The following is a 57,671-nucleotide window of genomic DNA, read 5'->3' as shown; positions in this document are numbered from 1 at the left end:
CTGCAAGGACACCACCTGCGTGATTACTTGAGAAACCCTCTGGGGTTAATTCATCACGATGCTCTGAACCTTTTTGCGTAATACAGTCAAAACCATCGCCAATCTCAACACCTTTAACAGCGTTAATACTCATCAATGAATGCGCCAATTCAGCATCGAGTCTATCAAATACCGGTTCGCCTAACCCCACGGGTACATTTTTCGCGACCACAGTGACTTTTGCACCGACCGAATCACCTTGTTTTTTAAGGTCACGCATATAGTCATCTAATGCATCAAGTTTACTTTGATCAGGAAAGAAAAATGGGTTTTGTTCCACTTGTGACCAATCAAACTGCTCAGCACTAATTGGCCCAAGTTGAGATAAACATGCATTAATTTCAATCCCGTGTATTTGCTTCAAATATTTTTTAGCAATACCACCGGCGGCAACTCGAATTGCTGTTTCACGAGCGGATGAGCGACCACCCCCTCGATAATCACGATGCCCATATTTATGCCAATAAGTGTAATCACCATGGCCCGGTCGAAATGTTTCTGCTATTTTTCCATAATCTTTCGAGCGTTGATCGGTATTTTCAATGATCAGACCAATACTGGTCCCTGTGGTTTTACCATCAAAAACGCCAGACAAAATTTTAATTTCATCCCCTTCTCGGCGCTGTGTCGTATATCTGCTTTGTCCTGGTTTGCGTCTATCTAAGTCAAATTGCATATCCGCTTCACACAGCGCTAAACCTGCTGGCACACCATCCACTACACCACCTAAAGCAAGACCGTGGCTTTCGCCAAAGGTACTTACCTTAAATAGCTGTCCTATACTATTTCCTGCCATTACCCTTCCTCATTCCAAATGACAATGCCTAACGCTGCTGTGTTAACAAGCCAGCCCTAGTTATTAAAGTACTCGACTAACTGCTGTTTCGAGATCATAAATACCCCGAGGCCACCTCGCTCAAATTCAAGCCAAGTAAAGGGTGCTTCCGGATATAAAGCATCCATATGTACCATAGAATTACCCACCTCGACAAATAATACGCCTTGTTCCGTTAAATGCTCAGCCGCTTCTAACAAAATTGTCCGGGTAACATCTAGCCCATCATCACCCGATGATAGGCCAAGTTCAGGTTCATGATGAAATTCATCAGGTAAATCTTCCATGTCCTCAGCATCTACATAAGGCGGATTCGCAACAATTAGATCGTATTTTTGGCCCGGTACACCACTAAATACATCTGATTGAATCGCAAAAACTCGGTCATACAGCATGTGTTCACTAATATTGATATTAGCCACCTCAAGCGCATCATATGAAATATCGACCGCGTCGACTTGTGCATCTTCGAACTTATTAGCTAACGCTATCGCAATACATGCCGACCCCGTACACATGTCCAAAATACGCGTTACCGGCTGAGACTCAGCAACCCAGGGGGCAAACCGATTGTCAATTAACTCAGCAAATGGAGAACGTGGGATCAACACACGCTCATCAACATAAAATGGCAAACCAGCAAACCAGGCTTGATTTGTCAAATAAGGCACTGGTGTTCTATCTTCTACGCGCCCTACGATATAGCTCATCAAGCGAATTTTTTCAGTACGCGTTAACTTAGCTTGCATCAGCTCCGTTGGCGCATCAAGCGGCAAGTTCAAAATAGGCAACACTAGGCTCACCGCTTCATCCCACGCATTATCAGTGCCATGCCCAAAGAACAAGCCATGGCTGACAAACTGACTGGTAGTCCAACGCAACCAATCTTGTATCGTTAATAATTCACTATATGCCTCTTCGGCAATCTCTTCGGTGATCTGTAATTCACTCATTGCGTGTCTCAACTAAATGGTACTTATTTAGCGCTATTGTAACGGTTTTTCAGCTAGGTTTTTACGCTTTTTTTATTTAGAATGCGCTAATAAATGCTGCTAAATGTGAATTCCATGACTGATGAAGATGATTTTAATTTATTCCGCCAATCAATTAGCGGGGCCAAAGAGCTAAAGCAAGATACCGTTCGCTTTAAAAAACCAGTCAAAACGCATGTTGGAGACGCCCTCTGTGAGCAAACAAAGCAACATCAAGCTGAGTTTTACTTTTCAGACGAATATGTACCAGATATTGATACTCATGGTACGGTGAATTACGTGCGCCCAGGTGCAGATAAGTACCTCGCAAAACAGCTACGTCGGGGTGATTTTGCACCCGAATTAATGCTCGATTTACACGGTTTAAATAAAGACCGAGCAAAAGATGAGCTTGCAGCACTGATCCACGCTTGCAAAAAGCAGCATTATTACTGCGCATGTATTGTGCATGGTATTGGAGAGCGAATATTAAAGCATAAAGTACCGCAGTACCTTGTACAGCACCCAGATATACTCGCAATACATCAAGCACCACTGGAATATGGTGGTAAAGGTGCCGTACTGATCCTAGTTGACTTACCTCAGTCTGATGAGTTTAGGCGCTAAGATTCGCAATTATTCTGTAAAAGTGCTGTAAATTTTCTAGCTGGGGTATTACTAATACGTTATATTGTATTCTTATTGATGTAGTACTTACTTATATTAGGTAAGCAATAAATTAGGGTGACAATGAACGAATTACTCAGTGCTGATCTAGCCATATTACTTATCGAGCCTTCTGCCACGCAAAGAAAGATTATTGCTAAAGAGTTGCAAGAAGAAGGCATCTCTAATATCGACTTTGCTGATTCACTTGAAAGCGCTAAAACCATGTTAGCAACCAGTATTCCTGATCTCGTGATCTCTAGTATGTACTTTAGTGACGGCACGGCCCAAGAACTGCAAGCATACATAAATACCGAGCTTAGTGAACATGGCGTGCCTTTCATGCTTGTGTCTAGTGAAACCCGAAAAGCTGAACTAGAAATATTTAAACAATCTGGTGTTATTGCCATCCTACCTAAACCGTTTAACAAGGTGCACTTAGGACGAGCAATAAATGCCACATTAGATATTTTAGCGCCACAAGAGCTAGAGCTTGACCTTTACGACGTACATGATTTACGTATTCTCATCGTTGACGATTCAAGACTTGCTCGCAATCACATACGCAGAGTATTAACCAACCTAGGTGCCCAGCGTTTTTGTGAAGCAGAGGATGGTGCCCACGCCCTGAAGATATTACAAGAGCATATGTTCGATCTTATCGTTACAGACTACAACATGCCCTCAGTAAATGGCCAGGAGCTGACCGAAACAATTCGTAATAGCGATGAACACGCCCATATTCCAGTACTTATGGTCACCTCAGAAGCAAATGACACCCATTTAGCAAACATTGCACAATCTGGCGTCAATGCAATGTGTGATAAACCTTTTGAGCCCGATACGGTTAAAAAACTCATCTATCAACTGCTAGATCAAGATTAACCAATATTTAGCATAACTGACCAAATGTCTGGTTAGATCTATTAATCAGACATTTGAGAATTAAAACTAAAAACAACATAACCTCCTAATTATCAACAAGATAAAAAATATATTAAGTTTGGCACAACCTTTGTAATAGTTAATACGACTAATTAAATAACATACACAAAGGAACACCGCTATGACTATTTTCACCAAATTGACTATCACTACACTTTTTCTAGGCGCTAGCATATCAGCTCAGGCAAATACCTTAACATCCGAGCTATACAATGAAGTCTCGAGTCAAATTAACTCAATAATTTCAACACAGATTGAAGAAGTTAAATCTGCTACTGTCCGCTCCATGGTCGCAAAATTAAATGAAGAGTCAGAAAAACAAAATACCAATACTTCTAATACCACCACAAGCACAGGTGATAATGATGACAAATGAGACTGTACTTGTAAGCTTATTTGCGTTACCGGTGATCAGTTTGTTTATCGGATACTTAAGTGTTGAGTTAGTGAAGAGAGTTAATCACAGGTTGTCTTCATTAGCATGAAAGTAATTAGAGTAATTCAAAGAGACGGGTATGAGACATAAAAAAACCCGCCAGATGGCGGGTTATCAAACTAAAGCGAATTATAGCGCGCTTTCGTTTTCAGATAGGAATTTAGCAACACCTTCAGGGCTTGCATCCATACCAGCTTTACCTTCAGTCCAACCAGCTGGACACACTTCACCGTGCTCACTGTGGAATGCTAATGCATCAACCATACGTAGCATTTCGTCGATGTTACGACCTAGTGGAAGGTCATTAACGACTTGGTGACGTACGCTACCAGTCTCATCGATAAGGAATGAACCACGAAAAGCAACACCAGCTTCTGGGTGCTCAACGTCGTATGCCTGACAGATTTCATGCTTAACATCTGCAACAAGTGCGTATTTCACTGGACCAATACCACCTTCATTTACAGGAGTATTACGCCATGCGTTATGTGAGAACTGTGAATCAATAGAAACACCAATCACTTCAACGCCACGTTTTTGGAACTCTTCAAAACGCTTATCGAATGCGATTAGCTCTGAAGGACATACGAAAGTGAAATCTAGTGGGTAAAAGAAGATAACTGCTTTTTTACCTTTAATAGTCTCATGTAGGTTATAGCTATCTACAATCTCACCGTTTCCTAATACTGCTGCTGCTGTAAAATCTGGTGCCTGACGGCCTACTAATACACCCATTGTATTCTCCAAATAGTTAGGTTTATATCCAATTTAGTCGCATACATTAACACGACGTCATTACATTATTACTGCTTATATTGAGGCGTTAACCGAGAAAACAACCCCAATCAAAAATTTGCCTAAGTGTATGCGTCTGCGGGATAAATTGATAATCGATTTTAACGATAGGTGCAATCGATTTTTATGAATGCACTTTGTCTAACCCACTCTCTGTTAATTAACTTCAGGTTTGGATAAAGGTTTTGGAATAGAAAATGTTTTGAAAACAAACTTACATACAATCCAATGATGATATTTTGCTCAATATCAAGGCGCTTTTATGCAGTAATAGCGGGCCATTACAAATGAAAGCAAGGCCGAGAGTGAGAAAAATAGCTTTATGGGGCAAATTCGCTTATCCAGAGCTGAGGTTAATTACAGTCGCAGATACAAAAAAGCCTCGCGGTGCGAGGCTTTTTTATCAAGTAGTGGTTAATCCATTATGTTTGCGGGCATATCACCACGCAATTGGAGCCAAATTTCACCACTTTGATGACCGTATTTACGCATTAACGAAATAGCGCCATCATGATCTTTGTTCTCAGCTAATACCGTTAAATCTTTATAAAACTGGCGAGCGAGTTCACGTGTACGTGCATCTGAAAAGTAGTGTCCACCAATTTTAGAATACAAACCTTTGAACCCATTTAGAACCAATACATAAATATGATTGTTACCCGCAGCAGCTAATTGGTGATGAACACGATAGTCGTATTCAGCAAATGCATCTGCAGCATCTTCTAACTCATCACTTTTTGATAAAATTTCAATTACTTGCTCAGGATTAACTTTAATGGCTGCACGTGTATATATCGCACTAATGTTCGTGCGAGCTGATAGCAATTGGTCTGTCAGCTCTGGCATTTTGTCTTCATCAAGACGTGCTAATGTCTCAAGAATATTCAAACCAGATGTTTCCCAAAAGTTATTAACGCGTGTCGGTTTGCCATGCTGAATAGTTAACCAGCCATCTCTAGCTAGACGCTGCAATACTTCACGTAACGTAGTTCGCGTAACACCAATTAACTCAGATAATTCACGCTCAGCAGGTAAGATAGAACCCGGTGGAAACTCACCATTCCAAATTGATTCGACAATATATTCCTCAGCAAATCCTGCTGGGCTTTTGGCTTTGAAAATTCTCATCTAACACCACTTCGTTAAACATGCGACTGCATCATTTTGATAAGCCACTGATTGTACCAGATGCCTGCTAACTAACAAGCAAAGATCTCTAAACCAGCTTATTCATGCGTAGATTTATCTGACAACGGTTGCAGTGCTTACCTCTCATGACACATAATATATAAAAAATATTAGGAAGAATTATGAATTGGATAGCGAATTTACCCTACTCTCGTAAAGCTTGGGGATTGCTTGCACTCAGTGCGTTTATTTTCGAAGCTGTCGCCTTATTTTTTCAATATAACATGGGATTAGAGCCATGTATTATGTGTATTTATCAAAGAACGGCGATGTTGGGTCTGTTATTCGCTGGTATCATAGGCCTTACTGCACCAAACAATCTTCTATTGAGAACTTCGGGTTTGATACTATGGGGCATCGCCAGTATCTGGGGTTGGCTCATTGCGCGTGAACATACGTATATGCAGATAACCACAGATCCTTTTGCATTTACCTGTGACATAGTACCGAACTTTCCAGCTGTTTTACCTTTGCACGAGTGGTTACCCGCTTTCTTTGCTGCAACAGGTGATTGTGGAAATATAGATTGGGAATTTATGAGTATGAGTATGCCTAATTGGATGGAAGTGATCTTTGCTTTTTATAGTCTCACTTTTATTGGCGTGATGGTTTGTCACCTTATATCACACAAAGGGCAAAAATCATGATTGCATGGAAACTTAGTCAAATCACAGCCCTCACGCCATATAAGCTAAGAGAAAAACAGCAAATCTTAGCATTGGCTATTGCTGAACTTTCGGCCACACAAAAAGTATGTTTAAGAATCGCCAAACTATGTGTCTTGATCCCATTCTTTATTATGTTTGCCTACATAAAAGGCTGGATACTTGTTCCCTTATTGTTAGTGGCAGGGCTACTCTACCCACTTCTCACATCACCAATTGATATCTGGTTTGCTAGACCACACTTTGCACAAGCAATCAGTCTATTTAAACAACAAAATACAACACAAGCCAACTAAGGCTTGTGTTGTAAGCCATTTACTAAAAAGCGACTTTACCTTCTAATTTTCCCAATATACCTTGCCCTATCCCTTTCACCTGGCTCAGTGACGTCAAATCAAAAAAATTACCGTGTTTAATCCGATAGTCAATAATTGCTTGTGCCTTTTTCTTACCAATACCAGGCAAAGCGGCAAGTTCTTCTAAATGCGCTGAGTTCACATTGATTACTCTGATATGTTCAATATTGTCAGGTTGTGATTTTGGAGTTAGAAGTGATGGTGCTTTTTCCGCTGCATAGCTATGTGTAAAAAAGAGTAACGAAGTGATCAGTAACATACGTTTTATATGCATATTTCCCTCCTGGAAATTCTCATATGATGTCATAAAGAGCGATGCTCTAAATATCGAATAACCTAACATCTATTAGGCTTATTAAATAAAGTTCTTCGTCATAGATTTGTCAACTTAAAATCCCTTAAAATAACTAAGTCACTGTTTATAATAAGATTAATAGTATCTAGTGATTGTGTTCTGTCATATTATTCACTTTAAAACTATGATAATCTGCTTGCAAGTTGCTATTTTAAATATTACTGTATAAAAAAACAGTGTTACGCAGGAGTGATCATGGCTGTTGTTATCAAGTATGTTGTAGAAAGAAATGGAGTCGAGCGCATGACCTTTACCAGTAAAAAAGAGGCTGATGCTTACGATAAAATGTTGGACGTTGCTGAATCACTTGAACACATGCTCAGCAAAGTGGATGTGCCGCTGAGCGAACAACAAGTTGAATCTTTAGCATTAGAAATCGCAAAACAAAAAGATGAATTCTTATCCGTACTCAAAGGCGCTAAGCCCGATACACCCAAAAAAGCAAAGAAGGTAGATGCTGATGCTGATGACACCGACAACTCTGATGGAAAAGTAACAAAGCTTAATCAAGCATAAAAAAACCGCTCATAGAGCGGTTTTTTTATGCTTGATGCTGGTTATTTTAGAACGTCAGCAATCGCATTTGAGAAATAGTCTATGTTTGTCTGGCTAACGCCTGCAACATTTACTCGGCTTGAGCCCACAATGTAAATAGCATAGTCTTTTTGCAAACGGTCAATCTGTGCTTTATTGATACCAAGGAATGAAAACATCCCATTTTGTTGGTCAATAAACGAGAAATCCTGAGCAACACCCTTTTCAGCTAGACTGTTCTTAATTAAACTACGCAACCCATTGATACGTATGCGCATTTCATCTAACTCGTCGTGCCATAGTTGAGTCAATTCAGTGCTACTTAAAATAGTGTTAACAATGTCAGCACCATGTGCTGGCGGCATTGAGTAAATGCTACGTACAACACTCAATAAAACTGAATTTGATACATCCGCTGTCGCGCTGTTATTAGAAATCAATGAGCATGCGCCAATGCGCTCGCGATAAAGGCCAAAGTTCTTCGAACAAGACGAACAGATCAGCATCTCTTCTACTGTGTCAGCCAACAAACGTAAGCCTTTTGCGTCTTCATCTAAACTACTACCAAAGCCTTGATACGCAATATCTACCAGTGGCGTAAAACCAACTTCTTTTGCTAGATCAGCAACAACTTTCCATTGCTCCTCATTCAGGTCCATACCACTAGGGTTATGACAACATGCGTGTATTAAAACAACATCCCCTTTTGGCACTTGCTTTAATGTGTCGATCATTTCATCAAACAATAAGCCCTTATTTTCATAATCATAATAAGGGTATTCTTTTACTGTCAGACCTGCGGCTTCAAATAAACTAATATGATTAGCCCATGTCGGTGTTGTAACCCAAACAGTCGCATCTGTATTGCAGCGTTTTATGAACTCAGCGGCAACACGAAGTGCACCCGTACCACCTGGTGTTTGCGCTGTGCGAACACGGTTTGCCAATAGCGCTTTATGTTCACCAAGTAGTAATGACTCCATTTTTTGACAAAAATCTAAATTTCCGGCCAAGCCAATATAAGACTTCGTCGTTTCGTTTTCTAATCTAAATGCTTCCGCTTTTTTTACTGCCTTTAAAACAGGAGTATTACCTTGCTCGTCTTTATAAACACCCACGCCCAAGTCAATTTTATTCGGGTTTGTATCTTGCTTGTATGCAGCCATAAGACCAAGGATCGGATCTGTCGGTAAAGGTTTCAATGTTGAGAACATAGGTTATCTCTTTTATTAGTGTAATCTCAGCATAAAGCTAATTGGCATAACAGCTTATATGCACTGAATAAACGGGGGTTAAAACTGGCTTTATAGTAACATAAATTGTCTATAACAATAGTCTAGCCCTCACGGTAAATAGTGAGGAATTCTAATGCATGCCGCAATTAGTATTGCTAAAGTTTCCGCTGTAAAAAAATCGTTCCGAAACGCTTCCGCATCAATAATTCCAATACATTGCATATGTTCATCATAAAGTGGTAGACAACTCTCAGACTGCACTTTTGGATCGCATGTATAGTATTCACCACCACTTTCTACGTAACTTTGCACATTATTGATAACACGCCCTAAGCCACTCATGACAACTTGTACATTATTACTGGTCGCTGCAAAAGTATCATTTACAGGGAACAACGGTCGGCTCGGAGCACCACAATAAGAGAGCTTTAAAAGCTGTAGCCCATCATTTGTTACAGTATTTTGATATATACCAAACCAATCAACGTTAGTCCGTTGTTGAATATAGTGCACGATGGTCTGAAGTTGACTTAAACGCAGATCACTTTGGGGTGAACGCACTAAATAACTTTCTAATTCAAACGGAGTCTCTTGCAGATGCCCAAATAAACTACATGCACCACCTTCCCCTAATTCTGGGATCATAAACGACCAAACCGCTTCCTGTTTATTCGCTGTCTCAGCGATAAAACTATCCAGTTCAGACAATGCCCCTTCAATTTGAGAAACATTGATATCTACGTTAGCACGAGTAAGGTATTTTGAAATCATTTAGCCATCTACACATCTATAAGTATATTTGGAGACTACCATGAAAATATCATTTTGCAAATGTTCAGTTACCGCTATCTATGCAAATAACGAATATAAAATAACCGTGAGTAACCACGTCGCTGAGAGTAAAAAATTTTGATTGTAAAAATAAAGGTGGGCAAGAGGTTATTGTAATGAATAAACCATTTCTACTTCATTTCCAGCATGGTTATATTTTATACTTTGAGCAATTTCAGTGAGTAAACTTAAGCCTCTACCATATTCTCGTAACAACTCTGTGCTACTACTTTGCTTATTCCGAAAGCCATTACCCGAATCACATATAGAAAAATAAAGACATAAAGAATCGGGGCAATAACGCGCTGAAATAATAATTAAAGCATCGCTAAGGTTAGCAAGTGCTCGCTCTCTCAATTGGTAAAACTCAAAGAATCCATCTTCTTGGTTTTTAATTTCTGAGTCGAGACCCAGTACGCCATGATCGAGTGAATTATTATATGCCTCTGACAGCAGCAAAAATATATTAGAGCGATGTTCATTTATCCCTTCAACCTGACTTAACACATCAACTAACTCTAAAATGGGGTCTGTGCCTTTCATCTGGTTTGCATTGAGGCTCATGGAAAAATTAAATGGTAAACTTGAATATATCGGCTTTTCTAGTCGGTGCGCTTCGCTAGCAATACAGTTAATAATTGCAATACTCAAATCATCTTGCTGCTCACCATGCTCTGAAAACGTATGAACCTTGTCGATTATGTCTGATGTCGTTATTAATGGAGTGCTAGATAACACTGTTTTTAATAGCGCTTCACCAAACATCTCACCTTGCTGGCTTTCAGTTTCAATTATACCGTCGGTGGCCATCACAAGCCGTTGATCCGGTTTTACTTCAAGGTGGATTAAATTTCGCTCAAATTCATCTTCATCCAATATACCCAGTGCCATATGTTGCGATTCTAATGTTCGAAGTAGCAGGCCTTCTTGATCTATCAAATAGCAGTCAGGTAACCCCCCCAGCCAAGCTGAAATACTTTTCCCCGACTCACTCAGCTCGACAATCGCAGCTGCACAAAACATATGACCAGGTAGCAAGCTATACAGCACATTATTTAGCTCAAAGGCAATATCATTAACAGCCATGCCTTTATTAACCATGGTATAAAATACCCGAGATGCTGGCAGAGCACCGACAGCGGCAGCTAAGCCATGCCCAGTAAAATCACCTAGCAAACAGTAAAACCCGCCCATCGGGCTTTGCGCCATCAAGAACATATCACCGTTAAACATGGATGCTGGAGATAAGTGAAAGTCACAATGATGCGGGAATGTGACCTGCTGAGATAGCGCGTTGCTGAATATATGTTCAACTATCTCATGTTCACGCTCAGTTTGGTTGTAATGGTACTCTAGTTGTTTTTTTTGCAGGTGGGCTTCTTGGCTCAGCTTTCGAGTACGGGCATGCGCTTTGATCTTTGCTGATAATATAATTCGATCAAAAGGCTTATGAATAAAATCATCACCCCCAACGGCTAAACATTTTTCAAAGCTTGCATGGTCTTCTAATGCAGTAATAAATATAACGGGTAAATACACATCCCCCGCTAACTGCTTAATTTTTGGCGCAGCTTCAAACCCATCCATAACTGGCATCATCACGTCTAGAAGGACGATATCGATGTCCGTACTTTGCAATACATCTAGCGCTTGCCGCCCATCATTAGCAACTTCAACATGATAGCTTTGCTGTTCCAGCATTGCTTTGAGTAAAGTACAATTAAGCGGTTGGTCATCGACAACTAGAATACGCACAGGCTTGGGCCTTACAGTAATTAACGTTAATCGATATCAAACTTTTTGTCGAAGCGCGATATTTGCAATATTTTCTTTAACTGAGGTCGGCAATTACTAATATGGATACTTCCGATAGAGTCACCCAAAGTCTTTTTCATATTCAATAACATACCCAGCGCAGAACTATCCATGTAATCTGTTTCACGCAGATCTATTACAACCTTTTCAGTCTGTTCACCCACTTCTGCATACGCTTGGCGAAATGACTGTACTAAATTAAAATCGAACTTTCCCCTGATTTGGATGGTCAATGTTTTCCCATCCGCTGAAGCATTCTTGCTCAAACTCATCTTAAGCTCCTAATATGGTTTGAATTTGTTATCCGTGCACTGACTTAAATATAACGCTTTTACATTTTTTCGCCAAAAATTAACGTTATCAAATGTAATTTATTTTTGTAGAGTGCCTTTTTAATAGATCTTCACCTTAAAATAAGCTTGGTATCAGACATTAAAATATCTAAAATACACCGTTAATCGTACAAAAAATAAAAGTGGGATAAAAATGTCAGATAACCGCTTGGTATACTCTACCGATATGGGCCGTATCAATACCGAAGAAGCAAAACCGCAAGCACAAGCCAAATTATTTAAAGACGGTGCAATACGTATTGAAAAACAAACTAAAGGTCGAAAAGGCAAAGGTGTCATGCTTGTTGTAGGAATAGACCCTCAAGAGCATGATCTTAAAAAACTGGCAAAAACGCTGAAAAGTAAAATGGGTCAAGGCGGGGCACTAAAAGACAACATCATTGAAGTACAGGGTGATGACCGTAATAAGCTCAAATTAATATTAGAATCACTTAACTTTAAAGTGAAAATAGCCGGCGGCTAATTGCCGGCACTGTCTTGTAACTGAGCGCGGAATATCTCAATTTCATGCTCAGGTAACGGTGGGCTATAATAGTAGCCTTGTACTATATAGCAATTATTACGCTTCAAAAATGCCACCTGCTCTTTTGTTTCAACCCCTTCAGCGACAACTTGTAGATTGAGTTTTTGCGCCATTGCAATAATTGCTGCGGTGATCTCCATATCATTAGAGTCAGCAGGTATATCCTTAACAAATGATCTGTCAACTTTTAAACTATCTACAGGAAAGCGCTTAAGGTAGCTTAATGAGGAATAGCCAGTCCCAAAATCATCTATAGATAAACCAACACCTAAGTCTTTCATCTGATGTAGCTGAGTAATTGCGGCTTCCACATCCCCCATCAACATACTTTCTGTTAATTCTAAGTGTAGCTTTTCAGCTGGCATCTGGGTTCTTTGTAATACATCTGAGATTTCGTCAATTAAATGCGCATCTTTAAATTGACGTGCTGAAAGGTTAATAGACATGTTCCCAGAGCGGCCCTGTCGTTGCAAGCGCATAGAGAACAAGCACGCTTCTTCAAGAACCCACGCACCTAATTCCACAATCAGGCCCGTTGCCTCTGCGATCGGAATGAACTTTGTAGGTGGGATCATACCTTTTTCTGGGTGCTTCCACCGGATCAACGCTTCATAACCGACAATATTCATCGTTTTACAGTCAACTTGAGGCTGATAAAACAGCGTAAATTGCTTTGCCTTTATTGCCTGCCTTAACTCATTTTCAATATATAGCCGCTCATTTGCAGCGGCATCCAATTCCTGCGAATAAAAATGGAATGTATTACGACCTTTCGCCTTAGCCTCATACATAGCTAAATCAGCGTGCTTCAATAATTGCTCTTCTTCTTTACTATCGAATGGCGCCATAGTGATACCAATACTTGCGCTAACAATCACTTCGTTATTACCCAACTTAATTGGCTTATTTAATGTACGTTGAATAATATGCGCCACCTCCATGGCATTTTCACGCTTATCAATACCACTTAAAAGCACAGCAAATTCATCACCACCTAGTCGCGCAATCGTATCTTCAGATCTTAACCGTAACTTTAATCGTTCAGCTACTTCTACTAACAACCTGTCACCCGCATCATGACCTAACGTATCATTGATCCGTTTAAACTCATCTAAATCAAAATAGAATAAAGCAAATGCATAATGGCCCCGTTCCGCTAACGCCATTGATTTACGCAACTGCATTCTAAAGAAGGTTCTGTTTGCTAAACCCGTTAACGTGTCAAAATACGCTAACTCCTCCATTTTTCGTTGGCTCTCTTTCACAAAAGAAATATCTTGTGCCGACGCAACATAGCTAGAGATTTGACCACCATCTTCTCTGATTGGAGAAATACTTAAACTTACCCAAATCGGCTTTGGATCAGAGCCTGCAAGCATAGTATCTCCGCGCCAATAATTTCGGCTGCGTAAATCAATATCGATATCGTCGACTAGAATCGCCATCTCTTTTGAAATAATACTCAGCAAAGGGGCGCTCAAAAAATGCCCTTCTTCAAACCCTGTCATTTCAAGCATTTTGGGGTTTACATATTCTATTTGGAAGTGCTCATTGGTGATCACAACCGCCGTGCCAGAAAATGAAACGGCTTTTGATAATCTATTTGCCGCCTTTTCTGCAATTTCTTTTTCTGTGATCCGTTGATTTAGACCTGTCACCAGCTTTTTAATTTCTTCACTCATGTCGTTGAATGAAGCATTGAGCTGACCTATTTCATCGTTACTGCTTGGCATAGATGGCATATCCCATTGCCCTCGACCAAACCCAACGACAGCATTGACTAATAAATTAATACGACCTAAAACCAATTGATATAGTACTTGATGCAACAACAAAGCGACAAATAACGCATAAAGCAAAAATAAGCCGAAGAACTTAACTTTCAGTTCTTCTAATGCGGAGAGTGCTAAGTCTCTTTTTTTATACACACCAATATACCAATCTAGTTGTTTTAACTGTTTAATATTTATGATGTGGCCTTCACCGCCTAAGGTAAATTCGTCTTGGAATTCTGGTAATTTAACCAATAAAGCTGATTCAATAACATTCTTCAATTCGGGGATAGAAATCGCTTGCGCTGAAGAAGCAGTATCTGTCGCTCGTTGAACTCCTAAGTTAGGCGCTGCAATAATATTTCCTTGCTGATCAAATATCACAAAACCTTGTTTAGAGTCCGGAGCAGGTAAATGTGAAAGTAACGTCTTGAGCTCCAGATCTGTGCCCGTAAATCCGACATACTGTTCATTATTGTATAGCGGCACTAAAATACTGATCACCCACTTGTTCCACACATTATCAAAATGTACTCTAGACCATATTGCCTCTCTGGTTGGGTTTAGCTCCTCTCTTAGTAAAGGTAATGCGTGTGTACTGAATAGCGCCGAATTTGGTGAACTATTTAGTAAAATATTCGGTGGGGCTATTCGTACAAAATTTTGTTTCGTCACTAAGTAAAAATTAAAAAAGTCTTGTAGTAATGGCGGCGCAATGATGTTCCAAAGAGATTCTGACTGAGAAAATAGGCGTCTATCTTTTTCTTTTAATGTATCACCAGATAAATAAGCTGCTGATAAACCATTCTTTGAAGTACTGCGGAACTCACCATTTTTTTCATCTATATAAGAGGTAGATTGTTCTGGCAACAGTGTTTGTTCAGTAAATAATTGTTTAGCAACAACAATATTTGCTTGTTCTGCCAAGCTGGTTTTCAAATCTAAATATTGACTAAACTGGTGAACTGCTTGACTACTTATTCGCTTTAATTCTGTGTACTCTTCGTAAATAAGTTGCCTTTCTTCTGATTTCAACATTAATGCGGCAGCAAAAACACCCGCAATTAAGCACACTGCCGAGATCAACATGGATAACTTCACACTTAGAGAGTTTGCACCAAACCTTGAAGGGGGCCGACGATTGACCACTTTTAAACCCTTATCATATTTATAATTTTTTTCATTAATCTAAAATTAATATAACAGATACATACAACATAAGTCACGTTCGTATCACTGCCTAACAGTAAGAACTCTAGCGCTCAAAAGGCACTTTTCAAAATAATCACTTGTAGAACTAATTTAAAGTATGGTAATAATATATTTAACTTAATTTATTTATAACACAATATGACAGTTAAGATTGCACACACTACATATTTCTTTTTTAGCTTCTTTAGGTGAAGAGGCTGAACTGTTTGCGTGTAACACAAATAGCTAAGCCTCCCAACTGGGAGGTTTTTTTTTGCATTGGGAATGAGAGAACCTATGACTGAAAATACATTAAATGCACTGCGTCGTGATATCAATGAGATTGATTCCGACCTAATGGTTTTGCTTGCAAAGCGCCGTCGCATAAGCCACAGCGTATTAGAATACAAAATTACTAACAATAAACCTATTCGAGATGAAGAGCGGGAACAAGTACTACTTGAAAAGCTGATTAGCTATGGTAAATCACTTGGCCTAGATGCATTTTATATCAATAGTGTTTTTCAAACTATCCTTGAGGACTCAGTATTAAATCAACAGGCTTTATTACAAAAAAGTCTTAACCCAGAAGCGTTAGGTGATACCCATAGAGTTGCCTACTTAGGTGGTCAAGGCTCCTATAGCCAGCTTGCTTGTCATAAGTACTTTAGCCGTCGACCAGGTAAAGTCGTGGAGCTTGGCTGCCCAAGCTTTGACAAAATTACCGAACAAGTTGAACGTGGCCAAGCTGATTACGGTTTACTCCCTATTGAAAATACCAGCTCTGGTAGTATTAACGAGGTGTTTGATTTACTACAACATGCCCAAGTCTCAATCGTTGGAGAAGTAACTCAAACAGTAGAGCATTGTTTATTGACGAACCCTGGTACAGAATTAAAAGACGTTAATAAAATATTTGCACATCATCAACCTTTTGCCCAATGTAGCCGTTTTTTACAAGGGCTAGGTGATATACAACACGAAGCCTGTGATTCAACATCCAGTGCACTTCAATCTGCACTTGATACACCACAGAGCGCAGCAATCGCCTCTGCACAAGCAGGCAAAAATATAGGATTGGAAGTCATCAAAACCGGCTTGGCCAATCAAGCCGAGAACCACAGTCGATTCATTGTCGTAGCACGAGAAGCTTTACAGGTTTCTACCCAACTTCCTACCAAGATCAGCTTAATTATGGCGACAAAACAACAGGTCGGTTCATTAGCAGACGCTTTGATGGTATTCAAATGTCATAACATTAATATGGTCAAGTTAGAATCTAGGCCTGTGCCAGGAAACCCATGGGAAGAAGTTTTCTACGTCGACTTATTAGCGAATACCGCTGAAAAGCGCGTCCAAGAAGCGATGGAGCAGCTCAAAGAACATACCCAATTTGTAAGAGTGCTAGGTTGTTATCAAAGTGAATCGTTACAGGCTGTAGATGTTTTATAACATAACCAAGAAATAGCGCATTAGCGCTATTTCTTTTTCATCAATCTAGTACTTTTGCATCGTTAGCTTTATTTAATAGCCCACGACTTTGAGATAAGAACTGGCCGACGCTGCAAGAAAAGTATTGTTTTGCTTGAGCGAACGCGTCGATTAAAGCCTCTTTATCCCCCGCTTTCAATAATTCTAAGGTGCTACTAAACGTATCTTGATAACTCGCTAATAACCCTTCAACGTCGTTATATTGAGCGAGCATTATATCTGAATATAATTCTGGAGATTGAGCAAACAATCTTCCCACCATCATAAGTTCAAGTTGATAAATAGGCGAAGAACAACTTCGAAGCTCTTTTAGCGTGTGTGATTGTTTTGCTAAAAACTGACCATATACAAAAGTCGTCAAATGGCGCATAACTTGAATGATCTGCATTGCTTGATCATGTTTTTTTGCATCGATGTTAACCAATTGACATCCCCAAATACTCAACTGCTCTAATAGCCCTTGGTAATTACCTGCTTGTCTGCCATCACACACAACCACTGTTTGTTTTACCCAATGGGATATATCTGGACCAAACATTGGATGCAACCCCACCACTGGGCCATTATGCTTTTGCATTAACGATTTTAAAGGACCTTGTTTAACAGACGTAATATCTGCGAGAACACAATCATCAGGCAATGCAGGTAACTTCGCGACAACATCATCAATCGCATTAATTGGCACACTGACCAAAACCAGTTTTGCACCACTTAATATTACGTCAGCTTCCGCATACTGCGGTTTATCTAACACTCGTACTTCATAGCCAGACCGGCGAAACTGTTTTGCAAACAATTGCCCCATTGCCCCCTCACCACCAACAATCACAATCGGTGATAATTCAGGCGCAGCACAAGCCAATAAGCTTTGTTGATTCTCATAGGCTTCACGCATCATACGCCGCAGAATATCCTCAATTAAGTCCGGATTAACGCCACTGCTTTTGGCTTGCTCCCTTCTGGCTGCAATAAGCTCAGCTTCTCTAGTTGGAGCATGTAAAGGTGCTCCCGACTTTTGCTTAACAACACCAATTTGTTCGGTTAAAGCTCTACGCCTTGCCAACAAAGCGACCAATTCGGTATCACACTCGTCAATGCCACTACGCAGAGTATCTAAATTCATTTCACTTGCCATGTTGTAAACTTATAATTACAGTGTAAAAAATACAATACAGCAAGTCTATCAGGAAGGGTGCGATGATAAAAGATATAAAAATAAGTCAGAAGGATAAATATAGCGTATAAAACAAAACAGGCCACTCAAAGAGTGGCCTGTTTTTTCAGCGTGATAAACGCTCGTATTAATTAAGTTTTTCTTTAATACGTGCTGATTTACCTGAACGCTCGCGTAGGTAGTAAAGCTTAGCACGACGAACTGCACCGCGACGCTTAACTGTAACGCTATCGATAAGAGGGCTGTGCGTTTGGAATACACGCTCAACACCTTCACCGTTCGAGATCTTACGAACAGTGAAAGCTGAATGTAGACCGCGATTACGCTTAGCGATTACAACACCTTCAAAAGCCTGTAGACGCTCTTTGTTACCTTCTTTTACACGTACCTGTACAACTACTGTATCACCAGCGCCGAACACTGGTACGTCTTTTTTAAGCTGCTCTTCTTCAAGCGCTTTAATAATATTTTGGTTTACTTTTGCCATTATATTTCTCACATTCCTAGGTGTAACTGTCTTCTAGCCACAAGCTTCTTGGTACTCATGCTGAAACTCAGCGAGTAGTGCCGCTTGCTCCTCAGTCAGAGCTAGGTTACGCAACAAGTCTGGACGACGTAGCCAAGTTCTTCCCAATGACTGCTTTAAGCGCCATTTAGCAATTGCTTGGTGGTTTCCGCTGAGTAATACAGCAGGCACCTGTTTATCATCCAATGTTTCTGGCCGAGTATAATGAGGACAATCTAACAAGCCATCCGAAAATGAATCTTGCTCAGCTGACTGGTTGTGACCTAATACGCCTGGCACTAATCGCGCGACTGCGTCAATCAGTGTCATAGCAGGTAGTTCACCACCGCTGAGAATAAAATCGCCAATGGACCATTCTTCATCTACTAGAGATTCGATGATCCGTTCATCTATACCTTCGTACCGACCAGCTACTAAAATCAATTTTTCAGACGCCGCTAACTGAGCAGCACCTTGTTGATCTAGTTTTCGCCCTTGAGGGGACATGTAAATTACTTTAGCGCCTTCTCCAGCTGCAGATTTTGCAGCTAAAATAGCCTGCTGTAATGGTTTAACCATCATCAACATGCCAGGACCGCCACCATAAGGTCTGTCATCTACAGTTCTATGCTTATCTGTTGCATAGTCTCGTGGATTCCAGCAATTAAAATCGATTAAACCGTTTTTAACTGCACGCCCTGTAACGCCTTGTTGGGTTAGCGCATCAAACATTTCTGGGAACAGTGAAATCACTCCTACCCATAGTGGATTTTGCTGGCTCATTAAAAGCCTGGATCCCAATCAACAGTAATTTTTTTCTCTTCATGTTTAACGTCTTTAATAACTGAATCAGTTAAGAAAGGAATTAAACGTTCAGATTGGCCAAATGCATCTTTTTTGTTTGCTTTCACAACCAAAACATCATTTGAGCCTGTCTCCATCAAGTCATCAACAGTGCCTAAGTCATAACCTTTATCAGTTACAACCGACATGCCAATGAGATCTCGCCAATAAAACTCCCCAGAAGGAAGTTCCGGCAGTTGCGCTGAATCAACAGAAATTTCTGCATTGGTATACGCCATTGCTTCGTCTCTGTCGTTTACTTGCGCAAACTTGGCGATAAAGCCCTTGTTGTGACGACGCCAGTCACTCACTTCAAGGGTTTGCCATTTACCTTGTTGCCCTATTAACCATGGGCTGAAATCGAAGATCCCTTGGGGATCATCAGTAAATGAATGTACCTTAAGCCAGCCCTTAATTCCGTAAGGAGCACCAAGCTTACCTACTACAATAATCGAGGTGTTTTCTTGACTCATGGTTACACTTACGCCTATTAAGCCGCTTTACGAGCGTCTTTAACTAACTTAGCTACGCGATCTGTTAGAGATGCGCCCTGACCAACCCAGTGTTCAACACGGGCTAGGTCTAAACGAATTTTCTCTTCTTGACCTTGAGCAATAGGGTTAAAGAAACCTACTTTCTCGATGAAACGACCGTCACGCGAGAAACGGCTATCCGCAACCACAATTTGATAGAAAGGACGCTTTTTAGCGCCACCACGTTGCAAACGAATAGTTACCATACCGTCCTCTGAATAGATTGACTGTTTTCATTAATAAGATTTACTTCCCACAATAGGAAGCTGGGGAATTGTACGAGTTTTTAGCCACAATGCAAGTAAGAAGTGCGGATAAATGACACTTAGGTAGATTAAATGCTGATCTGGGGGGTAAAAAACAACCATAACATGCTGCTGCTTTTATGATCAATAAAAAAGAGGCTGTCGCCTCTTTTTTATTTTATTTAAAGAAAAATGCTATTGCGCCTTAAAATTTAGGACCGCCTCCGCCCATCATTCCTGGTGGCATCATCCCTTTCATATTTCGCATCATTTTCATCATGCCGCCTTTACCCTTCATCTTTTTCATCATTTTTTGCATTTGGGTAAATTGCTTTAATAGTTTATTGATGTCTTGGACTTGGGTGCCTGAACCTGCTGCAATACGCTTTTTACGAGAACCTTTAATAATATCAGGGCGTGCACGCTCTTTTGGCGTCATAGAGCTTATAATAGCTTCCATCTGCAAGAACGTCTTATCGCCTACTTGGCCTTTAACTGCATCAGGCAAGTTATTCATGCCTGGAAGTTTCTCAAGCATCGACATCATACCGCCCATGTTTTTCATTTGCTTTAACTGCTCAGCAAAGTCTTCCAATGTAAAGCCATCACCTTTAAATACTTTCTCTGCTACTTTGGCGGCTTTATCTTTGTCGACTTTCATTTCGACTTCTTCAATAAGTGATAAAACATCACCCATACCCAAAATACGAGATGCAATACGATCTGGGTGGAACGGCTCTAATGCATCCGTTTTCTCACCCACACCCATAAACTTAATAGGTTTGCCCGTTATATGACGAATAGACAGCGCAGCACCACCTCGGGCATCACCGTCGGTTTTGGTCAAAATAACACCTGTAAGCGGTAATGCCTCACCAAATGCTTTTGCTGTGTTTGCCGCATCTTGACCTGTCATCGCGTCTACAACAAATAATGTCTCTACCGGCGTGATGGCATTATGCAAGTCTTTTATTTCGTCCATCATGTCAGTGTCAACGTGCAAACGACCCGCAGTATCAACTAGCACAACATCAATAAATTTCTTTTTCGCATGACTTATCGCATTGTTTGCAATATCGACTGGCTTTTGCGAAATATCACTTGGGAAAAACTCAACCTCTACTTCACTGGCTAACGTCTCTAGCTGTTTTATTGCAGCTGGGCGGTAAACATCCGCACTGACCACCAAAACTGATTTCTTTTTACGCTCTTTTAAGAACTTTGCAAGCTTACCGACACTGGTTGTTTTACCCGCACCTTGTAAGCCCGCCATCATGACCACCGCAGGCGGCTGCGCAGCTAAGTTAAGCTCTTCGTTTGCTTCACCCATCGCACTTTCAAGTTCTTCACGTACGATTTTAATAAACACTTGGCCTGGGCTTAAGCTTTTAGTGACTTCAACACCTACCGCACGTTCCTTTACTTGTTTGACAAACTCTCGAACTACAGGCAATGCAACATCGGCTTCGAGCAATGCCATACGCACTTCACGTAACGTGTCTTTTATATTTTCTTCGGTAAGGCGGCCTCTGCCACTGATATTTTTTAACGTTTTACCTAAGCGTTCTTGGAGGTTTTCAAACATGTATAGGTTCCAATATATCGTAATTGCTGTGCATTATACTGATATGCTCTTAACTAATACAGTATTCAAGTGCAGACAAAGATTCTTTTTAGAAACTCTATGCAAGTGGCGAGGCTTAAAATACAATAGCCTATCAAAGGAAAATAATTATTAGGCCCAGATCATATGTTGATTGTTAGCTTGTCACTTATTGCCAGCGTTTTTTATGTGCTTGCCACGGGGCACGTGTTATCCCGTCTCTTTCATAAAGAAGGGCCTAGTCATAAACTGACAATTATTCTCAGCACGCTAGCTATATTGACGCATATGCTTGTGCTTGTGAACTCAGTATTTACCACTGAAGGGCAAGATTTAAGTACAGTGAACGTAGCCTTACTGACATGCTGGGTTATTGTTGTCAGTGTCACCACCGTCTCTTTAAAGTTTCCAGCCACACTCTTATTACCCGTTGTTTATGGCTTTGCTGCGCTCCTATTAACCGCGAGTTTATTCGTCCCTCACCATATTGTTATGCAGTCGATCAATGTCGATATTGGCTTAGTTGTGCATATTTCGCTGTCTTTGCTTGCCTACTGCGTGCTTATTATTGCTACTTTATATGCCATACAGTTCTTCTTTATAGATAAACGTCTAAAACAAAAAGATTTGGCCATTATGCACAGCCATCTCCCTCCCCTTATGCAAGTTGAACGACAGCTCTATCAACTTTTAACTGTGGGCACTGCGCTGTTAACGTTAGCCCTGCTGTCTGGTTTTGCATTTTTAGAAGGCATGTTTGACAAAGAATTTATACACAAAACGGTACTCTCTATCATATCTTGGGTCATATTCTCAGCCGTGACGCTTGGCCACCATCAATTTGGGTGGCGTGGCAAACCTATCGTATTTACTATTATTGGTGCATCAGGGCTTGTTACATTAGCCTATTTTGGTAGTAGATTCATTCAAGAAGTTATACTTGTTAAGTTTTAGCTTGACTAAAAATCCAAGCTAACGCTTAATACGCTTTCGTAAGTCAAAAAGGACTCCTCTGTTGGACGACATATCTACAAGCACCCTATTTATTATTTTAGGTTTGCTTATTTTGATCTCGGGCTATTTCTCAAGCTCTGAAACAGGGATCATGTCAATTAACCGTATTCGATTACGTCACCTCGAAAAGCAAAATCACAAAGCTGCAAAGCGTGTTAGTAAATTACTGCGCCGACCTGACAGGCTGATAGGCCTAATCCTTATCGGCAATAATTTGGTTAATATTGCAGCCGCACAGGTGGCAACAATCATTGGTATACGCTTGTATGGTGATATGGGTATTGCCATCGCTACCTTTGTATTAACACTCGTTGTGTTAATTTTTGCTGAGGTGACACCAAAAACCTTAGCTGCACTGTATCCAGAAAAAGTAGCCTTTCCAAGCTCAATAATACTTAAGGGCCTACTCAAGGTTTTGTTCCCTTTCGTTATCGCTGTTAACTGGATCACCAACGGTATGTTACGAATTTTTGGTATTTCCAACCAACAAATTGAAGAACATAGTTTAAGTAAAGAAGAACTTAAAACGGTCGTGAATGAATCAAGTGCTCTACTGCCTTCAAATCACCAGAATATGCTAACGTCTATTCTTGATTTAGAACAAGTCACAGTCGAAGATATAATGATCCCGCGTAATGAAATTAACGCAATCGACATAAACGACGACTGGAAAGACATTTCAAAGCAACTGACCAATGCACAGCATACCAGAGTCTTGTTATATCGAGATCAAATTGACGATGCCGTTGGTTTTATTCATTCAAGAGATGCACTAAGGCTACTTACTAAAGAGCAATTCGACAAACCATCGTTATTGCGTGCCGTTAGAGAAATTTACTACATTCCTGAAAACACCTCATTAAATACGCAATTATTGAAATTCCAACAAAGCAAAGAACGTATTGGCCTAGTAGTAGATGAATATGGCGATATTCAGGGCTTAGTCACCCTTGAAGATATTCTTGAAGAAGTTGTCGGTGACTTTACCACAACGCAAACGCGCGCAACCAGTGATGAAGTTGACGTACAAAGCGATGGTTCAGTATTGGTAGATGGTGCGGCCAATATTCGCGATATTAACAAAGAGATGACATGGGAATTACCGACAGAAGGGCCTAAAACACTCAGTGGCTTGATTGTTGAATACTTAGAAGATATCCCTGATACACAATTAGGTATGCGTATTGCGGGTTACCCAATAGAAATAATTGAGATCAAAGAAAATATGATCAAGCAAGTCAAAGTATTCCCACAACAAAGAAAGACACCTAAATAAAATCGACTTTAACGATAAAAGCCGAGCCTTACTGAACTCGGCTTTTTCATTTCTAAAGTTGCTCCCGCCTGTATATTCAGAATATGCTGTGATAAACACCACGAATTACGAACATAAAAAAGGCTTCCTCGTGAGTGTATCATTTATCCAATATGTATTATGAAAACAAACGCTCAAACCAATTTTTATCTAAATCAGCTTCACAACGTTTAAGTTGTGCACCATATCTGCTCGCACGATGCTTTACTTTATTGGCAACCGCCATTAACCACTTTTTCTTTTTATAGGTGCCACGCTTATAGCCACCCCAGCCATCATGGTAATTTAAATACTGTGCATAAGCATCCCACTTGGATATGCCATTTACTTTATGGGTTTTATAAACAAACCACGCCATAAAATCGATAGCATCTTCAAAATCATCTCTATCGGCACCCGAATTGCCCGACTCTCTAATATAATCTTTCCAAGTCATCGTTTTCGCTTGTGAATACCCATAGGCAGAGCTGGCCCTTCCGGTCGGAATAACCCATAAAAAATACTCCATTGGTGGCGCGGCATCATGTCTAAAAGAGCTTTCTTGATACATCATAGCCATTAATACATGCTTAGGTGAGCCCCATTTTTCTTGCGCATCTCTCGCATCATAATACCAATCTTCTTTTTCTTTAAATATTTTACATAAGTCATCTGGTTGCTTCGGTGGTGCAGTAGCACACCCTCCAAGCACACATAGCAAAGGTATGAGAAAATATTTTTTTAGCATTTTTTTAAACCCTATTGAACTTTTGCAATTATCGTCTGTCATAACTTATGAATGCAGCAGTTTAGCATTGTTTCATCCCTGAATTTCAATTAGCGCAGCTACTTAGCTGCGTTTTTTTTATTTATTCTATCAAATATAAACCCTAACAATTAAATTTCATCTCGACACTATATAATATCAGACAAATTCAATAACTTTTTACAACTGTACTGTCGTATATTCACGTGTTGATTGTGCCTAAAAAATTAGGCAAACTATGTAACCGATAATACCACCTGTTATTTTAAAGGACTAAACATGAAAAAAAGCTTAATATTACTCGCATTAGGGTGTACATCACTCAATGCGCTCGCCGCTGACACCAGCGTAATCTCAATTACAGATCAAGCGTTTGGTGCGATTGCCAATGATAACATTGACGATAGTAATGCCATACAGTCAGCTATCAATTTTGCTGTTCAAAACAATAAAACAGTTTATATTCCCGCTGGTACTTTTAATGTCGAGAATACGCTCGACTTCACCGTAGCAGGCGGTTCTCATCACTCAAGGATAAAAGTAACTGGCGAAAAAAGAGAGCTGTCAAAGTTAGTGACTTCATCAAACATCAGCATGTTCAAAGTAGCTCACGGTGTTGAAATACATAACTTAACTTTATCTCAAACTAATTCACAGAAGCAAGGTAATGCTATTGATATCCCGTTTGCGTCTTACCGCTCTCACTTCTCAAAACTTGATATAGCGGGCTTTGATAAAGGCATTAATGGTAAATGGGTGATATGGAGTCGATTCGAAGATTTATTTATAAACAACGTCAATATCGGTATTAATTTACACGGCAACGGTGACGCACCGGCCTATTGGAATACTGAACCCAACGGCTGGTTTAACAATGTAAATATTTTTGACAATATCTATGTTGAAAAATCGCAAACAGGTATAAAACTGGCCGCGATGGGCAGTAATATCACAAATTCAACAGTGCAAAATTCAAATATAGGTGTTGAGATTTATGGTCCAGCAAATCACTTTACTTGGAACAATCAGATTTCAAACTTCTATGCAGAAGGTGTTCAGACTGTCTTTAAAGTAAAAAATTCAAGAACACTTGATATCAATGGCGTATTTGCACAAGGTGGCAGAAGCAACGCAAGATATCGTGCCATTATCGATGCTGAAAATGCAGGCTCAATCACAATACACGGCATGACCGGGCAAGATTGGTGGCAACACAGCGCAATATTAAAAAATACCCAATTAACAGGTAAATTAGTCGCAATAGGTGGCTCAGGTAATTACGATAACCAATCAACCCACTCTAATGGCATTATCAAACAAACAGCCTCTATTAGTTTACCTGCAAACAGAGCCTGGCAAGCATTACCTGAGCGTATTACCATCTCTGGTAACTCTGCTTACCGAGTAACAGTGTCAGGCATACGGGACGGTTATGAGCCTGTTTTAGAAGAATACACACTATACAACTTCAACGGCAGCAGCAGCTTTGGAAAAATTAGTCATGTATCAGGCAACCAACGGATCAAGTTTAAATTCGATGCCGGAAAAATATTTGCAAAACTAGACTACTCGGGTGGCGGCGGATTATCTAACGGTAAGATTACGGTAGAAAAGGTACATTAACCTAACAAAGATACCGTGTAAATAATTATACGGTATCTCAACACTCCCTTAATTGGAACAATTATTCAGGAGCATAATTGCACAAGACTGCCCTTTACAACTATTTGTTCAATAACGGTGCAGCAGGTATTTTAGGGGTCAAGCTAACAACCTTTCACACTGCTTGTAATTAGCTCGCCGTTTTATTTCTAGGCTCGCACAATAATTATCAAGCTTTTGAGGTCGCCCTACTGCGCCATGGAATACTTTGGTAAATTGTGTGGTGAGTTTTTGCCAGTTTTCTGGGGCTATGTTGAGTCTGTCTAAAATTGGGGAGTTAACGGGGTTGATAGCGCCTCGCTTATCTGCTCGCATACATCTGCCTGTTAGCTCGACTAATTCTAAATAGGACTTTAATTCAAAGGGTAAACCTTTTGGCATGTGCTTTCGGGGGCTGCCTGCAAAACGTGCTAATTGCTTAGGTTGTTTGCCCTCTTTGGCATGTTCACAGCGTGTTTTAGCACTGGTGTAGTCTGAGGTTTCTGGTGTGTCTGCCATTTTCGCTCTTATCGGGTTTAAATCAACATACGCCATACACGCCGCCAGTGCGGCTTCATCAAGCAAGGCTTGTGATTTAAAACGACCTTCCCAGAATCTGCCAGTACAGTTATCTTCTTTATTCGCTTTTCGAGCGATGCTTTCATTCAGTACCCGCATAAACCAACTGATACTCGCTAAACGTTCTCTAAATTGTTCAATGTCTTTATTTAAAAAATATTGTTGCGCTGAATCTAGCCTTTCACCCTGAAGGTACTTATGAGACAGTATGGTGCCTTTAAATAGCTTATGCCATCTGATAATAACCGCTTTACCACTTAACCTTTTAGCTTTTATATCATCCACATAAAGCACAATATGAGTATGGTTACTCATCACCGCATACGCACACACATCAATACAAAATACTTTGGCAAGTTTCAGCAGTTTGTCTTCTATCCACCCTCTTCTATGTTCATACGATTGCCCTGTTACCTTATCTTCACCACACAAATAAGCACGACGAACACACCGTGAAATGCAATGGTAGTATTTGGTATCAGTTAAACTCACTTGCCTTTTGCGTGCTGTAGCCATCGAGGAACCTACCTATCTTTTAAGCTGAATTTAAAAGGTAGGCAATGAATGAAAAACAGTCAATTTACGGTGGGTGTCTACGTAAATTGGCATGTCTTCTATCCAGCCTCTTCTGTGTTCATACGATTGCCCTGTTACCTTATCCTCACCACACAAATACGCACGGCGAACACACCGTGAAATACAATGGTAGTATTTGGTATCAGTTAAACTCACTTGTCTTTTTCGTGCCGTGGCCATAAGAGAAAGCGCCTATCTTTTAAGCTGAATTTAAAAGATAGGCGAAGAATAAAAAAACAATCAATTTTGAATGGGTGCCAATTAAAATTGTTTTTGGGTGGGTGTCTTGTTAAATTCCTCTCATTAAACTTTTGTTTATTATGAGGAAAAACGCCTATCTTTTAAGCTGAATCTAAAAGATAGGCGAAGAATAAAAAACAATCAATTTACCGTGGGTGTCTTCGTAAATTTTGTATTCCATTTTAGTCACCCACAAAACTGGACATATAAACAGTAATTAAACCACCTAGTTATGCAAGTAATTTGTGCCTATCCCACCTTATTTGGTTCTGTCCCATATCATTTGGTCCTTTACGCAATCAACCCCACCCTTTGTGAGCAACTTAGTGACTTTCCATATAATAGCATCACGTTGCTTTTGATAAGTGAACTCACCTTCTATAACCACATATTTACCATAGCAATTTATTATAAAAAAGTCTGAAATATCTTTTTGTAAATTAACCATTAAAAAGTTAGGCGAAAAGTTATCTGACTGTTTTTTATTGTCATATAAAGCGCCAAGTGCATTCAAATAACCAGTAGCCATAATTTTAGTTCCTTCATATGTCATTGGTGATCCCCTCAACTCTTCAACACTTATATATTCAGCCTTAGCAGAAAAAGAAAGCAGTGACAATAAAAATAATAGTCTACTTACTCTTTGAACTATCAAAAACATACACATCTCCGATTACCCCTCTTGTGGAATTAACATAAACTGGAACATTCATTTTCTCAGAAAAATTAAGATATGTGACACTAGCATTTGCAATACTTAGGGGCGAACTAGGTGTCGTTATAATTATCGCGTGGGCATTACTTATTAACGTTTCACCTCGATTAACCAATTGAAACAATCCTGATCTCCCTTCATTTGTTACATAACCATAGGGTATTCGTGGCGAAGCGCTTTTATTATTATCAAGCCTGTACCCGTCATCATTTTTATAGATAACACTGCCAAAACTGGATTTAGTATAAGGATCAGAACCATTGTTAACAGAAGCCCTATATTCAGACATTTGAATTTCTTGCAAATTGCGATTTAACGCAACTGCCTTTAGTCTCTGAAACTCTTTATCATTAGCATAAGGGTCTGAAGAAAATAACTTTAACCTCTCTTCAATCCATTGATTCATAGCAAACTGGAATGCGGCAGTGACTGCTCCATTACCAAACTTACCACCTGTTACTCTCGATACTGTACCTCCTATAATTGCCGATTTAACAATTCCCGTAGATAAATCACCCGAAGCCATACCATTTACTTGCGCAAATTTAGTAATTCCCGCACTCATAAATCCATGTCCGAATTTACCACCTTGCAAGTCAGCAATTACTCCACCAGCTAACGCATGTGAACCTACGTGTCCAGCTCCCCCTGTTTGAAAAAAGCCGGAACTTGCGTTGAACGCTTGTCCTATCCCATAGAATGCGGCCCCAGAAAGGGCCCCTACCACAGCTCCTTTTATTGACCCTGTAGCAATATAACCTGCAAGCGCTCCACCACTAGCTGCAACAATAGCAGCAACTCCATAAGCTTCAAACGCAGTAAACAGTTGCACCCCGTAACCTGTTACTGCTGTTATAGCAATTGCAGCTATCGTCCGCCAATTCTTTTTAATAAACTTACCCAGCTTCTTAAAAAAATACCCACTCGGATCGGTATAACTCAACGGGTTATTCAACACATAACTGTAACGGTTATACGACTGACTATTACTCGGTGCTTGAATATGCGGGTCGGCTTGTAAGAAGCGCCCTATCGTTGGGTCGTAAATACGACCATTCATATGAATGACATTTAAGCCATTGAGCATTTCATGGCCAGTAAAGCCTTGGCGCATATAGCCGGTAAATGCCGAGAAGGTATTGGTTTGTGCAGTATTCGCTTGCAGCGCAAACTGTTGACCAAATGGGTCGTACCTAAAGGTTTGCGTAATACTTGCCGCTGTCTTAGCTGCATTCACTTCACTCACCGCCAGTACGGAGCCTAAGTGGTCGCGGATCATCAATTTTTGGGTAATATCACCCGTTGCTAGATTCTCGCTGATTTGCATATTACCGAGCGTATACTGGTAAATTGTATTTCCACCCGATGGGCCACTGCCTTTGGTAATATGCTCAAATGCGCCTAAATAGAAGGTTTCGGTATCAACTTTACCTTCAGTCTCATTTTGCGTGCTATAGGCATCTTTACGATAGTAACGGCGCATATTGGCATCGTACGCAAAGTTCACCTGCATGTTACCTGCTTGATGAATTTGCGTTACTTTATCAAAGCCACTGTATACGAACGAGCGATCTCCATCTCCTGTGACATTACCGTTATTGTCATAGTTGAATGTACGAGACGTACCAGTGCGTAAATCTTTTAATAACGCATGTGGCCCCGCATTGCCTGTACTTCTGGTACTGCTGCCATAACTAAAGTCATTGCTCCCGACACCACATGTAGACGTACTGCCTTTTTTAAGCATATTGCCCAGCGCGTCGTAACAGTAATTTAAGGTATTGCTGAGTGTGCCATAGCGGTTTGTCGCCGTGCTGAGTCGGTTTAAGCCGTCGTACGTAAAGGTTTCTGTGCGGGTTTGATCATATAAACCGGTGAATTCACGCTTATTCAACTGCCCAAACGCATTGTATTGATAGCTGGCACTCAGCGAATTTTGCCCGCTTTCTGTGTGCATCCCTACCGCCCCTAAACTATCACTAAGTCCGGTATAGCTGTCATAGCCATACGTTAAGACTTGGTTGCCTAAGTAGGTTTCTTTGGTGACTTGACCACGGAAGTTCACACTGTTAATGGTTTTAAGCAGCGTCTCATCGACTTTCATCGTGTCATTGTTATAACGAAGACCATGTTCTGAGATTTTAAACCCACGCGCGTTATACTTATACCCAACCGCATAGTTGTCACTTAACTGACTGAGATAAACACGTCCCAATGCATCATAATGGGTGTACTGCGTTTGCACAAATGGCGTATCCCCTTTATAGATCGTCGTGTCTTGCTGAATCGGTCGACCAAAGCCATCATAAATAAAGCTGCGGCTGAATGTCAGGTTGGCATCTACTGAACAACTGCCACCATCAAACACCCGCTCTTCATCTTTGGCACCTAAAATACCGCCCATGTCATAGTAGTAACATCGAGATTCTCTGGCACTGCTTTGTGCATTATCAATACGGTGTGTGGTTCGACCTAACACATCATAATTGAACCATGTCACCTGCCCCTTGGCATCTTTTTGCCATCTGAGCTGCCCTAGCGCATTGTAACGGTAGTGCCACGTGCCTTTGTCTGGGTCAACCGTCTTAATTTTATTACCGAGGTTATCATACTCCATCACCACTTTATTGCTGCCGCTGTCGGTGGTGTTGAGTAACTGACCATACGCATCATACGCATACGCAATTTGACTGCTGGTTGCCCCTGACTCTGCATTCACATTGTCTGTGGTTGACAGTAGCTCGCCCGCCACATTGTACACGTTTTGCTTCACCACACTTTGCGTGCCACCTGAGTGGGTCTCGGTCGTGGTTGATCCGCTATAACGTGTTGCAACCGACAACGCAGTGCCATTAAAGCTTGGGGTGGTCGTGTTAATCACACGGCCCAGTATGTCAAACTCACTGATTTGGTATTTGTCATTACCTATTGATGCGCTCGACCCAACAACGGATGTTTTATAACCATTACCAAACTTATCATATTGAGTCAGTGTAATGGCCTCTTTATTTGCATCAAAAGTGCTCTTCTGAACCTTAATTGCTCTACCAAGCATATCATAGGTCGTCTTGGTGTAATGGCCTCCATGGGTCTGCACTTTCTCTGAAAAGCGTTTGGTGCTATTACTTGCGCTTTCAAAGTATCTTGAAATTGATTTTTTAATCCCGTTCGGTGATATTTCACCTGTTGGTTGACCCAGCGCATTATAACGATATTGCGTGGTTAAACCTTGTGCAATACTTTGATCTGTACAATCGAATACGTTGGTGGTTTTGCTCTTTAATAATCCTGTCACGTTATCAACATCGTAACACACAGTGTGGCCTAACTGATTCGTCTTCGAAAGCACAAAGCGGCCTGAGGTGTCGTAAACGGTCGTTGACGTTCGGCTAAGATCCCCCGCTACTGAAGGCGCATTCTCAATCGAAGCATGTGCAGATAGGTCACTACCGACGACGGTTGTACTATTTTTTAAGCCAAAGCCATTAAAGGTATAGGTCGTTAGTATCGACTGGTTCGCTGAATGCACATTAGCTTGCTCTTGCGACAGAATACCATTGGCATCATACCCAAACGCACTGCTCTTTGAGCTTGAGGTGCTCACGCCATTGTTCACTCGAGTTTTAGTCACTGTGCTACACGTTAAACGACCAAATCGTTCATATGAATTACCATCAAAGTTTTGATTCACCCTGCTGTTTGCACAGTGTACTGGTGAAGCGGTATATTCATTAACCGTTTTAGTGATAAATACCGTACTATCATCAGCATTATTAAGTGTAATAATACTGCTGAGTAAATTCCCCCACGTGTCATAACCTTGAACTGTCGTAGACGTAGAGTTTAACCCGCCCGAGCTATATTCAGTGCCTGATGTACCCCCATTTAGAAAGTAGCTCTGCTCGATACTCTTTTGTATGTGCGTAGAATATGGGTTGCGTTTAACCTTACTATCTATGGTACTCGCTGTTTCAGTAATACCGTACTGATTACGTGATTCAGATAAAACAATCACACTATTTTGATCGGATTTTTTAACCATTTTTTGCTGTGTCATTACAGGCATACCGACAAGCTCTGGGTATTTCAGGTAAGACTTAACAGCTTCATTTTCATCAAAGCCTTGATGGTAATAGGTCTCTGTGACCATATTATAATCGTTGTCACGCTCATCAATGGTGGTTAACTTACCAAACCCTAAGTAACCGCGCCCCTGACCATGAAACGCCATATTTGCATAACGATATTGCACACTTGAGCGATCACCAGTGCCGTCTGGACTTGTCGCTTTAGACACGACATAACTTGGTCCTCGAGCGGAAATAATCGGGAATTGTGACTCGACTGTACCTTCATACACACTATTGTCTGTGAGTGGTTTGTATTCCACAGTTGTCTTATTACCAAGACCGTCAACAAAATGATGAATGGTACGATGTTTTTTATTGGTATTTGCTCTATAGAAAATATGCGCCTGTACATTAGGTGATTGGTAACGAACACGGATCCAGTCCATCAAACCATCACCATCGTAGTCAGCAAATAACATCGTGTCTTTTATATCATTCGTGTCATAACGCGCAATATTTACGGAACTATTCGTTAATTCCTCAAACGTACCATCAAGGGCATTGTAATTATATACAAACCACATTGAACGATTGTCATTATAGACTAATAGCTCTTGTGCTAAGTCAGCATCATAATCCATCACGATCAAATCATTTTTGTGGACATTTTTACCTGCCAACATTTCTGTCGGTGTTTCAAAACTATAGCCATTATTAAGCTGTAAATACCAAGACAGTCTTTGCTTATACAGCACATCAATTAGCCCATCGCCATTCACATCTGCAACTTTAAAACCAGAAAAGCCTATATTGCTTTTTGCAATAATTGCCATTCCAAAGCCATTGCCGATATTAACCGCCTTATAAAGCTTGTCAGAAACGAGTTCTATCTCGCAATTCGGATCTCCAGGATCATCATTTTTACTACTACATACATACTCGGTTTCAGTACCTCTTATGATTACATCTGAACGTCCATCACCGTCTACCTCCCCCCAGAAATGATCTAAAATAGTCACAGTTCCATCCGTAGTTCCAGGCAAAGACCCAACACCGAGTGCACGTCCTGAAGAAAAAGTGACCACCCCCGTATTACTATTAAGGGTGTTAATGTGATAATTTATTGCCTTGCTCGTCATGTGTGTGATGTCCATGATCCCATCACCATTAACATCGGCGGGCTTAACTTTAGATAATTTAGCCGTATTGAGCACTTGATAAGATTTAAGTTCACCGACTGTAATTTTTGTATAACATAACGGCTCTGATGGCTCGATAGGGAATTGGTTTCTAGGGTCCCAATTATATACATCACACACCTCAGTAGACGTTCTTTCTCCTTCTTGATGCATCAAATACCACTGAACGTTATTACCATGCCTATTTTTTGCAGAGAGGAGCACATCCGCACGTCCATCACCGTTAAAATCAGCAACAATCGCTTGAGCTGCATGAGAGGGGTCTGTATTTGCAATAGTTAGAGAGTCACGCCCTTGGTTGTTACCATATTCAACATCCCAGCGTCCATCTCCTTCATATGTAATAAAATCACTGGCACCGTCACCATTTAAGTCACCGGTAACGGCAATACCAACCTTGTCACGCGAACCTAAACCGACGGTTTTAGGGTTAGAAGTACTCCAATTAGCAACCTCTTTTTCCCATTCGAATGACACGGGTTTAGTACAACCTCCACTCGATGATTTACATAAGGTAATACTGTTTAAGTATGTATTGTCATTTGAGCTATATGCCAGTCCATAATACCGAACAGCACTGTTGTTATAAGTTACTGCAACGCTAGTAAGTGCCTGTGTTCGTGAGTATAGTCGTCCAAAACGGTAACCATAAAACCCTTCACTGTCGCTATAGTTTAATTGTACCTTAGTTTGTCCATATGTAATCGAATCAAGGATAGACTCGGTATTAATGTCGCTACCGGCCGGTGACGTATAATGGTAGTTTATGGTGTTATTATACGTATCTACAATACTACTCAATACCCAAGTATGCGGGATAGAATAGTTCATTTGCTCCGATATTAGCGCTGATTGTACCGCCGATGTGGCACTATTTATATTACCATAATAATGTGTTTCACCTGATTTAGTCGTGGCTTCAAACCCAATGATCACGGCTGAGCTTCTATGTATTCTATATTCAGTAAAATCGTCAGACTCGGTACGGTAAACACTCGGTTCCACTTTGATTAAACGTTGACCGTTAAGACAAAATGTTGTTCCATCAAGTTTCACTTTTTCAACATAAATTGTTGAGGGTAAATCGTCATAAAAACGAGATTTTGCACATCGCGTAATAGCCGATATGCCCGATAATGACCAGCCAATACCGGCAATGCCTTGGCGAGTATTTGAACTGGAATAACCAAGCCCCAAGGAAGGTCGTATACCGCCAGGACCTACTGGTAGCTCAAATGGTATTTGATAAGTCGCATTACCAGATTCATCAACACGGAATTGACCACCTGTGGTAGCAGTGATTGTACCAACACCATTATTAGGGAGTTGTATACTCTGCGAATCATTGGTTTTAGCAAAATCAGTGTTACTGAATGCATACCCTTTTCCTGCTGGAGCACCTTCAACAACATACGCACACGTGCCATCGCTAAAGCACACCTTAATACGGTAAATTTTATCTTTAGCTGGCGTAATATTGTAACTTGACTGACCGTCCGTTAATGTTGCCAGCCAAGTCCAATTCAGCGCTGATAGGTCATCACAGCGGCTTGCACATACTGCACTTTCAATCTCAAAGCTGGTTGCTCCAGCGACTGTAGACCATGTCAGCTTACCGTCGGTATTTTTTAGCGCAAACTCAGTATTCATGACTGCCACAGTAACTTCTGACGCGTCAAGTTCACTACATACCCTCGAAGTTCCTGCATTCTGCGTGATTGGAATGAATATATCATTATTGACGATAGGGACTACTTCATTGGCGTTATCAACCTCGCCACATGCTTGGGCGTAAAAACGATAAGTACCTGCTGTATTGAATGAATAGGTATATTCACCAGCTTTATTTTGTGGTTGGCTCGCTAATTTAACCGGCTCGGTACTATCTGGGGCTTTAACAAACAATGTGGTGTCAAATGCCGTTTTTGGTGGCGTGGCAAATGACCATTTAACGCGCTCTTTTGCATTCAAAAAAGTACGTGCGGGGGCATCAATTACGGGAATAGGTATATCCGACTGGATGACTTTTAATGCGACATACCCTTGTGCACTGCAATGCCGTGCGTCATTGCACGATTGTACACGGATTTTATAATCACCAGGTTTGGTTAATCTAAACTCATAGCTATGGTCTGTTTGCTTACCGATTTGGCGAATTGGCTCTTCTGGCAAACAATGATTATTAGGGTCGCCTTCAAGGGTACATGCTACTTTATATACTGCACTCTCATAAATTGTGCCCGCTGGCTGAGTCCATGTTAACGTTACCTTCTCTGAAGTGCGCACTTTGGACTTGCTTAACTTAGGTAATACAGGATGAGGCGTTACATAAACAACGATGTTTTGTGTTTCACTTTGCTCACTGCACTTTTTGGCACCCGTACTGCTTGTCATACACGAGGCTAAACTTAAAAGGTGCACACCTTCTGCCCCAACAGGAACATCAACATACCCTTGCGACACTGGCACATTCTTGTTAAATGTTAGCTCCTCACCTTTGCCATAATGCACTTGGAAACTGGTTGCCCCTGTCACATTGTCTGACAAGTAAACACGCATCATGCTATTCTCAAGATAATAAAAATCCCCCATTACATTGCTCTCAGGTTTCACAGGAACCATAGGTAATACATCTACCGACATGGTGGTGACAGCACTGCAGTACGCATCGGTTTCATTACACACCTGTAATTTAATCGTGTGAATACCTACCTCTTTGAATTCCACATTCACATTAAAACGAATTGGCATATTCTCAGGATACATCACTGATTGACTGCACACCTGCTCACCTGATGGTGAAAAACACGCCACCTTAAAGTATGACTTATTCCAAAGAAGTTGACCTGAAATCGTTAATTCTAACGCCGAGTTAGGCCCTACAGACACCTTCTCCGTAACAAACTTACCCGTGACAGGCTCTGGTATTGTATAAACATCAATACCGCGCTTCATACTCGGGGCGCTACAAACAGGATTTGCCACTCCAACACACGATGCAAGCTGGAGGGTATACTTACCAAGCTTGTTTGCTTTTATCGTGTAGGTACTTTGCGTCACCGGTACTTGTGCTATTTTGATTGGGTTGCTGTTTCTCTGATAATAATAAATTGCAAAACTCTCAGCCCCTGCTACCTCCTGTGGAATAGCAACTTTTATTTCACTATTAAGCGGGTAATTAACGACCCAACCAATATTGGACCCTGGGTCTCCAGGTACTGCAGGCAGCAAGTTCGCCTGTAAAGTATTCGAAGTGCTACAGTAAGCCGTAGTTTTATTACATGCCTTTACACTGATTGAATAAGCATCATGCTGGTTAAACGTTAACGACTGTGAAAAGTCAGCGGGCATGTCACCTCTGTAGTTAATTGTATTATTACAGAAATCAACCCCAGCCTGATTCAAACAATGCACTTTAAAGTAAGACTTTTCCCAAATCATATCTGAAGGCGCTCGCCACTTTAATGTGGTTGCTTGACCCAAGTCAGGGGCGTTATTTGACAGCTCAACTGTGACCGCAGTCGGTTTATGGTTAAATATTGATATTTCCTGAGATACGCTTGGGGCACTACATTGACGGCTACCTGACGGCGTGGTAACACAGGCACGCATACTCAACTGATGCTTACCTATCGTGCCTATTTGAATGGTCCCAATACCAGATGCAGGAAGATACTTAACAATGCTGCCATTAATTGACGCAGAAAAACTGTCTGCACCGGCTATTCCTGATGCTAATATTAATGGAATATCGGTATTTATTGGATAGTAAAAGTCAAAGTCTAAATTAAATTTTGGGTGCCCATGCACTGGGGGCAACACATGTACAGTGCCTGTACCACCGCTACTACAATGACTATCAGATTCATTACAGGATAAAACTTGAATGTCATACCCTGCAACATGACTGGCTGTAAACGTATGGGAAAATGCGGTTTGGTTCGAACTGCCCTGATATGGGATAGTTTGATTACACACATCCCCATGGGCACGTGTTCTACAGTGCACTTTAAAATAAGCACCAGACCAAATCGTGCCAGCTGGTAACCCCCAAGAAATAGTCACACTGTCGTTTTTATTAGCAATCGATTTATTTATAGAAGGTGAGACCGAATGTGGCGCACTAAAAATAACCACCCGTCTTGGTACACTTTCACTACAACCAGAGCGGTTACATGCAGCAATTCGAATGTAGTTATGGCCAACCCCCACAGCAGGGATGGTTGTCCAGCCTGTGCCTACATTTCTTGACTGCGCTCTGCCAGATGTGGTGGTATCGTTATAGATCGTATATGACGTCGCACCACTAATAGAGGGTACGTGCACGCGTATACTGCCACCCTGCGGGTGATATAAATCCCATGCGACATCTGGCTCGCTCGGGGTACTTGGCCGCGGTGGCGGAATATCAACAACTACTTGCTTTGTTGGCCCAAAACCAGAACACACATTATCTTCATTACATACATTGATACGATAGGTATAAGTGCCATTTGATAATGACTGTTGCATGCTCATACTGGCACCCGATTGCACCTGCCCAAAGCCACCGCCATTCGCGGCGCGTTCAACAATGTAGTTATTAATACCATGTCCCCATGGCTTCGACCACGTTAACTGAAACCGGCCTGTTGATGAGGAGCTTGGTCCATTGGCAACAGTTTGGTTTGGCTTCCAATGTTTGCGAATAATATTGACCTCATTGTTACTCCAGCCACTACATCCCGCACTATTACATGCACGCACCTTTGCTACATAAGTACCAGGCTCGGTGAAGGTTTCTGAATAACCTGTGCTACTATATGTTACTGTGCTAACTGAGGCGTTACCCGTTCTGTCAGGTTTCCAACTTTTCTCAACTTTGTACGAACTCACGCTCCCACCAGGGTTATTCCAAGAATAATTATACGTGCCTCGAAACTCGTGATAGGCCGGTCCTGAAATTGTCGGTGCAGAAGGCACTTGTGCGGCTAATGCCTTTTGCCCAAACAGCAAAAAGACACCCAATATTAATAATGATATTCGAAGCATTAACATTTCCTTTGAATAAATTTAGATTTAAAGTCCATTTTTTGACAAAACTCATACAAACACTCTCGTGCTCTGGCGTTTAACCGCAGAAACATACATAATTCCCTTATATTAAAAGCTGGCTCTCATACATGATGTTTTAAAGGTTGAGATTCTACTTTACAGGTAAAAACAAGTAAAACACACACAGTTTATAAACATAATATTTACCAACCCTTCTAATTCCTTATCCTTTGTTATCAAAAAGATAAAAGGTAGGATAAACAATACGAAAGCGTATCATTTCTAACTGGGGAAGTTTACGGTGGGATTTTTATATTAATAAATTAATTTTTGAACTTTTTTTTAAAGGGGTAGTCTTACTTTATGAATGCAGCAGTTTGGCATTGTTTCATCCCTGATTTATATTTAGCGTAGCCCATTGAGCTACGCTTTTTTTTGCCCTACGCTTTAGCAAAATAGTCATCTAAGAAGGCTGTAAACTCAACACTATCAGCGGCCCTTACTTGCTCTTCTTTACGCAAAGAGTCTGCTGCCTGGCAATGCAGCATCTCTTCACTGTATACTTTATAAGAACCTTGCGCCGCAGCTTGTTTATATGCTTGTGCCATTTCTAACGCAATTGCGCCTCCATCTTGCTGTGTTTCTAACATTTGTGACATCAAACGGCCAGAAAATGTCTGAGAACTATCAGCAACCCATGTACGAATATTTTCAATCGTCTGACTGTAGTGCTCAACACCATAAGCACAGTCCATATACGTAGCAACGGCAGTCAAATCATCAAAAATTTGGGTGGCCCATTGCACTATATTCACTTCACCAGTGTCATGCTTCAACTTAAGCTCTGGATCTCTCCCTTGATTTACAACCCGCTTCAAGTTGATTTGCGTTGAACGCTGTTGCTCAAAGTCTAATTCTGGTGATGATTTCAACAAGCAATATGTCAAAAATACATCTAAAAAGCGAATTTGCTCTAAACTGATCCCAGTATCTGAAAAAGGGTTCACATCCAGCGCCCTGATCTCAATATACTCAATCCCCCCTTTCTCCAATGCTTGAGAAGGTGTTTCACCACTTTGACTAGTGCGTTTTGGCCTAATTGGCGAATAAAACTCATTTTCGATTTGTAGAATATTTTTATTTAACTGCTGGGGGTTCTCGTCTCGATAGTCGGCTAAGTCGCCATATAAATCAGAGTGGCAATGAATTGCATCTCTTAAACCAGCAATATACTCATCCAAGTTATTATACGTCACTTTTAACGACGACTGAGCGCTATTGGTATAACCCAGATCACCCAGTCGTAAAGCTGTGCCATGCTTTAAATATAAAGTGCCCTTACCAATACGTTCAAATGGCAACTCGTTTTCTTTACCTTGCAAAAAAGAGCTGCATAATGAAGGTGAAGCACCAAATAAATAACTGATTAACCACATTTCTCGTTTAAAATTTCGGATCAAACCAAGGTATTGCTCAGAAATAAAATCTTGCTCTGTTTGCTTATCAGCCGTTAACTCTTTTAAACTTTTCCACAGAGTACCTGGAAATGAAATATTAAAGTGCACACCTGCAATGGCTTGCATCATGCTGCCGTATCGGTTCTTTAGACCTTCACGGTAAAGCGTTTTCATTCGGCCAACATTAGAACTGCCAAACTGAGCCAATGCAATATCATCTTGGTTTGAAATAAAGCATGGCATGCTCATAGGCCACAGTAGCTCATCGCCCATTTGTTCTAACGTGAACTTTTGTAAGTCGCGAAGTTGAGCCAATGTCTCTTCTGCGTTTTCACTTACTGGGGTAATAAACTCAAGCAGTGATTCAGAAAAGTCTGTTGTAATACTATTGTGTGTCAACGGGTGACCCGCACCTGATGGGTGAGGCGTCTGGGCAATTTGACCACCTTTTTTTATACGCAGCGCTTCTCGCTCAATGCCACGCATAATTCCCTTAATTGCTTGTTGATGCTTAGGCTGAGATAAAGCATCTAATCGTGTTTTTAGTTCTGTAGTTGTCAAAAAAGTATCCTCAAGCCATTCAGGGCAATGTCATCTCAATGGGGTCATTTGTGCAATTACTCAAGCAGTAATTATTATTTTCCCACAATAGTTATTATTTTCCATATAATGATGCGCATCAGAGGTATTCTCTAAATCGAATGATTTATCCTGATGCACATAAATTTTTCCGGTCTTATATACGCTATACAGCCATTTTAGATCTTCGTTTACTGCATTAACCACAACACCACCGGCTTTATGCCCTAACTCAGATGCCCTTGAACATATCATATCTCTCGATAATGTCGGCACAGTCACTACCCTATTATTAACGGTGATCTGGTTCAGTAGCCTCAACCCAAACTCTCCCCCCACTAAATCTAGCAAAGAGGCATCATGTTGCTGCTTATAAAAATCATCATAACCCAACACTTTAACATTCAACTTTTCCAATAGCGTGTGAGTAGGCCGAGCCGTTAATGCAATAACATCGAACCCAAGTGTTTGCGCGATTTGTAAGGCTAAATGACCCACACCACCCGTCGGGGCAGTAATAAATATCGGTTTGTGTTTCGCTTCATCAAATAAACGCAGCGCTTGCAACGCAGTAAGTCCCGCTAAACACAGACCGGAAATTGTTGGAGTTTCTTGCGCGTCAACAACAATTAATTCTCTCGGACAGACATCCAAATAAGTGGAATAACAACCTGGTGAATGTGCAAAGCCCACCATGCCAATAACATGCTGACCCACCGTTAAGTCAGATACTGATCCACCCACTTGTTCTATTACCCCAAAAGCATCGTAGCCTAAGGGCATAAATTTATCTTCAGCTTTTTCTTTTGCCACAAAACCCAAACCTTGACGTGTTTTTATGTCGATCGGGTTTACACTGCTGCTGATCAGCTTAATTCGAACCTTATTTACGTCAAGCTGTGATAGAGTTCGTTCTACTTTAGTCAGTGCATCGGCGTTTCCAAATTGGATAACTCCATAGGTTTGAGCTAAATGACTCATGATGTTCCCTTACTTTTGCCTACTATTTTAACTGACTATAATCTAACATAATTTAAGAATATCCCCTATGGAGAAAGCCATGCGTCGTGGGCAAACAATAACAAATGAAGAAGTGACTTTTGACGATTCTCAGCAACTTGTATCAACGACAGATTTACGAGGCGTCACCACCTATGCTAATGACGCATTTTGCAGCATCTCTGGCTTTTCCCAAGATGAATTGGTCGGGAAGAATCATAATATTGTGCGCCACCCAGATATGCCTAAAGCCGCTTTTAAAGAACTCTGGGATAAACTCAAAGATGGTCACTCTTGGCGTGGCATTGTCAAAAACAGATGTAAGGACGGTCGATATTACTGGGTAGATGCATTCGTCACCCCGATATTTGAAAAGGGCAAACTTGTTGGTTATCAGTCGGTCCGTGTTCGCCCCCCTGCACAATTAAAACAACGAGCCCAGCAGCTCTATAACGCCATTAATACAGGAAAAAAAATAGGGCACTGGAGAGAGAACACCAAAACTCGGCAAACACTCAGCATGATACTCACAGTCATCAGCTTAACTATAATTGCAATACAAGCTGGCTGGCTGACAACACTCATCATAATAGGGTTACTGTTAACGCTACTTTTTATGAATTATGATGAACTCATCGACACACCTGCGCAACTGGCTAAACAACGAGCTGAGTTTGATTCTGTTTCACGATACATCTATGACGGACATACGCCATTTAGTATCGCCAAATATAACCAAGGCATGTTGCAAGCAAAACTACGCACCGTGCTTGGCCGGATGAAAGACTCAACAATTACCTTTAAAAGTATCGCCACCAGCTTAGATGAAAAGTCTAATAACACCGAACGAGGTATACAAGCTCAAAGCCAGCGCTTAAGTTCTATGGCAACGGCAATGTCGCAAATGAGCGCCACCATAGGAGAAATATCAAATAGCACCAGTGAAACCGCTACCAAAGTAGATACAACCCAAGCCCATTGTAACGATATAAAAGCCACAATGTCTGAAAATGCCAGCATGGTTAGTACACTGGCAAATCAAGTTGACGAAGCCGCACAAACTGCCACAACACTCGCCAACGAAGCAGATAAAATTGGCCAAGTCATGACTGAAATTGAAGGGATCGCAGAGCAAACTAATCTACTTGCACTGAATGCCGCTATTGAAGCAGCCAGAGCTGGAGAGCATGGCAGAGGGTTTGCCGTCGTTGCTGACGAAGTCCGTGCGCTGTCTTCTCGTACACAAAACGCCACCAGCCACATTTATAGTTCAATCAAAGAAATCCAGGATACCCTTCACAACTGGTCTAAGGTAATGCAGTCAACCAAAGACCGAGCAGATAACTGCGCACACGCAAGCCAAGAGAGTCAAAAAGCGCTGGAAACGATTTACCATCAAATTACTGAAATTGCGAACTCGGCGTTAGAAATTTCTGCTGCTGCAGAACAACAGCAATCGGTTAGCCACGATATAAACACCAATATTAATACCATTAGTCATCATGGCGAAGAAAATCTACAATTAAGTTATCGTGTAGCAGAAGACGCCACAAAGCTGGTAAATAGTGCCGATAAAGTGAATGGGATGCTGCTTACCTTCAAAGTGTAATTATTTGGCAGTGGCATCAAGTAAAGACAACGTAGGCGAAACTACTGATGCCGTTACTTGATGTCGTAATTAGCCGGTATTACATCTTATAAATACACCGGTTGATGTAGAGCATGTACTACTTTAAAAAAACAATACCCTCGTCTTTAATATCAACCACAATACTATCGCCGGTTACAAATTCTCCCGACAATAATCGCTGGGCTAATGGATTCTCAATATATTGCTGAATCGCCCTTTTCAAAGGGCGCGCACCAAATACAGGGTCAAAACCACTTTGTGCTATTTTCTCCAATGCATCACTTGTTAAACCAAACTGAAAGCCTTTTTCATGAAGCCGGGCTGTTAATTTATCTAACTGAATAGACGCAATTTCTTTTATATGTTCAGTCACCAGCGGGTGGAATACCACTGTTTCATCGATGCGATTAATAAACTCCGGTCTAAACTGGGTCGCCAATACCCCCATCACACGTTCTTTTAATCCTGCATAATCATTGGTACTTGCTTGCTCTTGGACAATATCAGACCCCAGATTTGAGGTCATAATGATCACTGTATTTTTAAAGTCTACAGTACGCCCTTGTCCATCTGTAAGCCGGCCATCATCTAATACTTGCAGTAATATATTAAACACATCAGGGTGGGCTTTTTCGACTTCATCAAGCAGTACCACTGAATAAGGCCTGCGTCTGACAGCCTCAGTTAAATATCCCCCCTCTTCATAGCCCACATACCCAGGAGGAGCCCCCACTAAACGCGCCACTGAATGCTTTTCCATAAACTCCGACATATCAATACGCACCATGGCATCTTCAGTATCAAACATAAAATGCGCTAAGGCTTTTGTCAGCTCAGTTTTACCGACTCCCGTAGGACCTAAAAACAAAAACGAACCTATGGGTCGATTCGGATCAGCAAGCCCAGCTCTTGAGCGGCGTATCGCATTTGAGACAGCATGAACGGCTTCATCTTGGCCAATCACTTTATTATGCAATTCATCTTCCATAGCAAGGAGCTTTTCACGTTCCCCTTGTAGCATTTTTGCTACTGGGATCCCGGTCCAACGAGACAGAATTTCTGCAATTTCATCTTCTCCCACTTGGTTTTTCAGTAGGTTCATCTCTTGCATTTCTGCTTGTGACGCCAAATCTAGCTTGCGCTCTAGTTCAGGTATTCTGCCATATTGCAATTCTGACATACGCTGTAAGTCACTGGCACGTCTTGCTACTTCAAGATCAAGGCGACTTTGCTCTAACTCAGCTTTAATCACTTGTGTGCCTTGCAAAGAGGCCTTCTCAGCATTCCATACTTCATCTAACTCACGGTACTCGCCTTCAAGCTCATTGATTAACGCCTGCATTTCTGCACGTCGCTTTTGACTGGCTTCATCTTTTTCTTTGGCAAGCGCGTTATCTTCAAGTTTAAGCTGAATAATTCTGCGCTCTAACTTATCTAACTGCTCAGGCTTTGAGTCGATTTGTAGTCGAATTGAACTCCCCGCCTCATCAATTAAATCAATGGCTTTATCTGGTAATTGCCTGTCGGAGATATATCTATGCGATAAGTTTGCCGCGGCAACAATGGCGGGATCGGTAATATCTACCGAGTGGTGCAATTCATATCGTTCTTTTAAGCCTCGTAAAATTGCAATGGTATCTTCGACACTGGGCTCACTGACAAATACCTTTTGAAAACGTCGTTCTAATGCGGCATCTTTTTCTATGTACTGACGATATTCATCTAATGTTGTCGCGCCAACACAATGTAGTTCACCACGTGCTAATGCAGGTTTGAGCATGTTCCCCGCATCCATCGCGCCATCGGTTTTGCCTGCGCCAACCATGGTATGGATCTCATCAATAAATAAGATCACTTGGCCTTCTTCTTTAGAAAGCTCATTGAGCACCGACTTTAAACGCTCTTCAAACTCGCCTCGGTATTTCGCACCTGCGACCAGTGCGCCTAAATCCAATGATAGTACCCGCTTTCCTTTTAACCCTTCAGGCACTTCTCCATTGATGATACGTTGCGCAAGCCCTTCGACAATGGCTGTTTTACCGACCCCTGGCTCCCCAATCAATACTGGGTTATTCTTCGTTCGACGTTGTAATACTTGGATAGTCCGACGAATTTCGTCATCTCGACCAATAACAGGGTCTAACTTGCCTTGCTCTGCTCGCTCAGTTAAATCTACTGTGTATTTCTCAAGTGCTTGGCGAGTTTCTTCTGCATTTGGGTTATCAACTTTTTGACCACCACGAATCGCTTTGATTGCGGCTTCAATTTTTGGCTGGGTTATATGAAGCGTTTTAAATATTTGCCCTAAATCGCCTTTGTCTTCACACGCAGAAAACACAAACAGCTCACTGGAGATATACTTATCTTTACGTTTTTGCGCATACTTATCACATAAATTAATCAACCCAATCAAATTATGAGACAGTTGCACGTCGCCACCAATTCCTTCGACTTTGAATACCTTCTCGATCGCTTGCGAGAGTTTAGTATTAAGCTCATCTGCACTGATCCCAGCCTGTGCCAAAAGTGCACGCACACTCGAACCTGTTTGCTGCAATAGTGCATACATTAAATGTACTGGTTCAATAAATTGATGATCTCGGCCCAATGCCAAAGACTGCGCATCTGAAAGCGCGGCTTGAAATTTACTGGTGAATCGGTCCAAACGCATAAGGTATATACCTATTTATTACTATAACTTGTTATTAAATGGGTATGATTTGTGAAATGTTCAAGTCAAAAAGCTGAAAACTCTTCGGATTAATTACGCCAGATCACACTGGCCATACGACCAGTTTGACCATCTCGTCGATAAGAGAAAAAACGGTGAGGGTCAGTGACTGTACATAATTTATCAGTAAACACCTTTGTCACACCCAACTCGGCTAACTGACGAGTCGCAATAGCGAATATATCGGCCAAATATTTACCCGTATTTTGTTCAACAAAGTCGCTACAATGTGCGCTATCTAAATCACAAAATTGCGTAACAACTTCAGGGCCAACCTCAAACGCATTAGGGCCAATAGCTGGGCCTAACCAAGCAAAAATATCATCTGGATCACCATTAAACTTCGCCAATGTATTCGCTAAAATCCCCGTAGCCAAAGGTCGCCACCCACCATGCACTGCTGCAACTTCCACACCGCATTTGCTTGCTAATAATATAGGTAAGCAATCCGCGGTCATAATGGCAAGCGGCTGCAAACGAACGTTAGTATACAAAGCATCGGCTTGCGGCCATGGCGTAACTGGCTTTTTTTCATTTACGACACATACACAGTTACCGTGTATTTGTTCAAGCCAAATGGCTTTAGCAGGTAGATAAGCGCTAAGCTTGTGATGATTTTTCACAACAATGTCGTGAGCGTCACCCACATGATACCCTAGGTTAAAACTTAGGAATGGCCCAGTCGATGCACCACCACATCGTGTGGTTGATAATGCACCAACTTTATCTTGAATAGGCCAATGAGGAAGGATCACAGCAAAAACTACAACGCCAAATCGGGATTTTCTTTTGTATCAGCGCGTAATGCTTCGGTGACTATTTGCATGTCATCAGGAATAGGCGCTTCCCATGTCATAATTTCACCTGTAATTGGGTGAGCAATACTCAGTTTAATTGCATGTAATGCTTGGCGTTTAAAGTCTCGCAACTGTGCAAACAATTCAGGCGTTGCATTACGTGGTGGGCGAGGTCGGCCACCGTAAAGTTGATCACCGATTAATGGATGATTTAAGTGCGCCATGTGCACACGAATTTGGTGGGTACGACCCGTTTCTAGTCGCAAACGTAAACGTGTATGTGCCCTAAACTTCTCGGCAACACGATAATGCGTAATTGCTGGCTTACCCATTTCATGAATAGCCATATGCGTTCGTTTGGTTGCATGACGACCAATTGGCTTTTCAACCATGCCACCCGCTGTCATTGTACCATTACACAAGGCTTCATATTCACGGGTAAAGTTTTCGCGCGCCTGCAAATTCTTAACTAAGTGAGTTTGTGCTTGGATCGTCTTGGCGACAACCATCAACCCCGTAGTATCTTTATCTAAACGATGAACGATACCTGCACGTGGCACATTGATAATATCCGGGTGGTGATGCAACAACGCATTTAATACTGTGCCATCAGGGTTACCGGCACCGGGATGCACCACTAAGCCCATCGATTTATTGATCACTAAAATGTCATCATCTTCATAAACAATATTTAATGGAATATCTTGGGCTTCATATTCACGCGGTGCTTCGATCAGTGTTTCAATCGCAACCACTTCACCACCGAGTAGTTTTTCCCTCGGCGTATTAAGAATTTCACCATCAACGGTGATTTTATCATCTAAAATCCACGTTTTTATTCGTGAACGTGAAAAATCGGGGAACAATTGCGCCAAAATCTGGTCTAGACGTTTACCACCTAGCTCAGTAGGAACTTCAGCTTGAAGAGAAATTTGCTCTGACATCTGTAACTTTACCTAAATTACCAGTGCAAGCTTTGCTCGACTGGGTTAGAATCGCATAATTGCATAGTTTACTCGGTTTTGCTCACTTGGCCTAGCCGAAGACACCAAAGGTAGTAAAATAAAATGATAATGAACTTAGGGAAGCGCGCCTTTGCTATCGTAGTAAGCGCCTCATTTTTAGGATTAGCAGCGTGTTCATCTGCACCAGAACAAGAAAATATCGAACGCGTACCAAACAAATCAGCACAAGCGCTTTATGACGATGCTAAGCAAACTTTAGATTCAGGCCTTTACGCCAGAGCCATCGAACTTTTAAGTGCTATTAACTCTCGCTACCCATTTGGCCCATATTCACGCCAAGTACAAATGGATTTAGTTTTTGCACATTATCAAACCGGTAATACTGAACAAGCCTTAGCAACCATTGACCGCTTTATTCGCCTTAACCCAAACCATAAAAACCTCGATTATATGTATTACATGAGAGGCCTGGTAAATATCAAAGCCGATAAAAATGCATTCCAAGAATACTTTGGTGTTGACCGTGCTGATCGTGACGCCAGCCGCACAAGAGTTGCTTTTCAAGATTTATCAACGTTAGTGAAAAGTTACCCCTCTAGCCCCTATATTCCTGAAGCTAAAAAGCGTTTAGGGTGGTTATTAAACCGCATGGCACGTTATGAAATTAAAGTGGCGCAATACTACTTCGAACGTGAAGCATTTTTGGCTGCTGCAAACCGTGGGAAATACGTGGTAGAGCATTACTCGCAAAGCAGTTACCTAAATGATGCATTACTTATAATGGAGCAAAGCTACAAAAAGCTAGGCCTAAATGATTTAAGCGAAAACGCAAAACAAACCCGCGCTTTGAATAAACGCTAAATCTAAACACTCGATATAAAAATGCCGCGTTATACCGCGGCTTTTTTGTAAGCTATTAAAAGTACTTAAATAACTTCAGGTTTGGATAAGGGTTTTGGAATAGAAAGTGTTTTGAAAACAAACTTAACTACAATCCAATGATGATATTTTGCTCAATATCAAGGCGCTTTCATTTGTAATAGCCGGCTATTACAAATGAAAGCAACGCCGAGAGTGAGAAAAATAGCTTTATTGGGCAAATTCGTTTATCCAGAGCTGAGGTTAAATAGCTTCTTCATCTTCTTCACCCGTACGAATACGTACTACGCGTTCAACATCCGTTACAAATATCTTACCATCACCAATTTTGCCTGTTTGCGCAGTTTTTAATATGACATCAATAGCTCTATCAACATCTTCATCTGCTAAAACGATGTCTAATTTAACTTTTGGCAAAAAATCAACCATATACTCAGCACCACGATATAACTCTGTGTGGCCCTTTTGTCGACCAAACCCTTTGACTTCGCAGACTGTCATGCCGGTAATACTGATGTCAGAGAGCGCCTCCCTAACATCATCTAGCTTAAACGGTTTAATAATTGCTTCTATTTTTTTCATGATTCTTTAATTTTCCATTGGCAGTGGGTCGATTTTAGTCAATCCTAAAACTGTTAGCAAACAAAGTGATTGGATCTGAACAAAAAACAACGTCATAATGATAAAACTAAAGTATGAAAATATTAATTCAGTCTGAGGTGTGTAATGACAAGAACACGAGGCTTTACTTTACTTGAACTCATGATCGCAATTGCTATTGTGAGCATACTGGCAAGTATTGCATTTTTTAACAACAGTAATCTCGCGCAAAGTAATAAAGCAGAAGCTTTTTTACTCGACTTAAAACGCACACTCTCTTTCGCTCGAGCAAAAGCAACAACGAGCGATGAAATTGTCATAACATGCCCTGTTGACCCGGATGAACTCGCAGCTAGAGGCACCATGTCATGCACAAGTAACTGGTCGAGCAATAACATCATCGTTTTTGTAGACGATGACAACAACGGGCAACATAACGATGGAGATACCTTGGTACGAGCCATGGACCTAGTATCAACAGGTGACACATTAACATTCAGCGGAACAGCAACTATTCGGTTTGATAGCAGCGGCAGAGTAACATCACAAACAGGCAGCTTTTTATATTGCCCAGCAGGCTCAGAAGAAAATAATCAACAACTAACACTGGCATTATCAGGGAATGCGTTTTACTCAGGAGACAGCGACCAAACGTGTTTATAATATAGAGTTTTTATCTCGTAAGTTTGCTGATCTAATAAAGTTACCTAAACTATATAATATGCTCACTTTTAGGATCCATGGATGGAGACAAAAGCAACAGTGTATCAGTATGGATTTACACTATTCGAATTAATTGTTTCAACTGCTATCGTTGGAATAATATCACTCCTTTCTTTAGCTAGTTACTCTGAGATCATGTCAAATCATGTGCCTCTACAGCAGCTTCGCCTTATAAAGAAATCACTAAATTTGGCCAGAGGACAGGCCGTATTGCTCGGCAAAAGTATTACTATATGCCCACTAATCGATAATAAATGTGCGCGCAGCCAGTGGCATAAATCACTTAGTATATTTATTGATAAAGGCGATTGGCGCATATTAGAACCCAGTGATGAAATAATAATCACCCTTGATGCAGTACACAATACGCATCTGTTTACGTACCCAAGAGCTGCGATCACGTTTCAACCAGATGGCAGTATAAAAGGATTTACCAATGGGACTTTCGTATACTGTACACATGTTTACAACAGTACGCGTCAAGGGGCAGAGCTTACGGTAAGTTTAACGGGTCGCTCTAGATTAAGAGCGACCAAAAAATGTGAGTTATAAAACTCTTATCGTTCCCAGCACAAATCAGTATCGCCACTGCCTGTATTTCCTTTCAAGCCCAACTCATTTATGGTTAACGTCCTACATTGGGTATCACCTGCAACGGGGCCGCTGTCAGCGGTTGCAGTCACCGTAAAACTGCTTGCATCAGCCTCAACGCTTATCGTGAAATACCCATTCTCAGTTTCAGTTGCGATACCAAGGTCTCCAAGATCACTCGCGTATTGGCGATTATCAACAAAAAACTGCTCTTGTTTATTCGCTGCATCTAACAAAATAACCATTGCATCTGCGCGTGCTGCGCGCGTTACATAGCTGGAATAATTTGGGTACGCGATGGAGGCCAGTATGCCAACAATGGCAACTACAATCATCACTTCAATCAACGTAAACCCGTTAACAGCGTTATTTCTCATCATTCTCTTCCCTTTTGTAAATATAAAGCTGCTTTGTTTCCAACCCAAAAGATACACCAGGATCAGCTGGATCAGGTCGTTTCAAGTAACCATTCTCTAGCTCTGGCATATCTGGTATCTCCGGTGGAATTTCAACTCCGCCATCTCCGAAGCCGTCATCACTCGACCCATCTGTTATTGGAGGTACGATTATTTTTATAACCGTATTACACTCACCCGTACTTGAGTCTGAACTATCGTCAATTGCTTCACATGCAAAGTAAGGTTCGGGTGCTTCAACAATCGCAGTTTGAGTATCAAAACTTAATTTATTAAAAACCTTAGTACCGTAATGCAGATGAAATGCATACAGCTTTCCGGATCCCGCTTCTACCTCACATTTGTTTGAGGTGCCTGGTGGGCTAAATGAAGTAAAATAAGCCACGCCGCCAGCCACTGATGCTTCTGACAATGATTTCTCTGACGTGCTTAACTTATATTTCCATCCTGCAAAGCTCCCAAGGTCAGCTTCTAAATCAGTAAATTTATCTAAGTCAGCAAACTTCTTAGAAAATGGGTCTTGGCTTACATTAAATAAATTTCCAATCTTGATTGTGTCTGGAATATCATCATCTTCAAACGATTTAGTCACCGTATTCTCATCCCTTATCATAAACAGATAATCCACGGCTGACGAAGATGCGGGTCTAGTTCTGTTACCGGAACCCAGCAAAATGGCATCATAAGGTGTTTTTTTCCGAGTTTTAACGCTCGTAGACCCCGAGTCAGTTACCGACACCTTACTAAAATAAGTACGCGCAACAATTGGGGTACTATAAAACCGCCTATCATTTGATGCATTACCACCCGCAAGTTGCGCAAGCTTAAAATGCGTCCATGGTTCACTGCTGTCGTTTGGATTAGACCCCGGCATATCTATACGCCATACACCCCCTCCCGTATCAGCCATATACATCCGATCGTCATACCCATCATAATTAGAGTCCAACGCTTTGACGCTTCCTGCAATACTGTGTCGGCCTGTAAAGCCATTTTTGCGTGTTAACGACCATACCAATTCACCGGTTTGTGCTTTAACAATATAAACGCCTTGCCCGAGTGAATCATTGCTTTTTGACACGTTATCTTTATTGATGTCATAACCCGCTGAAAATATAACGACCGGGTCGTCCCCTTCCTTCTCAATATGTGTTACTAACGGTTTAGCCCACGTTTGACCTAACATTTGAAAATCACCACTGCCACCGGTGATAGGTCCCCCCCACATCAACTTAGGTGAATCGGGATTGGTAATATCTAAAGCATAGTATTGGTTTCCGCCACGGCGCAAACCAAAGAACAACCAAACACTGTCGCCAGAAGACACTAAGTTATCACCATCTTTATCATCATGGTAAAGTGTGGATGGCCCATCCACACCGTATAACTTCGTATCTGCTTTCTTATCTTTCTGACCTTTTAATACAGGAAGCAACCTTTCAGGAATAAACGCCCAGCTTTCCGTCATCGTATCGCCATTATCTTTGAACATATGCATAAAGCCCGCATTGGTGCCCACTAACAACCTAATATTCGGGCTCTCTTCTGTCCCGTAATTTATCGATACGATTTTAGAGTGCAATGGATCGCCTAAAATAGTTTGCCTACGTTCATTACGATTGCTATCTCTATCTTCATCATTAACGTCAATGCCTCTGGCCCACTGCATAATGCTTGCAAGCTCACTGGCCGGAGCATTCATTTTGTCTGCAAACGTTTCTAAATTATTACCATATTGAGTGAACGCGGTTGAGTAAGTAAAGTTGTGTAGCGCCGCAGTCCCAAAATCCGAGTATATATTTCGTGTTGTTTGGCGACTCAGCTGATAATTTACTCCTCCTTTGTCTACAGCATTACCATCTTTTGACCCTGGCTCAGACCAATAAGTTGTGGCATTTTTGTCTATATTGCCATCTTTATCTATTGCTGGATTGCCGCTCATATCAATTAAAGTAGTATCGTTTTTTACCTTTAACTTTTTGATATTACCCTTCCACGTCGTATGTGTTTCAGGTAAAAACATCGTGTAATATAAAGAGTCACTACTTTTAGTTTGGTTGCCTGTATTAGCTGCTACCGGTAAAGCAAAGCTATCCGCTTCTTGACGAATACTGTTTGTAACAGAATTCAATGCTTCTGATAACTGTGATGAAGTATTTGCTTGTAAATACTGCCCTCCCCCTAAATCAGCCGTTTTTTGTAGTATATTCTTGCCTGAACTACTCATACCATTACCAAAACCAATCGTGTAAACCCGCCCAGTATCTTCTTTTGTACTGGTAGTCGGATACAAATCAACTATCGTGTTGCTGTCACCATGAATAGACTTAGCAAGCGCCGGCATATAGTTCCCATTGTATACGGGCGCGCTACTACCAAAGCGGCTCTGGTGTAAACTTCTGATATTCCCATTTTGTTGACTGTCGTTAGAGGGGTCGCCATCTGTCATCAAAATGATATTAACCGCGTTATCACAACGCTCAGGTTCCCCTGATACTTGCCTAAACGGCGAAAGGTATGAATTACCATTTTCGATACTGGTATCTCGGCCGCGCACATTCCTAGAATAATACCGACTGCCTCCCGTCAGATATAGATAAGCTTCCCATAGCGTTTCGCTCAGCGGTGTCGCGCCATTAGCGACCAAGTTATTAATTTGTGATTTTACCGTTGACTGAGCCGCACCAATGCGCGCTAACACGTAACCACCACTACTGCCATTGAAGCGCATTAAGCCGAAGTCAATATCAGGATTTTTATTAACTAAGTCAGTAATCGCATTCTTTGCAACGCCCAACCGGCTATCTGAGCACAGTCTATATCGACCCCGGTAATAGTCATAGCCACAACTACGCCCTGTCCTGCTTGAAAACGCCATACTCCCGGAGGTATCGAAAATAAGCATCACTCTGGGCTTTTCGTCAATATCAATATTGTGCTTCACATACAGTTCTATGTCTTCAGCAAACACAGCTGTGTTTATAAAACAAATAAAAAATAAAATAACGTTTTTCATATTATTTCCCCTGACTTTGGCTAATATACTGTTGACCAACACCGACGATCACGGTTAATCGATGGCGTGTACGGGTTCCATATTCAACCGTGGTACTTATCTCTGTTAAATTGCACATAACTCCCTTGGTATATTTAAAAGATCTTGGGCAATTCAATTGCATTGAACCACTATTCAACGCACGCATTTCATTGTCGGTATTATGTTCGCCTGAAAATGCCTTATTTTGGTCTATCTCTAATTGTTGAGGCGACATCAAGAAATGGTTGGAACCCGACGGCTTTTTACTTTCACTTTGTATAACTCGTTGTACTTCACCAATTAGTAAGTTTTCAGCTTGCTCTCTCTCTTGCGCCGCATTGGTTATTTTTAGGTCAATACTACTGCTACTCATAAGTGTTACCGCGACCGCGGTCACGGCTACAATCATAACCATTGCTGTTACAAGTACGATCCCCTGTTGCTTCTTCACATGTTCCATGACATTGCCCCATTTAACCGCACTGTCGTCGAAAAAACCGTGCGTCTAAAGTTATCCGAAAACGTATGAGTGCGCCTATCTGGGTCGACCCCCAACGTGTAAGTTTGGCTATTTAGCTGTAAACCAGGATCGGGTTCCAATGCCCTCACGAGTAAATATATTTGCACTGTCAGAATACCATCATCATCTTCCCAGTTTGCTGCTTCCATACCCTGCGTACTACGGTAGGTATTCACACGACCATCAGCATCAGTGTCTAAGCCAAAAACCAAACGAAAGTCTTCAATTCCCTCCATCACGGTTTCTACTTGCATACCACTTGTACTTAATCTCAAACGCCTTAATATCGGTATATCTCGCGCCACATTATTGATGGTAATCTCTTCCGTTGATAGAAAGTACACATGGTGGCTATACGGCCAAACAGTTGAATTTACTGTCGGCAATGTAATGGTACCTGCACCAGTTACAAACTCAGCCCGCTCTTGATCGGCAATAAAATAATATCGATTTGAATCTGTGGCTGTGGACGCAACATCGATAGGGTTTCCTTCGAGTAGCTTTAATTGCAATACATCGGTGTCTTCAACACTATCCGAAATACAGCTAAGTACATTAGAACCATCAGACACCTCCGCATAAATAGAGCGAAAATTAGAAGGCGTGGAGTCAGGGAAGCTGCCATTGTTAATCCCACCAAAGCAGTCACCACTTGGATTAGAAGGGCTCTCGACATTTTCATCTGTAAACTCTTCATCATAAAAGGTCCCCCAAAAACCCACTTGTTCTATATCTCGCTGTAAAATAGATAATGCCAATCTGCCGGTTTCTTGCATTTCTCCAATTGCCATTGTATCTCTCGTGGTTACTTTCATACTGACGTAAGTGGCTATCACCCCCCCTAAGATCAAAGCACCAATAAACATCGAAATCATTAATTCAAGAATTGAAAAACCAGTGCGCTTCATTAAACACCTCTTGCAAAAATAAACGTAGTCAGTACAACCAAACGCCGCTTATCATCGTTGGTACCACAGCTAATACCTTTAATAGCGTCAGTTGCTTTTATTTCTTGTCGACCTTGCCAAGCCACAACCACTTGCACATCAATTCCTTTACCTTGTGCATCAGCATCTAAGTCTATACACACGGTTGTATCATCCAACGTTCCTGTATTTTCTCTAGCACGAATCGCGTTTTTCCACTGCTCTAAATCAAGCGCAGCAATCGCAGAGCTTGTACAATCATTGCTAAAACACCTAAGCTGGGGGATTAAGTCCGTATCACTAGAAAAAGTAAGGTCATAATTGCTCACTATGTCTGCGGAGTCATTCACTCTGATCCTTTGTAAAATGTCATTCGCCAGAGCAACTGCCGCGGCGCGTTGCATTGAGTCAAAACTGGCTTGCTTAGCTTTGGCTTGTAGTGCAACTGCACCCAATAAACCAAAGCTCAGCACCATAAAGGCGATGAGTACTTCTAGCAAAGTGAAACCTGCTTGCCGCTTATAAAGTTTTGCCATTGCAAACTCTCGTGATGATTTCAGACACATTAAGAATAAAATATTCAGAAAATAGCTCAATGTGTAATTCCTTGAACGGTCAAAAAGTCTGACAAACGGTTATTTCTGTATTCGAAGGGAAGCACTGCTAAGAAATGAATGTGTGAAACGGCGAGAGGTGAACCGTGTTAGACCCACGTTAAATTAACGCCTTTACCTCTTTAACAGCCCTTCGGCTAACAGGTAATTGCTCTGGAAATCCTTTAATCGTTACCATAGTCCCACCAGTGGCTTGGTGGGCAATAGAGTGAATGGCATCACGTTTAACTAAAGTATGCCTGTGTATTTGAATAAAATCTTGTGGGTAATGTGCTAACAAATACTTTAAGCTATGATCCACCATAGCTTCGCCTCCTTCAAACCAGATATGAGTATACTTATCATCTGCTTGCGCAACTAATACCTCTGAAATGTTTACCGAACGCGTCTCACCCGCCAATTGGTATTGTAATTTTGGTGTATATAACCGAGACATCACTGCAGTTAGCTGCTCTATTTGCACTGGTTTTACCAAGTAGCCCGCAGCAAAAACGTGAAACGCCTCCAATGCAAATTCAGCATGCGCTGTCACAAAAACAACTTTAACCTCTGGATGTGAAGTACTTAAAAGTGTCGCAACCTCTATGCCATTCATTCCCGGCATATCAATATCGAGCAGTAAGATATTTGGCTTACACTTATCTACTAACTCTAAGACTTGTTCACCATGTTCAGCAGCCCCCACAGACTCAAAGCCACCCAGCTTTTCCATCAATCGATTAATTCTTTGACGTGCTAGAGGCTCATCATCAGCAACTAAGTACTTCATTTATTGACCTCATAGGGCAATATTAACGCAACTCGATATTGCTCCGTCGTCTGTTGCACATCGAGCTTTGCACTCTCACCATAAAGTAAAGCTAAGCGCTCTTTGATATTTCTTTGTGCGATCCCTTGTCCTTTATGTTTTGAAACACTTTTTCCAACTGAATTAGTTACAGTGATCGTTACTCGTTCAGTATCGACGTGCATCTCAATTGTTATAATACCGCCAGTAATATGGCCTTCAACACCATAGTTTACTGCGTTCTCAACCAGAGGTTGAATGGTTAACACAGGAACTTGTATATCTGGCAAACTCACAGGTAATAACCAGTTTACCTGCATTTTACTGGCAAACCGCCACGTCTCTAGCTCTATGTATTTTTGAGATAACAGTACTTCCTCTGTTAGAGAAACA

The 57,671-nt window shown here is 41.2% G+C and carries 48 protein-coding genes and 1 pseudogene (2 of these 49 only partly in view); 15 read left to right on the top strand and 34 right to left on the bottom strand.

What is annotated here, in order from left to right; genetic code table 11:
• Together aroC and prmB are read right to left on the bottom strand one after the other, a co-directional pair.
• Positions 1 to 835, bottom strand: the 5' portion of a protein-coding gene (gene aroC, locus BGP78_RS16605; RefSeq protein WP_119862418.1) for a chorismate synthase. The gene continues 266 nt to the left of window position 1, outside the view; only the first 835 of its 1,101 coding nucleotides appear in the window; the start codon lies at positions 833 to 835; the stop codon falls past the left edge of the window.
• A 56-nt stretch (positions 836 to 891) separates the two neighbouring features.
• Positions 892 to 1,827, bottom strand: a complete 936-nt coding sequence (gene prmB / locus BGP78_RS16600) for a 50S ribosomal protein L3 N(5)-glutamine methyltransferase (protein WP_119862417.1) — start codon at positions 1,825 to 1,827, stop codon at positions 892 to 894.
• 93 nt (positions 1,828 to 1,920) lie between these two features.
• Between prmB and smrB the strand changes: the two genes are divergently transcribed.
• From smrB to BGP78_RS16585, 3 genes are all read left to right on the top strand, one after another.
• Complete coding sequence (smrB, locus tag BGP78_RS16595) at positions 1,921 to 2,472, top strand: endonuclease SmrB (protein WP_119862416.1); 552 nt, start codon at positions 1,921 to 1,923, stop codon at positions 2,470 to 2,472.
• Between the two features lie 123 nt (positions 2,473 to 2,595).
• Entirely contained in the window at positions 2,596 to 3,396 is an 801-nt protein-coding gene (locus BGP78_RS16590) for a response regulator (protein WP_119862415.1), read from the top strand.
• Between the two features lie 181 nt (positions 3,397 to 3,577).
• Complete coding sequence (locus tag BGP78_RS16585) at positions 3,578 to 3,832, top strand: hypothetical protein (RefSeq protein ID WP_119862414.1); 255 nt, start codon at positions 3,578 to 3,580, stop codon at positions 3,830 to 3,832.
• A gap of 189 nt (positions 3,833 to 4,021) precedes the next feature.
• Here BGP78_RS16585 and BGP78_RS16580 read toward each other — a convergent pair whose 3' ends face one another.
• Complete coding sequence (locus BGP78_RS16580) at positions 4,022 to 4,627, bottom strand: peroxiredoxin C (RefSeq protein WP_010362234.1); 606 nt, start codon at positions 4,625 to 4,627, stop codon at positions 4,022 to 4,024.
• Between the two features lie 474 nt (positions 4,628 to 5,101).
• Positions 5,102 to 5,815: a fatty acid metabolism transcriptional regulator FadR gene (fadR, locus tag BGP78_RS16575; RefSeq protein ID WP_119862413.1), complete on the bottom strand. Its 714-nt coding sequence runs from the start codon at positions 5,813 to 5,815 to the stop codon at positions 5,102 to 5,104.
• Between the two features lie 182 nt (positions 5,816 to 5,997).
• On the opposite strand from fadR, the gene dsbB reads away from it, so the two are divergent.
• Together dsbB and BGP78_RS16565 are read left to right on the top strand one after the other, a co-directional pair.
• Positions 5,998 to 6,522, top strand: a complete 525-nt coding sequence (dsbB, locus tag BGP78_RS16570; RefSeq protein WP_119862412.1) for a disulfide bond formation protein DsbB — start codon at positions 5,998 to 6,000, stop codon at positions 6,520 to 6,522.
• Positions 6,519 to 6,836 carry a hypothetical protein gene (locus BGP78_RS16565; protein ID WP_119862411.1) on the top strand — a complete coding sequence of 106 codons (318 nt, stop codon included), beginning with the start codon at positions 6,519 to 6,521 and terminating at the stop codon, positions 6,834 to 6,836. Before dsbB ends, BGP78_RS16565 begins: the two co-directional genes overlap by 4 nt.
• Before the next feature lie 22 nt (positions 6,837 to 6,858).
• Here BGP78_RS16565 and BGP78_RS16560 read toward each other — a convergent pair whose 3' ends face one another.
• A complete protein-coding gene (locus tag BGP78_RS16560; RefSeq protein ID WP_119862410.1) occupies positions 6,859 to 7,170 on the bottom strand; it encodes a ComEA family DNA-binding protein in 312 nt (103 codons plus the stop codon).
• A gap of 276 nt (positions 7,171 to 7,446) precedes the next feature.
• On the opposite strand from BGP78_RS16560, the gene BGP78_RS16555 reads away from it, so the two are divergent.
• On the top strand, positions 7,447 to 7,767 hold the full coding sequence (locus tag BGP78_RS16555) for a YebG family protein (protein WP_119862409.1): 321 nt from the start codon (positions 7,447 to 7,449) through the stop codon (positions 7,765 to 7,767).
• A gap of 41 nt (positions 7,768 to 7,808) precedes the next feature.
• Here the strand turns inward: BGP78_RS16555 and BGP78_RS16550 are convergent, their stop codons facing one another.
• The 4 genes from BGP78_RS16550 to BGP78_RS16535 form a co-directional block, all read right to left on the bottom strand.
• The gene (locus tag BGP78_RS16550) at positions 7,809 to 8,999 is read right to left on the bottom strand and encodes an amino acid aminotransferase (protein WP_119862408.1); all 1,191 of its coding nucleotides are present in this window, start codon (positions 8,997 to 8,999) and stop codon (positions 7,809 to 7,811) included.
• A gap of 129 nt (positions 9,000 to 9,128) precedes the next feature.
• Positions 9,129 to 9,791 carry a GAF domain-containing protein gene (locus BGP78_RS16545; protein WP_119862407.1) on the bottom strand — a complete coding sequence of 221 codons (663 nt, stop codon included), beginning with the start codon at positions 9,789 to 9,791 and terminating at the stop codon, positions 9,129 to 9,131.
• A 168-nt stretch (positions 9,792 to 9,959) separates the two neighbouring features.
• Positions 9,960 to 11,606: a SpoIIE family protein phosphatase gene (locus tag BGP78_RS16540; protein WP_119862406.1), complete on the bottom strand. Its 1,647-nt coding sequence runs from the start codon at positions 11,604 to 11,606 to the stop codon at positions 9,960 to 9,962.
• Between the two features lie 26 nt (positions 11,607 to 11,632).
• On the bottom strand, positions 11,633 to 11,938 hold the full coding sequence (locus tag BGP78_RS16535; protein ID WP_010362243.1) for an STAS domain-containing protein: 306 nt from the start codon (positions 11,936 to 11,938) through the stop codon (positions 11,633 to 11,635).
• 214 nt (positions 11,939 to 12,152) lie between these two features.
• Here BGP78_RS16535 and BGP78_RS16530 point away from each other — a divergent pair, with 214 nt between their 5' ends.
• Complete coding sequence (locus tag BGP78_RS16530; RefSeq protein ID WP_119862405.1) at positions 12,153 to 12,482, top strand: stress response translation initiation inhibitor YciH; 330 nt, start codon at positions 12,153 to 12,155, stop codon at positions 12,480 to 12,482.
• Here the strand turns inward: BGP78_RS16530 and BGP78_RS16525 are convergent.
• Entirely contained in the window at positions 12,479 to 15,463 is a 2,985-nt protein-coding gene (locus tag BGP78_RS16525) for an EAL domain-containing protein (RefSeq protein WP_119862404.1), read from the bottom strand. The two genes, BGP78_RS16530 and BGP78_RS16525, sit on opposite strands and share 4 nt — an antisense overlap.
• A gap of 339 nt (positions 15,464 to 15,802) precedes the next feature.
• Here BGP78_RS16525 and BGP78_RS16520 point away from each other — a divergent pair, with 339 nt between their 5' ends.
• The gene (locus BGP78_RS16520; RefSeq protein WP_119862403.1) at positions 15,803 to 16,957 is read left to right on the top strand and encodes a chorismate mutase; all 1,155 of its coding nucleotides are present in this window, start codon (positions 15,803 to 15,805) and stop codon (positions 16,955 to 16,957) included.
• A gap of 40 nt (positions 16,958 to 16,997) precedes the next feature.
• Here BGP78_RS16520 and tyrA read toward each other — a convergent pair whose 3' ends face one another.
• From tyrA to ffh, 6 genes are all read right to left on the bottom strand, one after another.
• A complete protein-coding gene (tyrA, locus tag BGP78_RS16515; RefSeq protein ID WP_404936053.1) occupies positions 16,998 to 18,119 on the bottom strand; it encodes a bifunctional chorismate mutase/prephenate dehydrogenase in 1,122 nt (373 codons plus the stop codon).
• 178 nt (positions 18,120 to 18,297) lie between these two features.
• Positions 18,298 to 18,657 carry a 50S ribosomal protein L19 gene (rplS, locus tag BGP78_RS16510; protein ID WP_010362248.1) on the bottom strand — a complete coding sequence of 120 codons (360 nt, stop codon included), beginning with the start codon at positions 18,655 to 18,657 and terminating at the stop codon, positions 18,298 to 18,300.
• A gap of 33 nt (positions 18,658 to 18,690) precedes the next feature.
• Positions 18,691 to 19,458: a tRNA (guanosine(37)-N1)-methyltransferase TrmD gene (gene trmD / locus BGP78_RS16505; RefSeq protein ID WP_119862401.1), complete on the bottom strand. Its 768-nt coding sequence runs from the start codon at positions 19,456 to 19,458 to the stop codon at positions 18,691 to 18,693.
• Positions 19,458 to 19,991 carry a ribosome maturation factor RimM gene (gene rimM / locus BGP78_RS16500; protein WP_119862400.1) on the bottom strand — a complete coding sequence of 178 codons (534 nt, stop codon included), beginning with the start codon at positions 19,989 to 19,991 and terminating at the stop codon, positions 19,458 to 19,460. The genes trmD and rimM overlap by 1 nt, the downstream gene beginning before the upstream one ends.
• 17 nt (positions 19,992 to 20,008) lie before the next feature.
• The gene (gene rpsP, locus BGP78_RS16495; RefSeq protein WP_010362251.1) at positions 20,009 to 20,257 is read right to left on the bottom strand and encodes a 30S ribosomal protein S16; all 249 of its coding nucleotides are present in this window, start codon (positions 20,255 to 20,257) and stop codon (positions 20,009 to 20,011) included.
• Between the two features lie 244 nt (positions 20,258 to 20,501).
• Entirely contained in the window at positions 20,502 to 21,881 is a 1,380-nt protein-coding gene (gene ffh / locus BGP78_RS16490; RefSeq protein ID WP_119862399.1) for a signal recognition particle protein, read from the bottom strand.
• 165 nt (positions 21,882 to 22,046) lie between these two features.
• Between ffh and BGP78_RS16485 the strand changes: the two genes are divergently transcribed.
• The gene (locus BGP78_RS16485) at positions 22,047 to 22,853 is read left to right on the top strand and encodes an inner membrane protein YpjD (protein ID WP_119862398.1); all 807 of its coding nucleotides are present in this window, start codon (positions 22,047 to 22,049) and stop codon (positions 22,851 to 22,853) included.
• A gap of 61 nt (positions 22,854 to 22,914) precedes the next feature.
• The gene (locus tag BGP78_RS16480; protein ID WP_119862397.1) at positions 22,915 to 24,189 is read left to right on the top strand and encodes an HlyC/CorC family transporter; all 1,275 of its coding nucleotides are present in this window, start codon (positions 22,915 to 22,917) and stop codon (positions 24,187 to 24,189) included.
• A gap of 157 nt (positions 24,190 to 24,346) precedes the next feature.
• On the opposite strand, the gene BGP78_RS16475 is transcribed toward BGP78_RS16480, so the two are convergent.
• Complete coding sequence (locus BGP78_RS16475; RefSeq protein WP_119862396.1) at positions 24,347 to 24,955, bottom strand: transglycosylase SLT domain-containing protein; 609 nt, start codon at positions 24,953 to 24,955, stop codon at positions 24,347 to 24,349.
• A gap of 297 nt (positions 24,956 to 25,252) precedes the next feature.
• Between BGP78_RS16475 and BGP78_RS16470 the strand changes: the two genes are divergently transcribed.
• Positions 25,253 to 26,596 carry a glycosyl hydrolase family 28-related protein gene (locus BGP78_RS16470; protein WP_119862395.1) on the top strand — a complete coding sequence of 448 codons (1,344 nt, stop codon included), beginning with the start codon at positions 25,253 to 25,255 and terminating at the stop codon, positions 26,594 to 26,596.
• Between the two features lie 138 nt (positions 26,597 to 26,734).
• On the opposite strand, the gene BGP78_RS16465 is transcribed toward BGP78_RS16470, so the two are convergent.
• The 6 genes and pseudogenes from BGP78_RS16465 to BGP78_RS16440 form a co-directional block, all read right to left on the bottom strand.
• Entirely contained in the window at positions 26,735 to 27,709 is a 975-nt protein-coding gene (locus tag BGP78_RS16465; RefSeq protein ID WP_119862394.1) for a transposase, read from the bottom strand.
• Positions 27,710 to 27,802: 93 nt separating this feature from the next.
• A pseudogene (locus BGP78_RS16460) lies at positions 27,803 to 27,949 on the bottom strand (transposase); the annotation flags it as partial.
• 319 nt (positions 27,950 to 28,268) lie between these two features.
• Entirely contained in the window at positions 28,269 to 28,670 is a 402-nt protein-coding gene (locus BGP78_RS16455) for a hypothetical protein (RefSeq protein WP_119862393.1), read from the bottom strand.
• Entirely contained in the window at positions 28,642 to 39,024 is a 10,383-nt protein-coding gene (locus BGP78_RS16450; protein ID WP_182912304.1) for an RHS repeat-associated core domain-containing protein, read from the bottom strand. Before BGP78_RS16450 ends, BGP78_RS16455 begins: the two co-directional genes overlap by 29 nt.
• 443 nt (positions 39,025 to 39,467) lie before the next feature.
• Positions 39,468 to 41,045 (bottom strand): glutamate--cysteine ligase, encoded by a 1,578-nt coding sequence (gshA, locus tag BGP78_RS16445; RefSeq protein WP_119862391.1) that lies wholly within the window; start codon positions 41,043 to 41,045, stop codon positions 39,468 to 39,470.
• A gap of 60 nt (positions 41,046 to 41,105) precedes the next feature.
• Positions 41,106 to 42,044 (bottom strand): zinc-binding dehydrogenase, encoded by a 939-nt coding sequence (locus tag BGP78_RS16440; RefSeq protein ID WP_119862390.1) that lies wholly within the window; start codon positions 42,042 to 42,044, stop codon positions 41,106 to 41,108.
• 79 nt (positions 42,045 to 42,123) lie between these two features.
• On the opposite strand from BGP78_RS16440, the gene BGP78_RS16435 reads away from it, so the two are divergent.
• Positions 42,124 to 43,671 carry a PAS domain-containing methyl-accepting chemotaxis protein gene (locus BGP78_RS16435; protein ID WP_119862389.1) on the top strand — a complete coding sequence of 516 codons (1,548 nt, stop codon included), beginning with the start codon at positions 42,124 to 42,126 and terminating at the stop codon, positions 43,669 to 43,671.
• Between the two features lie 118 nt (positions 43,672 to 43,789).
• Here the strand turns inward: BGP78_RS16435 and clpB are convergent, their stop codons facing one another.
• The 3 genes from clpB to rluD all read right to left on the bottom strand — a co-directional run bounded on the left by clpB (position 43,790) and on the right by rluD (position 48,164).
• On the bottom strand, positions 43,790 to 46,363 hold the full coding sequence (gene clpB, locus BGP78_RS16430) for an ATP-dependent chaperone ClpB (RefSeq protein WP_119862388.1): 2,574 nt from the start codon (positions 46,361 to 46,363) through the stop codon (positions 43,790 to 43,792).
• 89 nt (positions 46,364 to 46,452) lie between these two features.
• Positions 46,453 to 47,178 (bottom strand): peptidoglycan editing factor PgeF, encoded by a 726-nt coding sequence (gene pgeF, locus BGP78_RS16425; protein ID WP_119862387.1) that lies wholly within the window; start codon positions 47,176 to 47,178, stop codon positions 46,453 to 46,455.
• A gap of 8 nt (positions 47,179 to 47,186) precedes the next feature.
• Positions 47,187 to 48,164, bottom strand: coding sequence for a 23S rRNA pseudouridine(1911/1915/1917) synthase RluD (gene rluD / locus BGP78_RS16420; protein ID WP_119862386.1), 978 nt, complete (start codon positions 48,162 to 48,164; stop codon positions 47,187 to 47,189).
• A 123-nt stretch (positions 48,165 to 48,287) separates the two neighbouring features.
• Between rluD and BGP78_RS16415 the strand changes: the two genes are divergently transcribed.
• Positions 48,288 to 49,046 (top strand): outer membrane protein assembly factor BamD, encoded by a 759-nt coding sequence (locus BGP78_RS16415; RefSeq protein ID WP_119862385.1) that lies wholly within the window; start codon positions 48,288 to 48,290, stop codon positions 49,044 to 49,046.
• 261 nt (positions 49,047 to 49,307) lie between these two features.
• Here the strand turns inward: BGP78_RS16415 and glnB are convergent, their stop codons facing one another.
• Positions 49,308 to 49,646, bottom strand: a complete 339-nt coding sequence (gene glnB / locus BGP78_RS16410; RefSeq protein ID WP_010362263.1) for a nitrogen regulatory protein P-II — start codon at positions 49,644 to 49,646, stop codon at positions 49,308 to 49,310.
• 144 nt (positions 49,647 to 49,790) lie between these two features.
• Here glnB and BGP78_RS16405 point away from each other — a divergent pair, with 144 nt between their 5' ends.
• Both BGP78_RS16405 and BGP78_RS16400 read left to right on the top strand, forming a co-directional pair.
• Positions 49,791 to 50,327 carry a GspH/FimT family pseudopilin gene (locus BGP78_RS16405; RefSeq protein WP_119862384.1) on the top strand — a complete coding sequence of 179 codons (537 nt, stop codon included), beginning with the start codon at positions 49,791 to 49,793 and terminating at the stop codon, positions 50,325 to 50,327.
• Positions 50,328 to 50,408: 81 nt separating this feature from the next.
• Entirely contained in the window at positions 50,409 to 50,939 is a 531-nt protein-coding gene (locus BGP78_RS16400) for a GspH/FimT family protein (RefSeq protein WP_119862383.1), read from the top strand.
• A 5-nt stretch (positions 50,940 to 50,944) separates the two neighbouring features.
• On the opposite strand, the gene BGP78_RS16395 is transcribed toward BGP78_RS16400, so the two are convergent.
• The 7 genes from BGP78_RS16395 to BGP78_RS16365 form a co-directional block, all read right to left on the bottom strand.
• Positions 50,945 to 51,355: a type IV pilin protein gene (locus tag BGP78_RS16395; protein WP_259386355.1), complete on the bottom strand. Its 411-nt coding sequence runs from the start codon at positions 51,353 to 51,355 to the stop codon at positions 50,945 to 50,947.
• Positions 51,345 to 54,410, bottom strand: a complete 3,066-nt coding sequence (locus BGP78_RS16390) for a pilus assembly protein (protein WP_119862381.1) — start codon at positions 54,408 to 54,410, stop codon at positions 51,345 to 51,347. Before BGP78_RS16390 ends, BGP78_RS16395 begins: the two co-directional genes overlap by 11 nt.
• Position 54,411: 1 nt before the next feature.
• The gene (locus BGP78_RS16385) at positions 54,412 to 54,891 is read right to left on the bottom strand and encodes a pilus assembly protein PilX (RefSeq protein ID WP_119862380.1); all 480 of its coding nucleotides are present in this window, start codon (positions 54,889 to 54,891) and stop codon (positions 54,412 to 54,414) included.
• The gene (locus BGP78_RS16380) at positions 54,879 to 55,859 is read right to left on the bottom strand and encodes a PilW family protein (protein ID WP_119862379.1); all 981 of its coding nucleotides are present in this window, start codon (positions 55,857 to 55,859) and stop codon (positions 54,879 to 54,881) included. Before BGP78_RS16380 ends, BGP78_RS16385 begins: the two co-directional genes overlap by 13 nt.
• Positions 55,859 to 56,413 (bottom strand): type IV pilus modification protein PilV, encoded by a 555-nt coding sequence (pilV, locus tag BGP78_RS16375; RefSeq protein WP_119862439.1) that lies wholly within the window; start codon positions 56,411 to 56,413, stop codon positions 55,859 to 55,861. Before pilV ends, BGP78_RS16380 begins: the two co-directional genes overlap by 1 nt.
• A gap of 178 nt (positions 56,414 to 56,591) precedes the next feature.
• The gene (locus BGP78_RS16370) at positions 56,592 to 57,260 is read right to left on the bottom strand and encodes a LytTR family DNA-binding domain-containing protein (RefSeq protein WP_119862378.1); all 669 of its coding nucleotides are present in this window, start codon (positions 57,258 to 57,260) and stop codon (positions 56,592 to 56,594) included.
• Positions 57,257 to 57,671, bottom strand: partial view of a sensor histidine kinase gene (locus tag BGP78_RS16365; protein ID WP_119862377.1) — the final stretch only. Its footprint extends 608 nt past the window's final position; the window shows 415 of its 1,023 coding nt (coding positions 609–1,023); the start codon falls outside the window, past its right edge; the stop codon is at positions 57,257 to 57,259. Before BGP78_RS16365 ends, BGP78_RS16370 begins: the two co-directional genes overlap by 4 nt.

It is taken from the genome of Pseudoalteromonas sp. MSK9-3 (genome assembly GCF_003590335.1).
Taxonomy (GTDB): domain Bacteria; phylum Pseudomonadota; class Gammaproteobacteria; order Enterobacterales; family Alteromonadaceae; genus Pseudoalteromonas.
The sequence above is the reverse complement of the archived record's forward strand: the minus strand, read 5'-3'. Positions and strand labels throughout refer to the sequence as shown.

What these genes read in the sequence shown, in the direction of transcription:
- prmB (WP_119862417.1), bottom strand. Translation starts at nt 1,827, where the DNA reads ATGAGTGAATTACAGATCACCGAAGAGATTGCCGAAGAGGCATATAGT.
- smrB (WP_119862416.1), top strand. Translation starts at nt 1,921, where the DNA reads ATGCTGCTAAATGTGAATTCCATGACTGATGAAGATGATTTTAATTTA.
- BGP78_RS16590 (WP_119862415.1), top strand. Translation starts at nt 2,596, where the DNA reads ATGAACGAATTACTCAGTGCTGATCTAGCCATATTACTTATCGAGCCT.
- BGP78_RS16585 (WP_119862414.1), top strand. Translation starts at nt 3,578, where the DNA reads ATGACTATTTTCACCAAATTGACTATCACTACACTTTTTCTAGGCGCT.
- BGP78_RS16580 (WP_010362234.1), bottom strand. Translation starts at nt 4,627, where the DNA reads ATGGGTGTATTAGTAGGCCGTCAGGCACCAGATTTTACAGCAGCAGCA.
- fadR (WP_119862413.1), bottom strand. Translation starts at nt 5,815, where the DNA reads ATGAGAATTTTCAAAGCCAAAAGCCCAGCAGGATTTGCTGAGGAATAT.
- dsbB (WP_119862412.1), top strand. Translation starts at nt 5,998, where the DNA reads ATGAATTGGATAGCGAATTTACCCTACTCTCGTAAAGCTTGGGGATTG.
- BGP78_RS16565 (WP_119862411.1), top strand. Translation starts at nt 6,519, where the DNA reads ATGATTGCATGGAAACTTAGTCAAATCACAGCCCTCACGCCATATAAG.
- BGP78_RS16560 (WP_119862410.1), bottom strand. Translation starts at nt 7,170, where the DNA reads ATGCATATAAAACGTATGTTACTGATCACTTCGTTACTCTTTTTTACA.
- BGP78_RS16555 (WP_119862409.1), top strand. Translation starts at nt 7,447, where the DNA reads ATGGCTGTTGTTATCAAGTATGTTGTAGAAAGAAATGGAGTCGAGCGC.
- BGP78_RS16550 (WP_119862408.1), bottom strand. Translation starts at nt 8,999, where the DNA reads ATGTTCTCAACATTGAAACCTTTACCGACAGATCCGATCCTTGGTCTT.
- BGP78_RS16545 (WP_119862407.1), bottom strand. Translation starts at nt 9,791, where the DNA reads ATGATTTCAAAATACCTTACTCGTGCTAACGTAGATATCAATGTTTCT.
- BGP78_RS16535 (WP_010362243.1), bottom strand. Translation starts at nt 11,938, where the DNA reads ATGAGTTTGAGCAAGAATGCTTCAGCGGATGGGAAAACATTGACCATC.
- BGP78_RS16530 (WP_119862405.1), top strand. Translation starts at nt 12,153, where the DNA reads ATGTCAGATAACCGCTTGGTATACTCTACCGATATGGGCCGTATCAAT.
- BGP78_RS16520 (WP_119862403.1), top strand. Translation starts at nt 15,803, where the DNA reads ATGACTGAAAATACATTAAATGCACTGCGTCGTGATATCAATGAGATT.
- tyrA (WP_404936053.1), bottom strand. Translation starts at nt 18,119, where the DNA reads ATGAATTTAGATACTCTGCGTAGTGGCATTGACGAGTGTGATACCGAA.
- rplS (WP_010362248.1), bottom strand. Translation starts at nt 18,657, where the DNA reads ATGGCAAAAGTAAACCAAAATATTATTAAAGCGCTTGAAGAAGAGCAG.
- trmD (WP_119862401.1), bottom strand. Translation starts at nt 19,458, where the DNA reads ATGAGCCAGCAAAATCCACTATGGGTAGGAGTGATTTCACTGTTCCCA.
- rimM (WP_119862400.1), bottom strand. Translation starts at nt 19,991, where the DNA reads ATGAGTCAAGAAAACACCTCGATTATTGTAGTAGGTAAGCTTGGTGCT.
- rpsP (WP_010362251.1), bottom strand. Translation starts at nt 20,257, where the DNA reads ATGGTAACTATTCGTTTGCAACGTGGTGGCGCTAAAAAGCGTCCTTTC.
- ffh (WP_119862399.1), bottom strand. Translation starts at nt 21,881, where the DNA reads ATGTTTGAAAACCTCCAAGAACGCTTAGGTAAAACGTTAAAAAATATC.
- BGP78_RS16485 (WP_119862398.1), top strand. Translation starts at nt 22,047, where the DNA reads ATGTTGATTGTTAGCTTGTCACTTATTGCCAGCGTTTTTTATGTGCTT.
- BGP78_RS16475 (WP_119862396.1), bottom strand. Translation starts at nt 24,955, where the DNA reads ATGCTAAAAAAATATTTTCTCATACCTTTGCTATGTGTGCTTGGAGGG.
- BGP78_RS16470 (WP_119862395.1), top strand. Translation starts at nt 25,253, where the DNA reads ATGAAAAAAAGCTTAATATTACTCGCATTAGGGTGTACATCACTCAAT.
- BGP78_RS16465 (WP_119862394.1), bottom strand. Translation starts at nt 27,709, where the DNA reads ATGGCTACAGCACGCAAAAGGCAAGTGAGTTTAACTGATACCAAATAC.
- BGP78_RS16455 (WP_119862393.1), bottom strand. Translation starts at nt 28,670, where the DNA reads ATGTTTTTGATAGTTCAAAGAGTAAGTAGACTATTATTTTTATTGTCA.
- BGP78_RS16450 (WP_182912304.1), bottom strand. Translation starts at nt 39,024, where the DNA reads ATGCTTCGAATATCATTATTAATATTGGGTGTCTTTTTGCTGTTTGGG.
- BGP78_RS16440 (WP_119862390.1), bottom strand. Translation starts at nt 42,044, where the DNA reads ATGAGTCATTTAGCTCAAACCTATGGAGTTATCCAATTTGGAAACGCC.
- BGP78_RS16435 (WP_119862389.1), top strand. Translation starts at nt 42,124, where the DNA reads ATGCGTCGTGGGCAAACAATAACAAATGAAGAAGTGACTTTTGACGAT.
- clpB (WP_119862388.1), bottom strand. Translation starts at nt 46,363, where the DNA reads ATGCGTTTGGACCGATTCACCAGTAAATTTCAAGCCGCGCTTTCAGAT.
- rluD (WP_119862386.1), bottom strand. Translation starts at nt 48,164, where the DNA reads ATGTCAGAGCAAATTTCTCTTCAAGCTGAAGTTCCTACTGAGCTAGGT.
- BGP78_RS16415 (WP_119862385.1), top strand. Translation starts at nt 48,288, where the DNA reads ATGATAATGAACTTAGGGAAGCGCGCCTTTGCTATCGTAGTAAGCGCC.
- glnB (WP_010362263.1), bottom strand. Translation starts at nt 49,646, where the DNA reads ATGAAAAAAATAGAAGCAATTATTAAACCGTTTAAGCTAGATGATGTT.
- BGP78_RS16405 (WP_119862384.1), top strand. Translation starts at nt 49,791, where the DNA reads ATGACAAGAACACGAGGCTTTACTTTACTTGAACTCATGATCGCAATT.
- BGP78_RS16400 (WP_119862383.1), top strand. Translation starts at nt 50,409, where the DNA reads ATGGAGACAAAAGCAACAGTGTATCAGTATGGATTTACACTATTCGAA.
- BGP78_RS16395 (WP_259386355.1), bottom strand. Translation starts at nt 51,355, where the DNA reads ATGAGAAATAACGCTGTTAACGGGTTTACGTTGATTGAAGTGATGATT.
- BGP78_RS16390 (WP_119862381.1), bottom strand. Translation starts at nt 54,410, where the DNA reads ATGAAAAACGTTATTTTATTTTTTATTTGTTTTATAAACACAGCTGTG.
- BGP78_RS16385 (WP_119862380.1), bottom strand. Translation starts at nt 54,891, where the DNA reads ATGGAACATGTGAAGAAGCAACAGGGGATCGTACTTGTAACAGCAATG.
- BGP78_RS16380 (WP_119862379.1), bottom strand. Translation starts at nt 55,859, where the DNA reads ATGAAGCGCACTGGTTTTTCAATTCTTGAATTAATGATTTCGATGTTT.
- pilV (WP_119862439.1), bottom strand. Translation starts at nt 56,413, where the DNA reads ATGGCAAAACTTTATAAGCGGCAAGCAGGTTTCACTTTGCTAGAAGTA.
- BGP78_RS16370 (WP_119862378.1), bottom strand. Translation starts at nt 57,260, where the DNA reads ATGAAGTACTTAGTTGCTGATGATGAGCCTCTAGCACGTCAAAGAATT.